This is a genomic window from Phaeodactylibacter xiamenensis (assembly GCF_965229835.1).
GTDB classification, from domain to species: domain Bacteria; phylum Bacteroidota; class Bacteroidia; order Chitinophagales; family Saprospiraceae; genus Phaeodactylibacter; species Phaeodactylibacter xiamenensis.
The window spans coordinates 7,578,771-7,636,441 of record NZ_OZ245931.1 but is presented as its reverse complement, the minus strand read 5'-3'; the positions used below and the strand labels follow the sequence as shown (position 1 = coordinate 7,636,441).

General features: G+C 51.2%; 47 protein-coding genes (1 of these 47 only partly in view). 25 read left to right on the top strand and 22 right to left on the bottom strand.

What is annotated here, in order from left to right:
- Nucleotides 1–132, top strand: partial view of a hypothetical protein gene (locus ACO08I_RS29155; protein WP_282775443.1) — the end only. 951 nt of this gene lie to the left of the window's left edge; only the last 132 of its 1,083 coding nucleotides appear in the window; its start codon lies beyond the left edge, outside the window; the stop codon is at nucleotides 130–132.
- On the opposite strand, the gene ACO08I_RS29150 is transcribed toward ACO08I_RS29155, so the two are convergent.
- Entirely contained in the window at nucleotides 122–928 is an 807-nt protein-coding gene (locus ACO08I_RS29150; RefSeq protein WP_421947959.1) for an MOSC domain-containing protein, read from the bottom strand. The two genes, ACO08I_RS29155 and ACO08I_RS29150, sit on opposite strands and share 11 nt — an antisense overlap.
- A 234-nt stretch (nucleotides 929–1,162) precedes the next feature.
- On the opposite strand from ACO08I_RS29150, the gene ACO08I_RS29145 reads away from it, so the two are divergent.
- Nucleotides 1,163–3,403, top strand: a complete 2,241-nt coding sequence (locus ACO08I_RS29145; protein WP_282775445.1) for an OmpA family protein — start codon at nucleotides 1,163–1,165, stop codon at nucleotides 3,401–3,403.
- 65 nt (nucleotides 3,404–3,468) lie between these two features.
- Here ACO08I_RS29145 and ACO08I_RS29140 read toward each other — a convergent pair whose 3' ends face one another.
- A complete protein-coding gene (locus ACO08I_RS29140; RefSeq protein ID WP_421947958.1) occupies nucleotides 3,469–6,231 on the bottom strand; it encodes a phosphoenolpyruvate carboxylase in 2,763 nt (920 codons plus the stop codon).
- A gap of 180 nt (nucleotides 6,232–6,411) precedes the next feature.
- Here ACO08I_RS29140 and ACO08I_RS29135 point away from each other — a divergent pair, with 180 nt between their 5' ends.
- Nucleotides 6,412–7,287: a hypothetical protein gene (locus ACO08I_RS29135; RefSeq protein ID WP_282775447.1), complete on the top strand. Its 876-nt coding sequence runs from the start codon at nucleotides 6,412–6,414 to the stop codon at nucleotides 7,285–7,287.
- A gap of 291 nt (nucleotides 7,288–7,578) precedes the next feature.
- Here the strand turns inward: ACO08I_RS29135 and ACO08I_RS29130 are convergent, their stop codons facing one another.
- Nucleotides 7,579–9,708 (bottom strand): hypothetical protein, encoded by a 2,130-nt coding sequence (locus ACO08I_RS29130; protein WP_421947957.1) that lies wholly within the window; start codon nucleotides 9,706–9,708, stop codon nucleotides 7,579–7,581.
- A 143-nt stretch (nucleotides 9,709–9,851) separates the two neighbouring features.
- On the opposite strand from ACO08I_RS29130, the gene ACO08I_RS29125 reads away from it, so the two are divergent.
- From ACO08I_RS29125 to ACO08I_RS29090, 8 genes are all read left to right on the top strand, one after another.
- Nucleotides 9,852–11,342: a hypothetical protein gene (locus ACO08I_RS29125; RefSeq protein WP_421947956.1), complete on the top strand. Its 1,491-nt coding sequence runs from the start codon at nucleotides 9,852–9,854 to the stop codon at nucleotides 11,340–11,342.
- A gap of 55 nt (nucleotides 11,343–11,397) precedes the next feature.
- Nucleotides 11,398–12,093: a DUF6962 family protein gene (locus ACO08I_RS29120; RefSeq protein ID WP_421947955.1), complete on the top strand. Its 696-nt coding sequence runs from the start codon at nucleotides 11,398–11,400 to the stop codon at nucleotides 12,091–12,093.
- A 361-nt stretch (nucleotides 12,094–12,454) separates the two neighbouring features.
- Nucleotides 12,455–12,802 (top strand): hypothetical protein, encoded by a 348-nt coding sequence (locus ACO08I_RS29115; RefSeq protein WP_421947954.1) that lies wholly within the window; start codon nucleotides 12,455–12,457, stop codon nucleotides 12,800–12,802.
- Nucleotides 12,803–12,971: 169 nt separating this feature from the next.
- Nucleotides 12,972–14,186, top strand: a complete 1,215-nt coding sequence (locus tag ACO08I_RS29110) for a DUF4230 domain-containing protein (RefSeq protein WP_421947953.1) — start codon at nucleotides 12,972–12,974, stop codon at nucleotides 14,184–14,186.
- Nucleotides 14,186–14,782: a methyltransferase domain-containing protein gene (locus ACO08I_RS29105; protein ID WP_421947952.1), complete on the top strand. Its 597-nt coding sequence runs from the start codon at nucleotides 14,186–14,188 to the stop codon at nucleotides 14,780–14,782. The genes ACO08I_RS29110 and ACO08I_RS29105 overlap by 1 nt, the downstream gene beginning before the upstream one ends.
- 101 nt (nucleotides 14,783–14,883) lie before the next feature.
- On the top strand, nucleotides 14,884–15,567 hold the full coding sequence (locus ACO08I_RS29100) for a response regulator transcription factor (RefSeq protein ID WP_044225001.1): 684 nt from the start codon (nucleotides 14,884–14,886) through the stop codon (nucleotides 15,565–15,567).
- Between the two features lie 212 nt (nucleotides 15,568–15,779).
- Entirely contained in the window at nucleotides 15,780–17,591 is a 1,812-nt protein-coding gene (locus tag ACO08I_RS29095; RefSeq protein WP_421947951.1) for a LysM peptidoglycan-binding domain-containing protein, read from the top strand.
- A 110-nt stretch (nucleotides 17,592–17,701) separates the two neighbouring features.
- Nucleotides 17,702–18,835: a CNNM domain-containing protein gene (locus ACO08I_RS29090; RefSeq protein ID WP_421947950.1), complete on the top strand. Its 1,134-nt coding sequence runs from the start codon at nucleotides 17,702–17,704 to the stop codon at nucleotides 18,833–18,835.
- Between the two features lie 38 nt (nucleotides 18,836–18,873).
- Here ACO08I_RS29090 and ACO08I_RS29085 read toward each other — a convergent pair whose 3' ends face one another.
- Nucleotides 18,874–20,130 carry a GNAT family N-acetyltransferase gene (locus tag ACO08I_RS29085; protein WP_282780502.1) on the bottom strand — a complete coding sequence of 419 codons (1,257 nt, stop codon included), beginning with the start codon at nucleotides 20,128–20,130 and terminating at the stop codon, nucleotides 18,874–18,876.
- A gap of 222 nt (nucleotides 20,131–20,352) precedes the next feature.
- Here ACO08I_RS29085 and ACO08I_RS29080 point away from each other — a divergent pair, with 222 nt between their 5' ends.
- A complete protein-coding gene (locus ACO08I_RS29080) occupies nucleotides 20,353–22,446 on the top strand; it encodes a ComEA family DNA-binding protein (RefSeq protein WP_421947949.1) in 2,094 nt (697 codons plus the stop codon).
- Nucleotides 22,447–22,452: 6 nt separating this feature from the next.
- Here ACO08I_RS29080 and ACO08I_RS29075 read toward each other — a convergent pair whose 3' ends face one another.
- Nucleotides 22,453–23,181 carry a DUF2490 domain-containing protein gene (locus tag ACO08I_RS29075; RefSeq protein ID WP_282780506.1) on the bottom strand — a complete coding sequence of 243 codons (729 nt, stop codon included), beginning with the start codon at nucleotides 23,179–23,181 and terminating at the stop codon, nucleotides 22,453–22,455.
- 269 nt (nucleotides 23,182–23,450) lie between these two features.
- Between ACO08I_RS29075 and ACO08I_RS29070 the strand changes: the two genes are divergently transcribed.
- Nucleotides 23,451–24,095: a response regulator gene (locus ACO08I_RS29070; RefSeq protein ID WP_044224988.1), complete on the top strand. Its 645-nt coding sequence runs from the start codon at nucleotides 23,451–23,453 to the stop codon at nucleotides 24,093–24,095.
- Between the two features lie 98 nt (nucleotides 24,096–24,193).
- Nucleotides 24,194–27,388 carry a ligand-binding sensor domain-containing protein gene (locus ACO08I_RS29065; protein WP_421947948.1) on the top strand — a complete coding sequence of 1,065 codons (3,195 nt, stop codon included), beginning with the start codon at nucleotides 24,194–24,196 and terminating at the stop codon, nucleotides 27,386–27,388.
- Nucleotides 27,389–27,759: 371 nt separating this feature from the next.
- Here the strand turns inward: ACO08I_RS29065 and phbB are convergent, their stop codons facing one another.
- Nucleotides 27,760–28,506, bottom strand: coding sequence for an acetoacetyl-CoA reductase (phbB, locus tag ACO08I_RS29060; protein ID WP_044224984.1), 747 nt, complete (start codon nucleotides 28,504–28,506; stop codon nucleotides 27,760–27,762).
- 321 nt (nucleotides 28,507–28,827) lie between these two features.
- Between phbB and ACO08I_RS29055 the strand changes: the two genes are divergently transcribed.
- Nucleotides 28,828–31,272, top strand: coding sequence for a sodium:solute symporter family transporter (locus ACO08I_RS29055; protein WP_421947947.1), 2,445 nt, complete (start codon nucleotides 28,828–28,830; stop codon nucleotides 31,270–31,272).
- Between the two features lie 9 nt (nucleotides 31,273–31,281).
- Here the strand turns inward: ACO08I_RS29055 and ACO08I_RS29050 are convergent, their stop codons facing one another.
- On the bottom strand, nucleotides 31,282–31,842 hold the full coding sequence (locus ACO08I_RS29050; RefSeq protein ID WP_421947946.1) for a DUF6794 domain-containing protein: 561 nt from the start codon (nucleotides 31,840–31,842) through the stop codon (nucleotides 31,282–31,284).
- Nucleotides 31,843–32,126: 284 nt separating this feature from the next.
- Nucleotides 32,127–33,194 (bottom strand): 3-oxoacyl-ACP synthase III family protein, encoded by a 1,068-nt coding sequence (locus ACO08I_RS29045; protein WP_421947945.1) that lies wholly within the window; start codon nucleotides 33,192–33,194, stop codon nucleotides 32,127–32,129.
- Nucleotides 33,195–33,405: 211 nt separating this feature from the next.
- On the opposite strand from ACO08I_RS29045, the gene ACO08I_RS29040 reads away from it, so the two are divergent.
- Together ACO08I_RS29040 and ACO08I_RS29035 are read left to right on the top strand one after the other, a co-directional pair.
- Nucleotides 33,406–34,158, top strand: a complete 753-nt coding sequence (locus ACO08I_RS29040; RefSeq protein WP_421947944.1) for a 3'-5' exonuclease — start codon at nucleotides 33,406–33,408, stop codon at nucleotides 34,156–34,158.
- Between the two features lie 25 nt (nucleotides 34,159–34,183).
- A complete protein-coding gene (locus ACO08I_RS29035) occupies nucleotides 34,184–34,609 on the top strand; it encodes an aspartyl protease family protein (protein WP_421947943.1) in 426 nt (141 codons plus the stop codon).
- Here ACO08I_RS29035 and coaD read toward each other — a convergent pair.
- Together coaD and ACO08I_RS29025 are read right to left on the bottom strand one after the other, a co-directional pair.
- Entirely contained in the window at nucleotides 34,602–35,075 is a 474-nt protein-coding gene (gene coaD / locus ACO08I_RS29030) for a pantetheine-phosphate adenylyltransferase (protein ID WP_044224950.1), read from the bottom strand. The two genes, ACO08I_RS29035 and coaD, sit on opposite strands and share 8 nt — an antisense overlap.
- Before the next feature lie 309 nt (nucleotides 35,076–35,384).
- Entirely contained in the window at nucleotides 35,385–37,733 is a 2,349-nt protein-coding gene (locus tag ACO08I_RS29025) for a TonB-dependent receptor (protein WP_421947942.1), read from the bottom strand.
- A 125-nt stretch (nucleotides 37,734–37,858) separates the two neighbouring features.
- Between ACO08I_RS29025 and ACO08I_RS29020 the strand changes: the two genes are divergently transcribed.
- Together ACO08I_RS29020 and ACO08I_RS29015 are read left to right on the top strand one after the other, a co-directional pair.
- Complete coding sequence (locus tag ACO08I_RS29020; protein WP_421947941.1) at nucleotides 37,859–38,920, top strand: NAD(P)/FAD-dependent oxidoreductase; 1,062 nt, start codon at nucleotides 37,859–37,861, stop codon at nucleotides 38,918–38,920.
- Between the two features lie 146 nt (nucleotides 38,921–39,066).
- Nucleotides 39,067–39,777, top strand: a complete 711-nt coding sequence (locus tag ACO08I_RS29015; protein WP_421947940.1) for a glycosyltransferase family 2 protein — start codon at nucleotides 39,067–39,069, stop codon at nucleotides 39,775–39,777.
- 16 nt (nucleotides 39,778–39,793) lie between these two features.
- On the opposite strand, the gene ACO08I_RS29010 is transcribed toward ACO08I_RS29015, so the two are convergent.
- Nucleotides 39,794–40,507, bottom strand: a complete 714-nt coding sequence (locus tag ACO08I_RS29010) for an L-type lectin-domain containing protein (RefSeq protein WP_421947939.1) — start codon at nucleotides 40,505–40,507, stop codon at nucleotides 39,794–39,796.
- Nucleotides 40,508–40,619: 112 nt separating this feature from the next.
- On the opposite strand from ACO08I_RS29010, the gene ACO08I_RS29005 reads away from it, so the two are divergent.
- The gene (locus ACO08I_RS29005) at nucleotides 40,620–41,507 is read left to right on the top strand and encodes a hypothetical protein (RefSeq protein WP_421947938.1); all 888 of its coding nucleotides are present in this window, start codon (nucleotides 40,620–40,622) and stop codon (nucleotides 41,505–41,507) included.
- A 124-nt stretch (nucleotides 41,508–41,631) separates the two neighbouring features.
- Here ACO08I_RS29005 and ACO08I_RS29000 read toward each other — a convergent pair whose 3' ends face one another.
- Nucleotides 41,632–42,105, bottom strand: a complete 474-nt coding sequence (locus ACO08I_RS29000) for a hypothetical protein (RefSeq protein WP_282778588.1) — start codon at nucleotides 42,103–42,105, stop codon at nucleotides 41,632–41,634.
- Between the two features lie 51 nt (nucleotides 42,106–42,156).
- Complete coding sequence (locus tag ACO08I_RS28995) at nucleotides 42,157–42,507, bottom strand: phage holin family protein (RefSeq protein WP_282778590.1); 351 nt, start codon at nucleotides 42,505–42,507, stop codon at nucleotides 42,157–42,159.
- A 218-nt stretch (nucleotides 42,508–42,725) separates the two neighbouring features.
- Here ACO08I_RS28995 and ACO08I_RS28990 point away from each other — a divergent pair, with 218 nt between their 5' ends.
- Nucleotides 42,726–43,838 (top strand): fatty acid desaturase family protein, encoded by a 1,113-nt coding sequence (locus tag ACO08I_RS28990; RefSeq protein WP_282778595.1) that lies wholly within the window; start codon nucleotides 42,726–42,728, stop codon nucleotides 43,836–43,838.
- Nucleotides 43,839–43,949: 111 nt separating this feature from the next.
- On the opposite strand, the gene ACO08I_RS28985 is transcribed toward ACO08I_RS28990, so the two are convergent.
- On the bottom strand, nucleotides 43,950–44,987 hold the full coding sequence (locus ACO08I_RS28985; protein WP_421947937.1) for an Rpn family recombination-promoting nuclease/putative transposase: 1,038 nt from the start codon (nucleotides 44,985–44,987) through the stop codon (nucleotides 43,950–43,952).
- A 139-nt stretch (nucleotides 44,988–45,126) separates the two neighbouring features.
- Between ACO08I_RS28985 and ACO08I_RS28980 the strand changes: the two genes are divergently transcribed.
- On the top strand, nucleotides 45,127–46,581 hold the full coding sequence (locus tag ACO08I_RS28980) for a T9SS type A sorting domain-containing protein (RefSeq protein WP_421947936.1): 1,455 nt from the start codon (nucleotides 45,127–45,129) through the stop codon (nucleotides 46,579–46,581).
- Here the strand turns inward: ACO08I_RS28980 and ACO08I_RS28975 are convergent.
- From ACO08I_RS28975 to ACO08I_RS28960, 4 genes are read right to left on the bottom strand one after another with little or no spacing between them, the layout of a single operon-like run.
- Complete coding sequence (locus tag ACO08I_RS28975) at nucleotides 46,561–47,703, bottom strand: flavin-containing monooxygenase (RefSeq protein ID WP_421947935.1); 1,143 nt, start codon at nucleotides 47,701–47,703, stop codon at nucleotides 46,561–46,563. The genes ACO08I_RS28980 and ACO08I_RS28975 overlap by 21 nt on opposite strands.
- The gene (locus ACO08I_RS28970; protein WP_282778602.1) at nucleotides 47,700–48,143 is read right to left on the bottom strand and encodes an acyl-CoA thioesterase; all 444 of its coding nucleotides are present in this window, start codon (nucleotides 48,141–48,143) and stop codon (nucleotides 47,700–47,702) included. Before ACO08I_RS28970 ends, ACO08I_RS28975 begins: the two co-directional genes overlap by 4 nt.
- A 27-nt stretch (nucleotides 48,144–48,170) precedes the next feature.
- On the bottom strand, nucleotides 48,171–49,547 hold the full coding sequence (locus tag ACO08I_RS28965) for a T9SS type A sorting domain-containing protein (protein WP_421947934.1): 1,377 nt from the start codon (nucleotides 49,545–49,547) through the stop codon (nucleotides 48,171–48,173).
- A 42-nt stretch (nucleotides 49,548–49,589) separates the two neighbouring features.
- On the bottom strand, nucleotides 49,590–50,966 hold the full coding sequence (locus ACO08I_RS28960) for a T9SS type A sorting domain-containing protein (protein ID WP_421947933.1): 1,377 nt from the start codon (nucleotides 50,964–50,966) through the stop codon (nucleotides 49,590–49,592).
- 107 nt (nucleotides 50,967–51,073) lie between these two features.
- On the opposite strand from ACO08I_RS28960, the gene ACO08I_RS28955 reads away from it, so the two are divergent.
- The 3 genes from ACO08I_RS28955 to ACO08I_RS28945 are packed head-to-tail and all read left to right on the top strand — an operon-like array spanning nucleotide 51,074 to nucleotide 54,188.
- Nucleotides 51,074–52,600, top strand: a complete 1,527-nt coding sequence (locus tag ACO08I_RS28955; RefSeq protein WP_421947932.1) for a M14 family zinc carboxypeptidase — start codon at nucleotides 51,074–51,076, stop codon at nucleotides 52,598–52,600.
- 35 nt (nucleotides 52,601–52,635) lie between these two features.
- On the top strand, nucleotides 52,636–53,247 hold the full coding sequence (locus tag ACO08I_RS28950; RefSeq protein ID WP_421947931.1) for a DinB family protein: 612 nt from the start codon (nucleotides 52,636–52,638) through the stop codon (nucleotides 53,245–53,247).
- A complete protein-coding gene (locus tag ACO08I_RS28945) occupies nucleotides 53,244–54,188 on the top strand; it encodes an FAD-dependent oxidoreductase (protein WP_421947930.1) in 945 nt (314 codons plus the stop codon). The genes ACO08I_RS28950 and ACO08I_RS28945 overlap by 4 nt, the downstream gene beginning before the upstream one ends.
- 152 nt (nucleotides 54,189–54,340) lie before the next feature.
- Here ACO08I_RS28945 and ACO08I_RS28940 read toward each other — a convergent pair whose 3' ends face one another.
- From ACO08I_RS28940 to ACO08I_RS28925, 4 genes are all read right to left on the bottom strand, one after another.
- The gene (locus ACO08I_RS28940; protein ID WP_421947929.1) at nucleotides 54,341–55,348 is read right to left on the bottom strand and encodes a cytochrome-c peroxidase; all 1,008 of its coding nucleotides are present in this window, start codon (nucleotides 55,346–55,348) and stop codon (nucleotides 54,341–54,343) included.
- Nucleotides 55,349–55,395: 47 nt separating this feature from the next.
- On the bottom strand, nucleotides 55,396–56,145 hold the full coding sequence (locus ACO08I_RS28935) for an MbnP family protein (RefSeq protein WP_044224899.1): 750 nt from the start codon (nucleotides 56,143–56,145) through the stop codon (nucleotides 55,396–55,398).
- Between the two features lie 145 nt (nucleotides 56,146–56,290).
- Nucleotides 56,291–56,668, bottom strand: coding sequence for a hypothetical protein (locus ACO08I_RS28930; protein WP_282778616.1), 378 nt, complete (start codon nucleotides 56,666–56,668; stop codon nucleotides 56,291–56,293).
- 4 nt (nucleotides 56,669–56,672) lie between these two features.
- Nucleotides 56,673–57,581: a hypothetical protein gene (locus ACO08I_RS28925; protein ID WP_282778618.1), complete on the bottom strand. Its 909-nt coding sequence runs from the start codon at nucleotides 57,579–57,581 to the stop codon at nucleotides 56,673–56,675.
- Nucleotides 57,582–57,671: the final 90 nt, after the last annotated feature.

Below are 57,671 nucleotides of genomic sequence, written 5' to 3'. Positions count from 1 at the left end.
CTTCGGTACCTTGATACATTTTACAAAGAAGCGGAAAACATCCTGAGTGGCTCCCCACTGCGGGAAACGCTTCAAAAACAAGCGCTCCGGGACAATGAAAAAGGCAAAGGCACGAATGAAGTCAGACGCTAATTTGGTCTCCAAGCCGGATTAGTGCAGCGTCCCGCTCTTCACCTAAAGTAGCATGCAGCCCAAAATTCACCCCCTGCGCATCACGACGGTACGTTGCCAGTGTTGCCAGGGGCTCCTGATATACGGCTGCTGTGGTTTGGTCTGTATTGATCACCTTGCACCGGGTGCATTTACGAATACCTCTAAAGGGCACGCCTGAGATGGTGAAGGATGACCATTCGTCTTCCTCATAGGCAGCGCCTCCGGTGAAAACCAGGTTAGGCCGGAAACGGTCCATGGGCACTGGGTCTGCGAGATGGCTGTTCAGGTCCTGCAAGGCCGCTTCACCGGTGATGAGCAAGGGGCAGCTATCGGCAAAAAGAGTGGACTCCCCGGGGCGGCCGTACTTTTCAGCAAGCGGTCGGGCATTCGGCAGCGGCAGGTAAACCAACCGGCAAAAAGTCCCCAGCTGATCACTAAGCCACTCGTTGACTTCTTCGCGGCAAAGCTTCGCTTTAACGCTGTCTTCCCAAACCTGAACCGAAACTTCAATATCCTGCTCCGGCCCGCTTAGTGGAGTAGCCATATAATCATCCCGGTCCCGGCGGTGCGCTAAAACCAACTCCCCCTCCCGTAAAACCGGCTGTATCAAAGCCATCTTTGGGACTTTGCGCTGAGTAATAAACATGCCCTTCATGTCAACCACCATCCACTGACGGTCATAGGCCAGTCCGCGCGGGCCAACAGCAGACTCGCTGAGCTGCACCCCTCCCAGGCTTTTAACCGGGTATATATAAATTCCACTAATTTGTTTCATGCCTTACTTATTCGCCCTTTGTTTTTGCAACCAAATGTAGAAGAATTCGTACAATTGTTTGGATATAATGATTTACAATTCAGAACTACCACTGTAAATGCAGATATCTAACCCGGACAAGATAATCTTTTCCACTGCCTTCAGATAATCGTCTGGCTGGAAAAGGTTTTAGGACACATGGGCATGCTTTATATTTTCGCCTGCCCGGACAACAACCGATTTAACACAATTGCTATGAAATTTTGGCCCCTCGTTGCGGTATTTTTACTATCCCTGCCTTGCCTGTATGGGCAAAGTTCCCGCCTAAGCAAAGCTGATTCCTATTTTTCGGAAGGCAAACTGGAAGCTGCCATCCCTCTGTACCATCAGGTACTGCAACGGCAGGATGTGCCTCAGGCGAAAATCAATCTGGCAGAAGCTTACTATGGCATTGGAGACTACCACACTGCAGCCAACTGGTTCGCATTAGTGATGCCCATGGAAGAATGCCAGCCGGTGCATCAGCTCAAATATGGTTATGCGCTATTGCACAGTGGCAAATGTGACGCTGCCATCCGGTGGTTCAACATCTATCTGGAACAACGCCCCTTTGACCCCCGCAAACCAGACCTGCTCAATGCCTGCGACAAATATCAATCGCTACAGAATAAGTCAAAAGGGCAGGTAGAGATTGTCCATTTGCCTTTCAATACGCCCAGTAATGACTTTTCGCCCGTCCTTTATCGGGAGGGGCTGGTATTCACAAGCGACCGTTACCAAATGGAGGGGCAGCACCTGGCGCATTTATACCAGGTCACCCTCACCACAGCGGACAGCATGGTTTATGGAATGCCCAGACCTTTTGACGTTGAGACACCTCAAAACCTGCACGAGGGCCCGGCCACCTTCAATGCCAGCGGTAACGAAATCTTTTTCACACGCACCCGCCCCGAGAGCCAGGCGCGCAAAAAACTGGAGATCCGGACCGGCCGCCTGCTGCCACAGGGAACCTGGAGTGCGCTCTATCCGCTGACTTTCTGCAGTGATGAATATGCGGTGGCTTTCCCGGCGCTCAGCCCGGAAGGTGACCGGCTGTTTTTCGCTTCGGATATGCCGGGGGGGTACGGCGGTATCGATATTTACGTAAGTGTGCGTATTAATGGAGCCTGGGGCCGCCCGATTAATCTGGGGCCGGTTATTAATACTCCGGGCGATGAACTGTACCCCTATGTCAGCCCCGCTGGGGATTTATACTTTTCTTCCAATGGCCTGCTGGGATTAGGCATGATGGATTTATTTGTGACCCGCGAAAGTAAAGACGGTACCTGGCAGCGCCCGGAAAACCTTGGCGCGCCATTCAACTCGGCAGCCGATGACTTCGGGATTGCCATGATGGATGCCTCTGAAAGTGGCTATTTCACCTCCAACCGACAGGGTGGCGCAGGGGGAGACGACATCTACTTCTTCCGGCGGAGCGGCCGGATTGCTGCGATTGATGTCCTTGATCTTACCAACGGTATGCCTATACCCCATGCCGAATTACTTGACACTCAAAACGGTGACACCCTGCAAACTAATGCGAGTGGCCGTATCGTGCTCCGGGTCCCATCCTGCACCACCCTTACCGGCTGGCAGGAAGGCTTTTTTCCAAAATCGCTTGATATTTGCCCGGATGACGTACCAAACGGTGCAGACACCCTATTCCTGGCCATCGCTTTACAACCAGATATACCGCAAACCCTTAAAGGTGTGGTATTTGACCGGACTTCCGGCCGGCCACTGGAAAGCGTAAAAATCAAACTGGAATCAGAAGGCACCTGTGCTTCTTCCGATCTTGTTTATGCCAATGAGCAGGGACGGTTTACCCTGGAATTGCAAAACGAGTGCTGCTACAACATTACCGCTACGCTCGAAGGCTACGAGCACGTCACACAGCAGTCTGTCTGCGCCACCGGCCCCAACCGGGAGCAGTATATCAATCTGTTTTTGCAGCCCCGGAGCAAAGCCATGCCTGTCTCCTCTCCTGCTGACTCAACAAACTACCCGGAAAGCCCGGATAACAGGGGCAATGAACAAAGCAGAACCGACTTATTCGAAGACTTTGAGCCCAGCCGCCCAAGCAGCAGGGATACCTCTACTGTCATGGCTTACAAACTCAATGTCTACTATGATGTTGGCCGCTCAAGTGTACAGCCCGGCTCAGTCAGTGAATTGCTCAAGCTCCGTGACCTGCTGCTCAAAAACCCCAGCCTGGTTGTCGAAATCTCTTCTCACACCGATTCGAATGGCAATGCTGTAGCAAACGAAGAACTCAGTCAGCGCCGGGCCAATGCCATCGTCCGCTATCTGACGAGCGAAGGCATAGACCAGGCCCGCATGATCCCTGTAGGTTACGGGGAGGCTTTGCTGACCAATGATTGTACAGATGGGGTGGACTGTCCGGAATGGATGCACCAGGAAAACAGACGTACAGAATTCAGAATCATCCGGCAGTAAATAAGACCCCGGAATCCGAAAGCCAGCTAAGCTCATAGCATGCCTTTGGATTCCGGGCTTGGCGGTTAACCTGTGGTGCCAATAGCACCGGCAATAGCATTGATGGTCAGCATCAGTTCCATTTGCGTGTGAGCTGCTTGTTTTGCCCCCCTCGCTTTTTCTGCCCGCCAACGCTCCAGCAGTGCAATTTGATGGCGGTGAAGTGGCTGAAGCACAACGGAGCGCATCTCATTGGAACGGGCACGGCGGGGGTGACGGGATTCGTAATCGCCCCCCAGCAATTGATCCAGTTGCTGCCGGACCAGCGATAGCTCCTGCCGGAACATTTTGAGGAAACGTTCCCGAATCGCCTCGTCTTCCACCAGTGCTGCGTAAGCAGCCATGATGCTTTCATCCACTTCTCCGACGCTGTTGTCTACATTTTGCAGGACATACTTGAGGAAAGGCTCATCCTCGCATTGTGCTTTCAATGCCGTATAAGCCTCCGGTTTTTCCTTTTCCAATGACTGCAGGGCGGTACCCAGCCCATACCAGCTAGTCATATGGTAACGGGACTGCCCCCATGCAAAAACCCAGGGGATGGCCCTTAAATCTGCCAATGTGCTCGCCCCAGTCCGCTTAGCCGGACGGGAGCCGATTTTACTGGATTCGATGGCATCGATAGGAGTTGCCTGCCGGAAAAAAGGGATAAAACCATCAGTATGAAGCAAAGCCGCATAGTGCTCCCGGCTGTCCTGTGCCAGGCGCTCCAGGATGGCCTCCATCGGATGCCCTTCACAAGGTTCCTGCCGGTCCAGTACAGTACGGGCAAAGGTGCCGGCCACTAGTAACTCCAGATTATAGGCGGCGTTGAGTTTGTAGGCATACTTCTGGGCAATGGTCTCTCCCTGTTCGGTAAGGCGTATGCGGCTGTTCAGCGTACCACAGGGTAAAGCATTAAGGAAAGCGGCTGTTGGCCCTGAACCCCGGCTGATAGACCCGCCTTTGCCGTGAAAAAACAGGATATCAACCCCCATGTCCGCGCCAGCGCGGGAGAGCCGTTGCTGTGCCTTGTATAAGTACCACTGACTAGCCATTATGCCCCCGTCTTTATTGCTGTCGCTGTAGCCCACCATAACTTGCTGACGGGGTTTTTCCCAGTGGCGGGTCTTCATGAGGTAGCGCATGGAGCGGGCTGTAAAAGGGTGCTCCAGAAAATTGCGCAGGATTTCCGGTCCCCGCTCTAAATCATCTACGGTCTCCAGCAGAGGCACTACCGGCACTGTACAAACCAGGCCTTCCTCCGTCATTTCAGTCAGCCCGGCTTCCCGGGCAAGCAGATAGACCACCAGCAAATCAGAGACTGAACGGGTCATGCTGACAATAAAGGACCCCAGGCAGTTGATGCCATATTTTTCGGTATGCGACTTTAGGGTGCGATAACATTCCGCCACTGCACGGGCGTTGTCTTCAAGCACCGCATCAGGATGGGTAAATGGCCGGGCGGACTCCAGTTCCCGGCTGAGGAACTCCAGGCGCTTCTGTTCTGACCAGCTGCCAAAATCCGTATCCGGCACCAATGCCGCTTTGAGGAGCTGAGACACTGCCTGATCATGAAAAGCGCTGTTTTGGCGGATATCTAATGCTGCCAGGTGAAAGCCGAGGGTTTCCACCACCCGCTTCACCACCACCACTTCGCGGTAAGCGACTGTGGTGGCACCGTGGGCATCCAAGGCCCGCTGCAGCATCGTCAGGTCTTTCACCAGATCTTCACTGTGGAAATAACAACCCGGGCGCTCGGACAACTGAACGGCGTGGCCCCGTTGTGTGTCCACAGGCAGCTTCACCAGCATAAGGTTGGCCATTTGCCGAAAAGCCTCACCCTTATTGCGGTCCAGGGCTTCCTCACCGGTTTTTTCACCTAACTCTTCCACCATTTCCCGGATACGCTCCTGGGCTTCGGGGATTAGCTCCTCGATCTGACAGGCAAAGCTCAGGTGCCGGACCAGGCGCGCCAGTTTGCGGCGTATGGCTACGAAGGCATTCAGGCGAAGGCGCAGTAAAGTGTGTTGCGTTACGTCCGCAGTGACCAGAGGGTGCCCGTCGCGGTCACCTCCCACCCAGTCCCCAAAGGAGATTTTCGGGTAGGCATGAGCCCTGGCCAAAGTACCGGGAGCAATCCCAAAGGACTCGCCCGCCTTTTCCAGCCTGCGGTCCAGGATTTGAATCAAATCCGGGAAGACTTCCAGCAGGTAGTGCATCACATTCCGGAGTTCTGAGGTGACATCCGGTTTTTCCAGATAAATTTCGCCTGTTTTCCAAAGGCGGTACAAATTTTCCTTGATCTCCAGGTTTAGCTCCTCCCGCTCCCGGGCATTGTACATCTGGTTTTCGCGCTGTACCAGCAAGAGGTAAAGCTCCCGGTGGTGTTCCAGTACAGTAGTCCGCTTAGCTTCCGTAGGGTGAGCGGTCAGCACCGGCTCCACCGAAATTTGCCGCAAAGCTCTGAGGGCTTCCTCCTTTGAAACGCCGGCCTCCTGCAGGCGGCGGAAAGCTTCCACCCAAAGCCCGGGCTCCGGATCTCCGGATTCGTCTTCCGCCCGGCGCCGGTGCTGAACAGCCGTATTGATTTCCGCCATGCTCATCAATTGAAAAACCAGAGAGTACAATTGCAGATGGCGGGTGGTAAGTTCATCCGGCACACCCGCCTGACCGATCCACGGAATCTGCTCTGCGAGCTGGGCTTCCCCGCTCTCTTTGAGCACATCCTGCAAAAGCTGCAATAAGTGCTGCAAGTCCTGATAGGTCTTTTTAAAATGCTGTTGGGCGTTAGCCAGGAGGGTCTCCATATTATCGCTGTTTTGTTTGTTTCTTAGTTGTCCCAAATATCTTCAATCTTCTTCTGGGATCAAAGAATTCCTACCATATTAGATAGGCTAGCTATCTGGTTTTTACAATGGGCAAATACGTCCTGGTCAATATAATACCTATCTTTGAGCATCACTTCATCCCGAAAATTCAAAAATCTGATGAAACAATTGTTTTATTTCCTGGCCGTGGCAGTAGCCGCAATGCTTACCTCCTGCTCCAGCAATGAAGAGGAACTCTGGATTGAGGCCAACGGCAGCGGGCGGTACGAGTCCACTATGGACCTGAGCGGTATTTACCCTTTTATACTCATGGGGCTCAACAGCGAGCCGGAGGAAGAAGGTGAAGAAAAAGACCCCTTCACAAAGATGATGGAAGGTTTATTGCAGTCCGAGTCGGTTGATACGCTGATCCGTTTCTCTGATATGGTCGCGCGGGAGCTTGAAAAAGAGGGGAAGAATCTGGATATGCTGCTGGATAGCCTTGAGTCTGTTGACATCAATGAAGCCGGCATTACGGAGGCCGAGAAAGAAGCAAATCTTAAGCTATTCAGAGAGATGACAAATATCCAGCTGCGCATGCAGGTCAAAAAATCTGAGTCTTTATTCAAAATCACCACCATCAACACCTTTGACGACATTGCCGAATTTAAACAGGGAGGCAATTTTATGGAGACGATGATGGGCATGGACGATTATGCAGCTATGGGCGGACAAAGCGAAATGATGGAAGATGTACTGGGCGCCCAAACGCAATTTGCGCTGTCTGGCAAAACCCTGAACGTTTCCCGCCGCGGCCAGGACATGAGCGACATGAGCGAAGAAGACAAGCAGCAATTGCAGATGGTGGAGGGCATGCTCGGCGACGAGCCTTACCGCCTGACGATCCACTTCCCTGGAAAGGTAAAGAAAAAACTGAATTCCAAATATGCTACTCGCCTGGACAATGAGACGGTAGTCATTGAGATTCCCCGGGAAGACCTCAAAAATCCGGACATGAAACTGGACCTGGGCATCAAGTTCAAGGGGCTTAAGTAAGTGTACCTGCCCCCAGCTTACATTCTAACAAACCTGCCTGCCCGGCTTAACACCCGGGCAGGCAGGTTGCTTTTACCAGGCTAAGTGTAAGTTTGGAGGTGCACTTCGGCTGATAACCAAAGACTTGTGAATCCCGGTCAAACCGGGAACGTCATGGAAAAACACTTATTTGACCCTGACGATAAATGTCTGGATGTAGACACCCGCCAAACGCGCATTTTTCCATTTAGTCATAACCACAACTCTTTGATTATCAACTCTCGTTTGCTCCAAACAAACACTAAGAAATAATTACCTGACTACCACAAATGGTGCCACATACTGCTGCCCTGCGTCTGTAACGACCGCAACGTACCAGCCTCCGGCAAGGGTGCTGACGTTTGCTCCCACCATTGCCTCACCAACCTCCAATCCAACGGTCTCCAACAGCTTACCGGACTGGTCAAACAACCGTACTTGCGCGGCCTGGCTGAGCGGTACGGGCGCTTCCAGTATTAAGCGGCCATCACTGACCGGGTTGCCGATGACTCGAAGTGGTTTATTTGCACTTAGAGGTTGCGGTTCGGCTGCGGTAAGGCTTTCCAGTTGCACACGCTCGGCGATAGCGCGGTGATTGTGGGACAGCCAGAGCACGCCATTGGCATCCAGTCCGGCTGCAGTAAGGCGGTGGTTGTCCATGGGGCTGTTCACCGCATTGTATACTGCCCATTCGCCCTGCGTTTCCACAGCCGCTTGTGCGTCATCCCAGATTACTTTCCGGCCGCCCTGTATCAGTAGTTCCCGAAAAAATTGACCTTCTGAAGGGCCAAAAGGCAGTTCATAGGAATGCCAGGCGCCGTCCTCCAGATACTGAAGGCTGCTGTACCCCAGCGCCCAAAGCCGCCCCGTCGCCGGATCATATTTCAGGTCACTGACCGGATTATCCTCATAGCCCTGATCGCCCTGCTGAAGCATAGTCAGTTCGGAGCCATCCCAAAACGCAACATTAACTTCTCCGCCGCCGATCAGGGTGGCCCAAATCCCGCCGGGCACTACAGCAATATCACTTATGTAGCGCTCATCGAAGGCCGGGTGCACCTGTTGTTCCCAGTCCCCCTCAGCAAATCGGTACAAGCCATCCTCGTAAGTAGTTATCCAAACCTCTGATCCAGACAGACCGGGGTACAATTCCCAACCGTAAACTTCAGGGAAAGGGCTGTCTGCCGGGTCATATACCGTCACTTCAGCTCCGGACTGATGCACAACCGAAAGGCCGACAGCGCACCAAAATGATCCGTCAGCGGCAAAGGTGTACCGGCTGAAGGACAAGGGCCCTCCCTCTTCACCCTCAAGAGTTAGCTCGGCTCCTGCTTCCATATTCAAGACCGAACTGCTCCGGTCCTTGCCCCAAAGCCCTCCATCAGGATCATTCTTAAACTGGAAAAGCGGACCAGCAAAAGGATAGTCACCGTAAGTAACCACAGTGCCTCCCTCTACCTGCAATTCCTCCGTTGTGACCGTAAGCAGCTCTCCATCCGGCATCTCATACTGGGAAAGCGTCTTTTCCCAGTCCTGATACGTACCTTCCTGAGACCAAACCTCCCCATTCCATGTAAACTGTGACCGGGTGGGGATCAAAATCCGTAGTGCTCCCGGTTCAGGCTCCGTGATGAAAATGGAAGCCCCGAAGATATTGAGCTGAGGGACATGGGTAATGTGGTTCCAGTTTTCCCCATCAAAAGCGCCCACTGTGCCCAGGTCAGTGAAAAACCAAAGCTGCCCATCCTGCGCTTCGTGGATAGCGCTGCCTCCGTAGGCAAAAAAAGGCTCTTCCGTCTCATCTTCATCGGGGCTTAGGAGCACCAGCTCCTCTCCTTCTTTGCGGAACGCGCCATGGCTGGCAATCAGCAAGTGGCCGTCCTGGGAAAAGTCCAGCCCCCAGACTGCACCGTAAAGCGGGCTATCCGTATTTTCCCAACGCGACCAGGTACCGTTGTTGTAGCTCAGTAAGCCAATATCAGTTCCCACCCATAGCACCCCGGCTTCATCAAAAGCCATACAATATAAAAGCGGCTCTTCCTCCTGGCCGGTATTGAAACTTTCCGGATAGGGCAGGTGCTCCCAGGTGGTGCTGCCCTGCGGGCGGACCATAAGCGCCAGATCGTAGGTGCCAATGTACAGGTCATTCGTCAACGGGTGCTGTGCCACCGCTTCAATGGTATTGGATACCAGCCCGGCGGTGACCTTATTATGTGGGGTTGCAGAAGCGGTCAACGGCTCATACTCTAACAGCCCTGCAGAGGTAGGAATCCATACCCGGCCTTCGGTCGCCAATGGTTGCCCCGCCCGCTCAGCAAGCAGGAAACTCTCCCATTGTACATCTTGCCCGGTAGCCGTGCAGACCAGGACAAAAAGCATCAAAAAAGTCTTTAGATATTTCATGTATTTTTCTTTTGATCCAAAAATGGCGGGATTTACCCGGGGCTGCAAATGGAAAGGCTGCTATAAATTAAAACTTTAATTTTCCTAAATTGGGCTTAAATCCATTTTACAAGGACTTTACAAGTTTTTAAATTAAGACTTTAATGAAATCCATTCAGCCTGATCTCTACCAATTAGTAAAAGCGCTGACCCCGGCAGAGCAACGCACTTTCCATCATTTAGCGCACCGGCATACCGAAAAGCGCCCGATGGGTTATTTTGAGCTCTATGAAATATTGCGCAAACAAGACCGGTTTGACGAAGCTGCCGCGCGCCAGACGACCGGCTTAAAAAAGTCTCACTTTGCGGTGATCAAGCGTCAATTGTATGAGCAACTCATGCAGGCCCTTTCCTACCATCACCGGCAGGACCACGATTTGGAACAAGGCCGCCGCCTGCTACAGCAAACCCGGATCTTGCTGGAAAAGGACTTAATTGAACAGGCTGAAAAACGCCTGCGGAAAGCCCGTAAGCTAATTGAAGGGCATCAGTTAATCGCCCTGCAAACCGAGTGTCTGCTGCTGCGGAAAGCCCTATTGGAAAAGCGCCTAAACCAGCCTGATGCGCATCAGGGACTGGATAACCTGCAAAGAGACTGGAAAAACGCCGTCAATGCAATTGACCTGGCTGGGGAAGCCGCCTCCGCCAGCGTTGAGGTATCCCTTCAGCATTTGCAGAAAGTCCGCGCTAAGGGAAGCCGGGAGGGATACGGCCCAATCCCAGCTGTAGACCGCCCCACTTTCCGGAAGGCGCTCCATGCCCCTCAGTGGGCTACTCAGCTTGATGCCCGGCGCGCACTGTCCACCTATCATTTTATGAATGCAGAGCCAGCTGCAGCCTTTGCCCAAAACCAGGCAATGCTGCGGCTGTTCCGTAAGGCGCCCTTTTTGACAGAGCGCTATCCTGCCCGCTACCTGACCGTTTTCCAAAACCTGCTCATTGACCACTTCCAGCTTCAAAACTGGGCCGAGCTGGAGGAAGGCCTCAAACAGCTCCGCCAACTGCCCAAGCAACGAGCTTTTAAGCGGCTGCACGGTATTACCCCACGCATTGAAGAGCGCAGTACCTTGCTCGAAGCGAATATGCTGGTCGCCCGAAAAGCTTACAGCCGGGGCCGACAGTTGGCTGACGACTTGGTGCCCAGGCTGCAGCGCCAGGCCCTGCGCCTCTCCTACCCCAATCAGCAGTCGCTACTCTACCTGCTTGCCCTCTGTCAGTGGCTGGATGGTGCGGCAGACGATGCCCAGTCTACGATCAACCTGTTTCTGGACCGGTACCGCAAAAAAACGCTCGAAGAACTCTACCACTTTGCCCGCCTGCTGCAGTTGATGATCCATTTCGACCTGCAGCACGTTGAGCTTCTCCCTTACCTGTTACAGTCTTTCCGCAGAAGCCATACCGGCTTTTACCCTGAAAGTACGGAGCTCTTCCTGCAACATCTACAGCAACTCCTGAACGCCACCGGGCCCCGTGACCGGCCGAAAACACTGACTGTTTGGCGATCGGCTATCAAAAAAGCAGCCCTTGAAAATCGGGAAAGCCGGTTTTATGAATATCTGGATCTTTTTTATTGGATGGATCATTCCGTACATTGAGGGGCTGTAAATCGCTTATTTTACGTAACCCGGCTTATTCGAACCAAAATATAACATGGGAGATTCTCCACCGATAACCCTCTATGGCGTTCAAATCCTGGAGCCCGTCACCTCACTGACGGACCTTATCACCGCACTCGTCTGTTTCTATGCCTTTTACCGGTTAAGCAAACTGGACAGACATGGAAAGGTGTACACCTATTTCAGGTATTATTTCCTTTGGACCGGTATTGCGACCACCTGTGCTGCTTTCATCGGCCATGCCTTTCTTTACCTGTTCAGCTTTGAGTGGAAAATGATAGGCTGGGCGTTTAGCGCCACCGGGATACTCTTCATCGAATGGGGAACGCTACACTTTGTCCGGGAGGAAATATCTTCACGAGCCTTTCAGTGGATTTCCAGGGGCACATTAGTAAAATATCTGGCGTTCTGGACCCTTATCCTTACCACTCAGTCTTTTTTAGCAACCCAGGCACAGGCTGCCATTGGACTGATAGGGATAGTGCTGCCTCTCCAGGCATACCATTATCTGCATACGCGGCACCCGGGCAGCAGAGCGATCGTTTTTGCCCTGCTATTTTCCTTCCTGCCTGCCATAACTTACAACGCCAAATTGTCTCTACACACTTATTTTAACCACCAAGACATCAGCCATCTGTTAATGGCCATATGCCTGTTTTTAATCTACCGGGGCGTGGATCAAATCCTTGATCCTAAACCCAATACAATCGCAGAGATCAGTCATTCCTAAGCTCATCCCGTAACTGGCACCGGCAATTAACCGAAAAAAGTGTATTTTAGGCTGGTAAAACGCCTACCTGGACACCAATTACGGTGGTATATTCATCATCTGGGACAGAATCTTTGGCACTTATCAATCAGAACAGGAGCCCGTCAAATTCGGAATAACCTCTGGCTTTAATAGTACGGACCCGTTAAAGGCCCACCTTTTTTACTGGAAATACCTCTTTCGGCTAACCACAAGAGCCCGAAAGTGGCAGGAGAAAATACGGGTATTCTTTGCCCACCCCAGATGGCTGCCGGAAGGGCTTCAATACGAAGCGCCCGAGTACGAGGTGGACGAGGAGGGCCAACGGGTAAAATTCAAGCCTGTGCTCCCGCTGCCTATTGGCATTTACGTTCTGGTCAATAGTGTGGCGACTGCCTTTCTTTTTGTTTACATGATTAGCTTTAGGGAAAGCCTTACCTCTTTGCAAATCGGCTTGATCACAGGTGTCATTCTCCTTTCCATTCTCACGCACGGCCGGGTACTGGAGCAAAAAAGGGGCTATATCCTGTTGGAGTTTTTCCGCCACGTGGCACTAATTGCTGTATTGCCTGTTGCTACAGAGGGCTTTCCTTACCTCCCGGTTGCGGGCGTTGCGGTATTAGCCATTTGGTTTGCGCTTGTTTTGAGGAAAACTCAAAAGTCCGGACAGCCACTGTTGCCAGGCATATAAGGCCTATCAGTTTGGCCGTTTGTAAAGTCACTTCCGGCATTCTGATACCTTTTTTCGATCGCTGCAAACCCAAGTTCCGCACATTTGTTTTCATCTTTGCGTTTTTCAGATATGAAACGGCGTGACGGCGGGCAGGGCTTGCCGTCTCAAATGCGAATTGAAAACCACTATGGCCAGAAACAACGATTATCCTTCTTCCGGCAGTCAGCCACGCAATATGCTCCGTGCGCTATTGGTAATTCTTATTGTGTGTATTGTTGGCGTACTGCTGTTCCGCAAATTTGTGGCACCGCCGGGCTACACGAGCGTACCTAAGGAATATCAGGTCAACTACGTGCCTTCTGATTTCCGGATGCCCATTGATGAAGAGCGGGCGCTGTCCGTCCTTTCTGACCCGAATAACAACCGCCGGGGCTTCGATGAACTGGTGTATGAGGTCAATATGAGTATTCTGCAGCACGTGGGGCGCCGGATGAACCTCAACGATGGTGACCTTAGCCGCCTGCAGGACGAATATGAAAAACACCACCCCTACCTGAGAGAGCTTTACCTTAATGACTTCACCCAGCTACGGGATACCACCAGTCAGCTCTACGAGACCTGGTATGAAAATGAAGGCGGCAGTGCCATCGAAGCGCTGCGGGAAGTCGCCGGTAAGTATACCTGCTTCCTCGTCACCCAGGTCATCACTACCCTGGTACCGGTAAAAGGACAAAGCATTTATGCCAAAGGGCAGGAAGTCAACACACCCTGTGGCGTAGCCATGCAGGAAGCCCTCAATCCCATGCTCAAACGGCTGGAAGAAAGGGCTGCTGTACAAGACTTCAGCCGCTCCCGGGGGCTGTTGCAGGAAAAAGTGGAACGGGTAATTGCCGAACTCGCCACCATGGAAGTACGTGACAAAAAAGGGCTTAACAAGAATCTGCAGACTCGTTTTCTGGGGTTCTCGGTCTCCTCTTCTGATATTGAGGTGTCAGCCATCAGTATACTTAAGGTTGGCTTTAGGCTCAATGAGTATTTTGACATAGGCCTTAATGCCAAGCAGGGGCTCGTCACCATCACGCTGCCTGAGCCAGTTATCCTTTCTCACGAGGTTTTCCCTAAAATTGACAAGCTCGATATCGGGTGGATGCGGGAAGTTCAAAGTGTGGACCTCAACAAAAACTTCGATGTGCTGCGCCGGGAATTCCGCCGGGAAGCCCTGGAAAGCGACATCATGGACGATGCCAAATCTCAGGCCATCGACCTAATGAATACGATGTTTGACCCCGTCATAAAGGGTATCAACAGCCGGTACAACCTCCGTGTGCGCTTCAAGGAAGTCGAATCCGCCTACCCCGAACCGGAAACCGATTACGCTGCCGACAACCAATACCAAGACTGATGCCAACGCTTGATGCCAATTACTGGGAGAACCGTTACCACGACCACAACACCCCATGGGACATTGGCTACCCCTCTCCCCCGCTCGTTCATTACCTTCAGCAGCACACGGAGCCTGCAGACCGCATTCTGATTCCTGGTGCCGGCCATGCCTACGAAGCGGTATGGCTGCATCAGCAGGGATATCGCAATGTCTTCGTTTGCGACTGGGCACCTTCTGCCTTTGAGATTCTGGAAGCAAAAGCTCCTGATTTCCCTAAAGCACAATTACTCGTTGAAGATTTTTTTGCGCTGGACCTTGAAGTGGACCTGATTCTCGAACAGACTTTCTTTTGTGCCATTGATCCGGGCAGGCGGGAGGACTATGCCCGGCAGACCTGCAAATTGCTCAGGCCAGGCGGTAAACTTGCCGGGCTGCTCTTTACACATCCACTGGAACGGGGTGGCCCACCCTTTGGAGGACGGGAAGCAGACTATCGCTCCTTGTTTGAAAAGTATTTTGACGTATTACAGCTTGCACCTGCTGCGGACAGCATCAAGCCCAGAGCTGGGAATGAGGTCTTTCTTGAGGTACAACGCCGGAGTCAGGGGCGCTAGAACAAACCTATTCCAATTACTCTATCTGAACTAAGTCTAAATAAATTTGTTCTGTTCACGCTTAGAGATTAATTTAGCGCAAAGACAGGACAAACAAGAGCATGAACGCTATTTCCATTGTAATCGCTGACGCACAGCACCTTATCCGGGCAGGTCTCCGCCATCTTGTATCACAGGATGGCCGCTTTCAGGTTATCGGGGAAGCGAGCGATGAGGATGACCTGCGCCAAAAGCTCTCTGCTCTTCAACCTGATGTGGTTATTCTGGACTACGATCAGGAAGGTGCCTTCTCCATATCCACTATCAACCGCCTCAAGAAGCAACACCCGAACGTGCGGATTATGGTCATGAGCGATGATGACGAAAAGGAGCGGATTTACAAAGTGCTTCAGCTTGGTGTTAATGGTTTCCTTACCAAAGGCTGCGGCGAGGAGGAAGTCTTTGATGCCATAAAAGCCACAGCAAAAGGAGAAAAGTTATTTTGCACCCGCGTGCTGGATTACCTGCTGGAGAAAAGCTTTCCGGAACAGCAACAAAAACCCGCTGAACGGGAGTCGGTCAGCTGTGGCCCCACCCCACTAAGCCCCCGCGAAATAGAGATTGTCCGGCATATCGCCCGCGGACTGATTGCCAAGGAAATAGCGAGCGAGCTCAACCTCAGCACCCACACTATTTATACCCACCGCAAGAACATCATGAAAAAGCTCAACCTCAGCAGTGCGTCAGAGCTGATCCTCTATGCCGTTGATATCGGAATTGTAGACGGCCGGCAAATCCCCTCCTAGCACAACGGACGAGCCCAAACTCTTTACCCCTCGCAGAATAACCCTTTCCTCATAATATTCAGGGCAAGGATACCGTTAAACGTTGGGAAACAAATTGGTACGAAAACCGGAAACTTGCAATTGTTGCCGATTTCACTTACATTGAGTGCGTAAATTGACCGGTCTGTGGCCAAACAAAAAATTGGGCCGCGCCGTGAGCCAAATTTAATCATATGAGAACCACTATTCTTACGCTGTTCGCTGTGTTAGCGATCAATGCTGCTGTCTCTTCTGCTAATCTCTACATTTTGTACGATGACGCCTGCATGGACCGGCTGGAGTATGCCTATCAGAAAGCAGATGATCAGTCTCCTTACATTATGTACCAGGTGAGTACAATGCCCGGGGAAAAAATCATCCTGGAGGTAGGAGCAGAAAGCCAGACGCCGCAGGACTTTATGCCGGCGCAGTTCATACGCTGCAACAACGCGGTGTTTGATGAGCAGCTGGTCAATGCCATCAACAGCAATATTGATGAGGTGCACATGGTAGTCCGCAAGGGCAGCCGCTATTTCATTTCACCGATCAACTTCGCAGCCCGACTGCTGATCAACGATAACGTGATTCTTTACGACTCCCCTAAATACCGCTTCCAGTTTGACCGCAAGCTGGGCACAATCGGTGAAAATATTGCCTATAACAACCCCAGAGCAGAAGTCTTTTTTGAAGGCAAACTGGAAAATGAGTGTTCCGGAGCTTACCTTTTCCACCAGTATTCAGAATTTGACGGCAACCCACATGCTGATATAGTGCTCGTACCGGAAGTAGGTATAGTGGAAGAGCGTAGCGGCATCAATGCCGAAGATGCCCTGAACAATACACTGCGCCTGGAGAAGGTGAATGGCAGAAAGCTGGACCGCCACCTTCGCCGCATTTGCGATGGTGATTTCACGGAGGATGAAGCTGCCCCTGCCGAAGATGCCTTCGCTTCCCGTGCTGCCCAGGGAGATTTGACGACAAAAGGTGGGACACCTGACTCCTACGGCGCGGAGGCTTACACACGCCCGCGTGACCCGCTTGCGAATGTCGATACGACACCTAGGGCGGTGGCACAAAAGCCCCAAACCCATAAAGTTCAGAAAGGAGAAACGCTCTACCGTATTGCCAAAAATTACGGCGTGACGGTTGACCAGGTCAAAGCATGGAATAACAAATCCAGCAATACCATCTATCCCGGTGAAACCTTACAGGTAGCTGCCAGTACAATTGCTGCTGCACAACCTCAGGCTTTAACAGCAAAGGGAGGGCAGGCACAGTCTCTTCCTACCGCCCGCTACAGTACCAATCAGCCTGCTGCAAGCAGCAAAGCTGACAAATTCCACATTGTGCGGGCAGGTGAAACGGTAGCATCCCTTGCACTGCGTTACGGCTATACCGAAGCCCGGTTCCGTCAAATGAACGGACTGAACCCAAATGAAATGGTGAAAGTAGGGCAGCAAATCAAAATTGACCATTGCAACTGCCCGGATGACGCTCCGTCAGCTTACCAGCAGGCTCAACCGCGTATCAGCGCGATGGCTGCCCCTGCACCATCTGACAATAGTGTGCAGGCAAAAGGTCTCGTGCCTCAATCCTACAATACTACGGCACCTCGGATACCACAATCCGGCAGCCCGGAAGGAGAAACGTTCTCAAATGATCAGTTGGGCAGCCAAAGCCCGGAACAAGAGCTTCGCAACACCCCTTACTTCCTGAACCGCTCTTCCGTACAAAGCCCGCCTCCGGCCTCTTACAGCCGCGAACAGCCACCCGCCTATAACAATCCGGACTATACTGCCAGAGGAGGAAATAATCCACAGAGCTACGATACTTATGTTCCGGCACAACAGCAAAACCAGGTACGCACTGTATATATCGTAAAGGAAGGAGACTCCCTGTTCAATATTGCCCGCACCTACGGCACAAGTGTACAGCGCCTGCGGGAAATCAATAATCTGGAAAAAAACGAAGTCCTCATCCCTTATCAGCGGATTTTCTTGAACTAAAATAAGTGATGGGCTGTCGAAAAATGGGCTGTTTCTGAAAAGGAATAGCCCATTTCTATTTATCGAAGGGATGTTTACTTATTTTTGACCAAATTATCTGAATCCTATATATGCTGCTGCTATTCTTTTCAATGTCTATCCTCTTCTCCTTCCTGTGTTCCATATGGGAAGCAGTATTGCTGAGCATTACCCCCTCCTTTGTGGAGGTGACCTACAAGCAAGGTACTAAAACCGGGCAATTGCTGAAAACCTTCAAGGAAGACATTGACCGGCCTTTGTCTGCCATCCTTACCCTTAACACCATTGCCCATACCGTTGGTGCGATTGGCGTAGGCTCACAGGCAGGTAAGATGTACGGTGACCAAAATATGGTACTTGGCAGTTTTGAGCTGCCGTTCTCAGTGGAAGCTTTCGTGGGAGCTGCCATGACCCTGGCTATCCTGATTCTTTCAGAAATTATACCTAAAACCCTCGGAGCGAACAACTGGAAGCAGCTTTCCGGCTTCACCGTTAACTCTCTTAATGTAGTGATTTTTGCGCTCTACCCATTAGTCTGGCTAAGCCAGCTGATCACCAGGTCGATGAAAAAAGATAAGAACAAAAGTGTGCTTAGCCGGGCAGACTTTTCTGCAATGGCGGAGATTGGTGAAAAGGAGGGTATTTTCCGGAGCAATGAATCCCGGATCATCCATAACCTTTTGCGCCTGAACACTATCCGCACTAAGGATGTGATGACGCCGCGCACCGTTGTCAAAGCGGCCAATCAGGAACGCACCATACAGGAATTTTATGACAAAAACGAAAAGCTGCAGTTTTCCCGGATTCCTGTTTTTGCAGAGTCTAAAGACCATATTAATGGCTTTGTACTGAAAGATGAAATCCTGAGTAACATCATTAAAAATAATGGATCAGCTCCGCTCCGGGATATTATGCGGGAGATTCTCATTATCAATGAGCAAATCCCCCTGCCCGATTTGTTCAATCAGCTTATGGAAAAGCGCGAACACATTGCCCTAGTTGTAGATGAGTTCGGCGGCATGGCAGGTATCGTTACCATGGAGGACGTGATTGAAACCCTGCTTGGCATAGAAATCGTAGATGAACAGGACAACATTGAGGATATGCAATTACTGGCCCGGAAGAACTGGGAAAAGCGCGCGAAAGTCCTTGGTTTACTGGAAGAACTGCAGGAAAACACTGTCAAAGCAAGACCTGAAGAAGAACAGGAAGGAAAGCAGGACTGAAAAGGCAGCCTGCCCTAAAACATCTTATCCTTTAGCCATTATTCTGTTCCAAAGGGATGCCGGAGCCCTTCTGTTTTTTCCATTGGTGGTTGGAGAAACCCTATAATACGCGGTAGTAATGCCTGCACAATTGGGCTGCCGTGCTTTAGCCAAACCTGTTGGGGCTGCGGGTAACCACCTACCGAACTCTTGATTACTGTGGCGGTACGGCCGAGAATAATCTGCCGGCTGCCAAAATCCTCAATACCAGTCCGAATACAAGCCAACAGCATATTGAGGTACAACTGCGCAGATTCATTATAAGCTTCGTCAAAGCCCAGAAAGTGGACCTCCGCAGCTACCCCACTGCGCAGCACTGAACAGAACCCCACCAGTTCTTCCTCATCAAAATAGCCAATGACTTTGAAGGACGCTCCAAAGGCTCTTTTGAGCCTTGAGAAATAACCTGGCTGCAGACGTATCAGACTGAAATCAGCCCGATCGGCAACAGCGCTGTAAAGCTCGTGCATACGCACCTTATAACGATCCAGGTCTGCCAGAGTCAGCGACCGGCAGCCCAGGCTATCCCCCTTGCGGAAAGCCCGCCGCGCCCGCACCCGGTATTTGCTGGTCATTGCTTCCAGGAAATCCTCAAGAGTATGCCAGCCCGGATCAACTTCCAGGATCATATTAGGCTCAAAATTGAAAGGTATGTAGCCCTTATTTTGAAGCCCGTCCTGCACCAGCGGACAGGCTGATGCCGGCAGGTCCTTGACCAGTATGGCCCGGGCATTTAACCGCTTTCGCAAACGCTCCAGCAAAAGCTGGACCAAATGCGACTGTTCACCTGCCTCAACTTCCGGCGAAAACGCAAACCCAAAGGGGCCTGAAACCTGTGCCGCTCCGCAAACCAGCACGCGTACGCCTATATTCATCCATGCCCAGCGTGGCAGCGCATCACCAATCCGAAAATCAATGATCTGAAGCGACATGATACCTGCAGCTATTCCCATACGCTCCAGTACGACATAGGCTATTTCCATTCCCTCAGGAAGCGTCTCCTCCCAGGCAAGAAGATAATTCCGGCTCAGAAATACCCGGCCTCCACCTGCCAGTTGATCCCATTCTGCAGGCAAATCAAGGGCAGACCGATAGAGACGGGCCTGATATGCACCGATGTCCAATACCACGGCTTGTTCTTTTATACCAGTGTATTCTTCAGCCAAACGGCTACCGCACTCCGACTGCAATAGTTGTTGGACGGTATCGTAGATCGGGCATCGGGAAGTGAGGCGCTCCATCGTTGTTTTTATCATTATGTTTCCGGGTGGTTTGCTCTTTCCCTAACGCTTTTTAAGGATTTTTAGTTGTACGCTTTTAGCAGAAGGCAAGCGCTGCCACGGCTCCCCCTTTCAACTCCTTCAGACGGCATACCAGGCAAACAAACGTCCGGTAGCCTCCACTTTCTAAATTGAAGGGGCCGACCCGCCTGGTAACCAAGCTGAAATCCATATCTTTAGGCCACAACCAAGCACAACATGCGTTCACCCCTACTGCTACTACTGCTTAATGCCTTTTATTTTATTGCCGGTGCGCAAGTCGATTCCCTTGTACAACCTACTGACCCCGACCAGCAGGTGATCGAGGACTTCCTTCAGAATACAGAAAGCGAAGGCACTTTTGACTTCAATACCATTTTTGAAGAACTTGAGTTTTACCGCGAGAACCCCATCAACCTGAACACCATTACTGAAGGGCAACTGCAGGATCTGAATTTGCTGTCGGATATCCAGATCCTCGAAATACTCAAATACCGTCAAACCGCCGGAGATTTTATCTCTATTTATGAATTGCAGGCTGTGCCCAGCCTCGACCTGCAGACCGTACGCCGCCTGTTACCCTTTGTGCGGGTTAGTGGTGACCTTGATGACTACCAGACACCAATAGGGCAAATGATGCGCGAGGGGCGCAATGAACTCTACCTGCGCTGGTTCCGCATCCTAGAAGATCAGCGTGGATATACGCCACTTGGACAAGACGAGACCGGCTCGCGATACCTGGGCGATCCCAATCAGTTCTACATGCGCTACAAGCATGCCTACAGCAATCGGCTGAGCTATGGTTTTACGGCAGAAAAAGACCGGGGCGAAGAATTTTTCAAGGGCAGTAACCCCTATGGTTTTGACTTCTACTCGGCCCATGTTTTTCTCCGAGATTACAGCAAACGTGTCAAGGCTATCGCCCTGGGAGACTATGCCGTCAGCTTTGGGCAGGGGCTGGTCCTGTACAGCGGTTTCGGCTATGGCAAGAGCTCCCTGGTGATGAATATCAAGCGGACATCACGAACCCTTCGGCCATACACTTCCGTAAACGAGTCCAACTTCCAGCGGGGTGCAGCAGTCACGCTGGCTTTCGGCGATCACATTGAGGTTACCGCCCTGGGCTCCCACCGCCGCCGGAGCGCCAACCTCCTGGAATCAGATACCACCGACCTCGAGGATCAGGTCCGGCAAGCCAGCTCTCTGGACCTCGATGGGCTGCACCGGACCCCCAATGAAATCGCAGACGAAGGCGCTATTGCCCAAACCACTATTGGCGGGCAGGTGAAATGGCACAACCGCTACGGGCATATTGCAGCAAACGCCCTTTACGAAGAGCTGGATGCTGATCTGACCCAATTTCGCCCAACTCCAAATAATCAGTTCGACTTCACCGGGAACAACCTTTACAACATCAGCCTTGACTACAGCTTTATTGTTCAGAATTTCAACTTTTTTGGAGAAACCGCCCGCTCAGCCAACGGTGCCATAGCCACAGTAAATGGCCTACTCATGGGGCTTGACCGGAATGTCGACCTCGCCCTGCTGGTCAGGCATTACCCTCGCCATTATCAAGCGCTCAACGCTAACGCCTTCGGCGAAACCTTCGGCGCCCAAAACGAAACCGGTGTTTATCTGGGTATGGAGGTCCGCCCCCACAAAAACTGGCGGCTAAGCGCTTACTTCGATACCTGGCGCCATCCCTGGCTCCGGTTTACCGTTGACGCCCCCTCCACCGGCTACGAATACCGCGGACGGCTCACTTACTACCTCAAGCGCAACCTGGAAGTTTATGTAGAAATCCGGGAAGAACATAAAGCGCAGAACATCAGCAAAATCGAAGGCAAAAACGACTTCACCCTTGACCGCCATATCTTCCAGGCGCGCTTACATGTAGCTAAAAAAGTAACGAAGGAGCTGGAACTCCGCAGCCGTATTGATGTCGGCTACACTGATAATGAAATCAACAACCGGCAAAACGGCTTCGCGATTTACCAGGATGTACTCTACCGCCCCACAGCGTTCCCCTTTTCCTTCACCACCCGCTATGCACTTTTTGACACAGATGGATTTCAGTCCCGCTTTTACTCTTTTGAGAATAATCTTCTCTATACTTTTTCCATCCCGGCTTATTACAACCGGGGCAGCCGTTTTTACTTCAATCTAAGGTACCGGGGCATTCGCAATCTGACCATTGAGGGGCGGATTGCACAGACCTTCTGGAAAAACCAGGATACCTTTGGTTCAGGCAATGAGCAGATTGACGGACAGACCCGGACGTCTGTAGGCGCTCAGATTAAATATAAATTTTAGCACCACTTATCTGCGCAGGTCAAGATTGTAAGTCAGCCCCACCTGCAGGTCATGGTTCCGTTCATGACGTTGCCCATCGGCTTTCACAATATACTGGTTTAGGTAACCCAACTGAAAATTGACCTGGGGGCTAATCCGGTAGCCCAAAGCGAGATACAGCCGGTTTTGACCAAGAATATTGGCACCTACGCCTTTGCCAAAACTGATAAATGGCTCTGCATAAGCAGATAGAAAAAAGGAGTGGTCTTTCAATTCCCGCTGCCCAAGTGGCAATATGGCCATCAGCCGGTACCGGGCCCTCTGCCGGAAAACATAATCCGTTGTTGCCGGCTGTTCCAGAAAACGCTGCTCCAGACGATAGCGGTGATTCACGTAAAGCCGGCCTACTCTTTGATTGATCACCCACTGCTGCCATATACGGTGCTCAGTAAAAGTAGCAGCGATAGGCTGCTCCCCATAAGGGAAGCTCTCTATCCAGCCATAACCCGCGGTAAGCATGCTGTTTTCCGTCACGTAATAATCAAGCCCTACCCGCATCAGAGACTGCTGCCAGGTGTCCACCCATTCGTGTCGCCGCCATTGATATTCCGTGTGCAGCCCGAACTGATCCGAGAGGCGGTGGTTCCCAAAATACATGTACCAGGTGTTGTACTGCACCGCGATATCTTTTTGTGCATTCACGCCCAGTGCAGCCATAAAAAAAGCAAATAGGAAAATTGTACGCCGTAAGTCCATTCTGTTAAGTTTTGAGTAAAAAAGTGTTAGTCCGATGAGGTTCAGGCGTTTTCCACGCAAGTTGGGGGTAACGGCTGAATAATTCTGTGCACTGCCTCACATGAGTGAAAGTTAATACCAGGTTTCCACTTCGGAGCCTTGCCAGAGCGGGAGGCTGTATCTGTTTTTCGCTTTGTGTATGTTCAGATTTCATAAGGTTATAAGTAGATAATACTTATCTTTGGCAAGCCTGCAGTCCCGGGAGCCAAAACCCAATTAAAGCAAATGGTATGAAAAACATCAACCTGGGGATTATTGAGGACGAGCCAGTCCTTAGAAAAAATATTGACCAGTTTTTTTCCAACCTTCCCGGATTTAAGCTTCAGGGCAGTGCCAGTTCTGTTGAATCTTTTGTAGAAGCCGTAGCAGCCGCAACGCCCCTCGATATTCTTCTGCTGGATATCAGCCTCCCTGGTGGAATGTCAGGACTGGAAGGCATCACCCTGCTCAAGGAGCGTTACACTTCAGTAGATATTATCATGTGGTCTTCTTTCGAAGATCCTGATAAAATTTTCCGGGCCCTGCAGTCCGGTGCAGATTCCTACCTGATCAAGCGGGAGTCTCTGACTACGATCCGGGATGCCATACAAACTGTTGCCAATGGCGGGGCTTTTATGTCTCCGTCAATTGCCCGTAAAGTGATCGACCATTTCGCTGCACAAAGCCGTACCAACAGTAATACAACCCCGGTACTTACCGGCCGGCAGCTACAAATCGTAGATGGGCTGGTAAGTGGCCTGAGCTATAAAATGGTCGGGGCGGAGCTTGGCATTTCGGTTGAAACCGTAAGAGACCACATCAAAAAGATTTACAAACGCCTGCATGTAAACAGTAAAGCGGAGGTCATCAGGAAGCGCATGAATGGTGAAATTTAAGGCCTTCAGGATAACCTGCAACAGGCAGGCCTTCCGATTCAATATTATTGACTATATTTAACGAATTGTGTAGTACATTATAAACTACGTCTTGCTTAATGCTTCTTGTAATCAGGTTTAAACCTTTATGCACGATCTTATTGTTGGGCTTTTTGCTCTTCAGGCAAGGTAGCCGTTCCTATGCGCAGCCTACCTTGCCTGAGGAGCATTACTCCCTGAATGACGGGCTTTCGGACCGAATGATCTCTGATATCGTTAAGTCACCTAATGGCCTGATATGGATTGGCACCAGTAACGGACTGAACCGATTTGATGGCTACGACTTTGTCACCTTTAGCAATACCCCCTCCAGCCCTTACAAAATATCAGACGCCAACATACGAGGGCTGTCTATGGACCGGGAAGGGCGGCTTGTGATCACTTTCTACAGCAGCTACGCACTTTTTGACCTTCTTCATCCCGCTACACACGAACGGACCACGGTGCGTTTGCTGCCGGACAATGGTATTCAGGGAACGCCGCGGGACATCGCGGTGGACCCCTCCGGAAATATCTACGCAATCTCACTAAGCAATACCCACTTCAGCGTTTATGCCTACAAGGGTGTACAGGAATTCACCGAATTGTTCCAAATTCCCATCAGGCAGGGAGAATATATACCTCACTTATCGCTGCTACCCCTCCGGGACGGCAGTTTTTTGCTAAATGACAGCCATAACGGGCTACGCCATTTCAATGCTAACGGCCAGTTGCTCAAGCACATCCAAAAGGAAGGCCCTGAAGCACCGGGAAAAGGAGGCTCTTATCCTGGTCTTACTGCTGTTTTTCATCAGGATATCAACGGTAAAGTCTGGTATTCACTGAGGGGGCAACGTGGAATGTATCATTATTTACCCGGTGAGCGAAGGCTGGAGTATGCCGAACAGCTCCCCACCGGGAAGCGCTACACCCGGATTTGGGAAGACTTAACCGGAAATTTACTCCTGGCCAATTCCGCAAATACCAGTAGTGGTTTCCCGCTGGAAGGTCTCACCTGCATCCGCCCTGATGGTAAGCAGTTTGATTTTGACCATTTACTAAGCACGAGTAAATATATTGTCAGCGCTGCCAGCCAGGACTTTTTCGAAAACCTTATCCTGGGCATTGACACCGGCTTGAAGATCGTTCAAAACCAGCAGTTCAAAATCCGGAAGCTACTGGCAGACCAGCTGGGTTCTGACCAAAGAGGAGCTATCATGAGAGGGGTTACCGGCAACGGGACCGATGAGGTATACTTCGCCCGGGAAGTGGATGCCTGGTACCGTTTCAATCCCCAGACATTCGAACTTGACACCTTGCAAATGATTGACGAGCAAACCGGAGAACAGGTGACCTTGTCTTGCGGCAGGAACATCGAGATCGGCACCGATGGTTACATTTGGGGGCTTTCCTGCATCAATGGGCGTAACGGGCGGTTACTGCGGTATGATCGTACTACCTGTATAGTACGTACTTACCTGTTTGACCATAAATTCACCGCCTTTACCATCGCCCGGAACGGGACCATCTGGCTGATCGCCGAACCAGACACCCCCAGCGGGCTGCTCGTGTCCTTCGACCCCATAGCCGAGCGGTTCGAAGAATACTACGACTGGGAAAGCAACAACCCACTAAGTGAAGCTACCCCCCGCTACATTCTGGAAGCCCACGATAGCATCCTTTGGATCGGTACTGAAAACGGGCTTTACTCCATCAATCCGAATACCCGTCAAACACGGTCCTATCAGGTTGGCAATGGCAATGATAACCAACTGGGGAGCAATATCATCTATGTCATACATGAAGATGAGCAGCACCGGTTGTGGCTGGGAACAACCAATGGATTCAATATTTTTGACCCCCATAACAACAATTGGAAGCATTATAACCAACAGGATGCCCTGGCCAGCAATATCGTCTGTGGCTTCGTACCCACTCCGGAGGGAAAATACTGGATCAGCACCTACAATGGCTTATCCTTCTTCGACCCTGACCAGCAGACTTTCCGGAATTTCTACAAGGAGGATGGGTTGAGCCATGATGAATTCAACCGGCACTCTTTTTACACCGATCTCCTCGGCAACATTTACCTGGGCGGCGTAAATGGCATGAATATCTTCCGAACAGAGGACCTGGTGAAGGAAGTCAAGACTCCAACTCCTGTGCTCACGTTCTTCTCTCGTTACAGCAACGATCAGGACAGCATGATCAGGAGGATTAGCAACCTAAATACAGACCATACGTTCATTATTGGCCCCGACGATACCCAATTCACCTTTCAGTACACATTGCCCAATTATACCACTCCGCGCCGAAATCAGTTTAAAACCTGGCTTGAGGGTATTGACAAAGATTACATTTACCAGGGCAGGGACAATACCAGTAATTATTACAATTTGCCTGCTGGTGATTACCTGTTGCACATCAAAGGGGCTGATGCAAACGGTAACTGGAGCAGTGAAGCACTGACAATCCCTATACATGTCAATCCGCCCTGGTATAAGACTTATGCTTTTATAATATCCGGGGCACTGGTGTTCTTCCTTGTTCTGTATTCCTTGTTTCAGTACCGGCTGAACCGCCGCCTGGAGATGGAGCGCATGCGGACTAAGCTCTCCAGCGATCTGCACGATGAAGTCAGCGGACTGCTCGCCAGCATCGCTATGCGGACAGACATTCTTCAGTTCAAAACCCAAGACGCCGAAAACCAAAAAGATCTTAAATGGATAGGTGAAGTCAGCCGTACCGCCATGTCTAAAATGAGTGATGTCATCTGGTCTATTGACTCCCGGAGAGACAAATTTGAAGACCTCTTGATCAGAATGAAGGAACATGCCGCAGAGATCCTGGCGCCACAACATATTGATTACCGGTTTAAAGTTGATCATCTAGATACCAACAACAGGCTCAAAGTGGACCTTAGGCAAAACCTTTACTTTATCTTCAAGGAAGCCATCAATAATATTGGCAAGCATTCCTGGGCTACAGAAGTGCAAATTCATCTCCATAACGAAGGACAGGAGTTTGTGATGCACATAGAAGACAATGGAAAGGAAATCCGGAAGCAGCGCACCGCTCCAGAAAATACCAGACAGGCTGCTATAAGCGGGCGGGAAGCGGTAAATACACTGATACAAGAGCGCCTCTCTTCCACAAAAACCGGCCAGGGGTTGTCTAACATCCGAATGCGGGCTGAGCGTATAGGCGCATCTTTACAGCTGGCAGAGTCGGACCGGGGGTTTGTGGTCCGTATCCGGTGCAGAAAATTCGCGTAGCAGTGCTTAAAAAAAGCCAGTGTTCAGCAGCGTACCGCCAACCACTGGCTTGATTGACATTAAGAGCGTGTTGGGACTTTAGTAATCGGTCTGTCCCGGTGCACCGGGACACTTTTTCGCTTATACTTCGCCCCGAAAATCCTTCCCGCAAACTGCGGGACAGGCTATTTAGCTTTGGCTAAACTCCGGTTTTCGGGTCTCGTCTAATCAAAAAATTGCTAGTTTTCGACTAGAAGACCAAAATCCCAACACGCTCTAAGAGATGATATGATAGCATCTCTAAGGCCTTCAAACCCTGCACTAAATGTGCAGAGAGGACCGTTTGATATTGTCAGATTCCAAAACAGGTAAAGGGGATTAACTCTTTCTAATCAGTACACATGCTGGCCACCGTTGATTGCATAATTGGCCCCGGTAATAAAGGCCGCATCCTTTGAAGCCAGAAAAGAAACAAGGTGGGCAATTTCATAAGTGCCACCGAGACGGCCGATGGGGATGCCTTTGACAATCTTTTCCCGTACGGACTCATCTACTGCCATGACCATATCTGTGGCAATATAACCCGGAGAAATGGTATTTACCGTTACTCCTTTTCGGGCCACCTCAATAGCCAGTGTTTTCGTAAAACCATGCATGCCCGCCTTCGCTGCAGCGTAGTTGCACTGCCCAAACTGAGCACGTTGCCCGTTAACAGATGAAATATTGATAATCCGCCCATAGCCCTGCTCAATCATTGGGTTAATGACGTGCCGGCAGCAGTTGAAGACACTGTACAAATTGGCTCTCATAACCGCATCCCAGTTTTCAGGGCTCATTTTCTTAAATGCCCCGTCCCGGGTAATACCCGCATTATTGACCAGAATGTCAACGGTGCCCAGTTCTGCCTCAATTTGCTCTATCATATTGCCAACCTGAGCAAAATCAGAGACATCCGCCTGAAACAGTTGGGGCGCATAGCCTGCCGCTTCCATTTCTGCCTTCCATACTTCTGCTTTATTAGGGCTTCGGTAGTTAGCTGCCACAACGTAGCCATCGTCCATTAATTGCTTGACCATATCGGTTCCCAGCCCGCCTGTGGCTCCGGTTACCAATGCAATATTCTTTTTGTCTGTTGTCATAATACCTGAGATTTTTGGTGTATTGGTTTACACTTTTACTTTCAAATACAAATATATATATATCTATATCTTTTTAAAAGTTGTCTGTTGCTGATTTTCATCACCCCGGCAATGGGTCAACCCCTGGCAGCCTGCAAAAGAATCCTCGTACAAGACCATGGCATGCACTAGCTTTCTCAGTGCTCATTCACGGTAATACCACTCAAATTTTTAAATAAAAGTACTTAAGTCCACCCCGTATTTTTATTTATAAGTTCATCAACTGACCTGCTTTTCATTGGTTTTCTTCTATTTTCATCAAAGAAAATTAGCACTCAATAAATGGCTTCACAGGAACTGGTATGGGCCACTGCAGGCCTGCTCGCCCTCTACGGCGCAGCTATTCTATTCTTTGTCATCCGCGGCGCAGTGCGGACGACCTCCATAGCAGACTATGCCCTTGGCTCAATTCAGTTTTCGCCTGTGGTCGTCGGGCTGTCTCTCGCTGCTTCAATGACAAGCGCTGCTACCTTTATTATCAACCCCGGCTTTATTGCGCTGTATGGCATCAGTGGGCTGCTGGCATTTGGGTTGGTGATGCCAATTGGCATTTACCTCTCGCTCATTGTACTGACTAAAAGCTTCCGCAAGCATGGCGCTACGGTAAAAGCGCTCACTATGGCGCAGTGGATCGGCAAACGCTATGGCAGTAAGCAATATGCCCTGTTTTTCGGGTTCCTGTCGCTCCTGCTCATTACCTTTATAGTGTTGATTTGTGTTGGCCTGACTAAAGTTCTGGCCAAAGCCCTGAATGCAGAAGAGCTATACGTCCTCATCGGGCTGGTCGTGTTTGTCTTTGGTTACATGATGTTTGGCGGGGCCAACTCGATGGTCTACACCAATACCATACAGGCAGTACTGATGACGATCGTTGCGTTTATTCTGCTGGGGTCCGGGTATGAGCACTTCAGCGATGGGGTCAAAGGATTCCTGGATAAGCTGGCTGCCGTTGACCCTCTGCTGGCATCACCGGTTAACCCAGAGAGTTTTCTGTTCCGGGACTACTTTGAGATTGTATTTTGCTCCCTGATTGTTGGTATTGCCATCGTATGCCAGCCTCATATCATCACCAAATCACTACTGCTCAAAGACGAGCGGGATGTCAACCGTTACCTGCTCACGGGCATCCTGGTAGAAACCTTATTCTTTTCCGTTGTGCTGGCCGGGCTTTATGCCCGCCTTCGTTTCCCGGACCTTACCGCAGACGGAGCCCCCATTAGCATGGATGGCATCATCCCGACCTATGTAGTTACGGAGTTCCCGGTAATGGTAGGGCTGGTAGTGATCCTCGGTCTGATTTCTGCCGGGCTTTCAACACTGGAAGGCCTTATTCAGTCGTTGTCTTCAACCATAACATCAGACATTATTGACCCGGTGCTCGGCCATAAGCTGGGGGCAGGCCATACCAAAGCAAAACGGCTTGTTGCTATTAATAAAATAGTTATTGTCATACTCGCGGCTATTTCCATAGCTCTTTCCTACGAGCAGCTGATTCATCCCAGCCTGAGCGTGGGCATTTTTGCTCAGAATGGAGTCTATGCTTATTTCTCTGCAGCCTTTGTACCTGTATTGATGGGCATTTTTCTGAAGGAAGTCCCCCGTCAGGCACCAATTGCAGCCAGTCTCACCGCCGTCTTTGTCCATTTCGGGATCTACTACGGCCGCATTGGCTGGTATATGCAGGCCGAGGTCCGCAATCCGGCCGTAGCCGTGACCTTTGCTATACTGGCTTCACTGCTCGTTGGCGGATTAGTGTACCTCTGGCTGCGGCCAAAGGAAGGTAAAAAAGCAGCAGCACGCCCGAAAAGTCCACAACAAAGTGTAGCTTCGCCTCCCCCTGATTCATCAGCAACCTCATCAGCAATGGCTTTGGCACAAGCTTCAGAATGGCACCGCTTTATAGATTTGCCCAATGGCACAAAGGTTCATTACACGGACCGTGGCAAAGGGCGTACCACACTGCTGATGGTGCACGGGCTGGGCAGTAACCTGAAGGCCTGGGACAAGGTCATTCCACAGCTGTCGTCCGATTATCGGTGCGTTGCCCTTGACCTGCCAGGGTACGGGCTGTCTGACAAAGGTGACTACCCTTTTGATATTCCATTCTTTGCCGAAACCCTTTTGCAGTTTAAGGAAGCACTTAAACTCCGGCAGCCGGTCCTCATCGGTCATTCCATGGGCGGGCAGACCAGTATTTTTACGGCACTCCAGGCACAGGAGCATTTTGCGAAGCTCATCCTGCTGGCCCCGGCCGGGTTTGAGCGTTTCAACTCGACGGCACGGGAATGGTTGCGGACCTTTTACAAGCCGGCTTTATTGCGCGCCACGCCTGTCCATCAGATTGAGCGCAATTTCCACGCCAATTTCCATCAGTTCCCGGCTGATGCGCAGTTCATGATCGACGAACGCATGGCATTAAGAGCAGATACGGAAGCTTACGTACAGTACTGCAACATGATCCCCAGATGCGTCCTCGGCATGCTTGACCACCCGGTTTTCGACCGATTACCGGACTTGCAGCTTCCTACCCTGGTCTTATATGGAAAAGAAGATGCACTCATCCCCAACAAAATGATCAACCCCGGCCTGACCACAGAGAAGGTAGCCCGGGAGGGAGCAGCCCAACTCCCTAACGCCAGGCTTTTCTTTGTGTCTAAGTGCGGGCACTTCATTCAGTGGGAATGTGCGGATGAGGTAGTGGCGCACATCCGGGCCTTTCTCAAATAAGGGCTAAGACTATCGTTGTTTACGAAGCTCCACTGAATCCCGGTTCAACTGCCGTTTTCCTTCGTAGAGGATTTCTGCGGATTCCATTCGCTTTTTCCGTTCTGCTTCCCGGGCTTCCTGCAGCGCAATAACCTGTTCTTTTACTTCTATTGGTTTTTTATTCAAGCTTCGGTGCATAGACCGGATGATGAGCCGCGCCATGTCGTCAGGATGGTGCACGCCCATGTCTTTGAGGGCCACCGAAAGGCGGGAGCCCCCGTAAAAGCCCCAGTTATGAATAATCCACCGCCCGAGGCTAAAGTGTAACTTGCGAACGGCTTCCTCCTCCTCTGCCATACGAAACTTCTGGAGCGACTCCCGGTCTGCAAGTTTATTCAGTTGAACAATAGCGTCGCTCAGGTCCTTGGGGATGTATACTCCGTAAAGGTACTCCTGCTTAATGCGCCGCTCATAAGCTTTGTCATACTCAGCTTCCGTAGCCACCGGTTCCTCCTGTGCATGCAGTACAGATGCGCCGGTCAGCAAAAAGCCCAGACAAAACAATAACACCTTTTCCTTCATTTTCCTCATTGGTTGATTTGGTAGTAAAAACTACTTTTTGGCTCACCGTATTGTCTTTTCCAGACAGCTTGTCCATATTATTACTGCATCACCCGGCAAAGATCAAAAGCCAGCCAAGCCAACAAAAAATCCCCGCTGCAATGAACGGGGACCAAAATTAATGTGCTATGAAAAAGTTAATACAACTTCCGTGAATAGAAGATGAAAAGCTAACATACAAAATTTGGCAGGGAATGCCCAGCATACAGTTATGAAACCTGCCGTTTAGCCCTTTCTGCCGCTTTAGAGCCAGCTTACCATCTGATCAGGGCTGCGCCCCAGGTGAAACCACTGCCAAAAGCAGCCAGGCACACCAGGTCACCATCCCTGACTGCGCCGGACTCCCATGCTTCGCAAAGCGCGATGGGCACAGAGGCAGCAGTAGTGTTGCCATATTTTTGAATATTATTCCAAACCTGCTCATCCTTAAGCCCCAGGCGCTTTTGCACGAACTGGCTAATGCGCAGATTGGCCTGATGAGGCACGAGCATATTGATGTCTTCTTTCTTCAGGCCCGCTTTCTCCAGGGCCTCCATGATGACCTGAGGGAATTTCTGCACGGCCATTTTGAATACGAACTGCCCTTCCATATTCGGGAAGATCTGATCGTTGTCGAGCATGTGCTGATTCAGGAAAATCTCCCCAAATTCAGCATCCGAATAGCCATAATCGACTTCCTCACCGGTATATTTTTTATGGTAGCCACCGTGGGAGCCGGGGTTGATAAAGGCCAGTTTTTCTGCATAGGTGCCATCCGAGTGCAGGCAGGTTTGGAGCACGCCCTGACCTTCTTCTTCAGTGGGCTGTAGCACAACCGCACCGGCACCATCGCCAAAAATGACGGTCACGCCACGGCCCTCTGTGCTAAAATCCAGGCCCATAGAGTGCATTTCTGCGCCTACCAGCAGTACGTTTTTGTACATGCCGGTCTTCACAAACTGGTCTGCTACGGACAGCCCGTACACAAACCCACTACACTGATTCCGAATGTCCAGCGCGCCAATCTCGGTATTAGTGATACCTAACTCGCGCTGCAGCAAAACACCACAGCCAGGGAAATAATAGTCCGGGCTGAGGGTGGCGAAAATGATGAAATCTATATCTTCCTTACTGATCCCGGCACGTTCGATGGCAATCTCAGCGGCGCGGGCACCCATGGTGGTCGTAGTCTCTTCGTGTTTGGTGCCATACCGGCGCTCTTTAATGCCGGTCCGCTCCTGAATCCACTCATCACTGGTATCCATGACTCTGGTTAAATCGTCATTGGTTACCACTTTATCGGGCACGTAGGAACCAATGCCCCCAATTTTTGAACGAAGCATAAGTTTTGGTTTTAAAGGCCAGGCGCCCACTTTTGGGCCACTCCACCTTGTATCATAATTTTGTAGACAATGCGCTGCTGAATATTTATTCAGAAGCGGGCGTTAAAATCGAAATTTTATTACAAATCGCCAAACACTTACGCCCCCATATCGCTCCCGATAGGATTTGGTAGCTGTATTTATTTTATTTTTGTCAAAAATCGCATCTTCTATGCCTGATATAGCCAACATTCTGTTCCTGGATATCGAAACCGTTTCCGGCAAACCGAATTTCGACAGCCTGGGTGACGACCTCAAAGCACTCTGGACCATCAAAGCCAATCAGCTTGCGCGCGGCCAAACCGAGCCGCTGACAGAGGGAGAGGTGGCGGAATCCTACACGGAAAAAGCAGGCATCTTTGCGGAGTTCGGAAAAATCGTTTGTATCTCCGTTGGCGTGGTCCACCGGGATAAAGCAGAAAAAAAACTCAAAATCCGGCTTAAGTCCTTTGCCAGTGAAAATGAAGCCGAGCTCCTGCAGGGGTTCTCGCAGATGGTCTTCAAGTACTACAACGACCCCAACAAATTCGGCTTCTGCGGGCACAACGCCAAAGAGTTTGACATCCCCTACATCTGCCGCCGGCTCATCATCAACCGCTTGCCCCTGCCTGCTCCGTTTGACTTATCGGGCAAGAAACCCTGGGAAACCAAGCACATCATCGACACCATGGACATGTGGTCTTTCGGCGACCGTAAGAACTTCACCTCCCTGAAGTTGCTGGCAGCTGTGCTGGGCTTCCCATCGCCCAAAGATGACATAGATGGCTCGCAGGTAGGCCGGGTATACTGGGAAGACAAGGACCTGCGGCGTATTTCCTTTTACTGCGAGAAGGATGTGCTGGCAACCACTCAGCTCTACCTCCGTTACAAGCTTATGCCGCTGCTGGAAGAAGATCAGGTCGTGCACGTGGACGGAGAGGATTGATTATGATGGCAGTGTTTTGTAATTTGTGCTATGGGAAAAAATTTATGCAACAATAAGGCTCATTAATACCCGGGATGTCGTTCTGGCCGATGCCAAAGCAATGGACAAAGCGGCCATTAGAAGCCTTGAGCTTAGCATTTTGGTCGATAGCGGCGCGTATAACCTCGCTATTAATGAAACCATCAAAGAACAGCTTGGCTTACCGATTATTGATGAACAAGTCTTCGAATTGGCGAATGGGCAACAGGAAAAGTATCCAATCGTGGGCCCCATTGATATCCAATTTGAAAACCGGGCGACAACCACCCGCGCCGTTTTGCTGCCTGGGGACAATGAACCCCTATTAGGCCCAATCCCCCTGGAGGATATGGATGTAGTGCTTTTACCCCGCGAGGAGAAAATGATTGTTAACCCCAAAACTCCGCTAATAGCTCGTAAGGAACTTAAGTAGACTTAAAGCGCTCCCGCAGGGCCTCGGGCACGAAGGGCGTTGCATCTCCCCCGCCAATAATGATTTCCCGTACGATTGTGGAGCTAATGTGGGAGTAAGCCGGCTGACTAATCAGAAAAATAGTTTCTATCCCCTCCCCGACGATGTTATTCAGTTGGGAAATCGTCTTTTCATAATCAAAATCTGAGGCATTCCGCAAGCCACGCAGCAGGTACCGCGCACCGATCTGACGGGCGTAGTGCGCCGTGAGGCCGGAGAAATGCCCCACTTCCACCTTGGGTTCATCTGCGAAGACCTCCCGGAGCCACTCCAACCTTTCCTCAAGGGAAAAAAGATACTTCTTCTGGCTGTTGACGCCGATAGCAACGATGATTTTATCATAAAGCGGCAGGGCGCGCTTAATCAGGTCAACGTGACCAATGGTGATAGGGTCGAAGGAACCTGGAAAAATGGCGATGTTAGACATGTAGTTGAACTTGGTGGCTTTTCGGGAATTGAGTACAAAAATATAAAAATCGGGCAGACTGGGTATTGGGAATAGGGTTTGGTTGATTTTTAATGGGCTCCTCAGCGAGGCAAGCCTTGGTGGAAAAGATTAGCGGCTTCAGCGTACTATTGTCGTGCGCGGCGTGAGGGGGAACACGGATTAGACGGATTGCGCAGATTTTCGCGGATTTCGAGCGGGGGCATAAGAGCGGGGCATGTTTGTGGGGCGGCAGCAGGGTTGCAAGATCAGTGGTTTCAGTCAGATCAGCGGCTTCAGTATGCCCGCCCTCTACCGCCAGGAAAAATTCCAGGTTACCGAAGGAATCACCGGAAAGAGCGACACTTGGTAGGCTCGGGCAGCCGCAGTACCGGCATTAGGATCCGACTCAAAATCGTAATAAATGAAAAATGGATTCTGCCGGCTGTAGGCATTGTAAACCGAGAAGTTCCAGCTGGACCGGAAGCGCGCTTTGGAGTCCGGTTTGGGCGTATAGGTCGCCGAGAAATCCACGCGGTGGTAGTCCTGCAGGCGGGCACTGTTGCGCGGGCCATACTCCTGCACCGGAAACTGATCGATGAAGTACAATCGTTGCACCGGGGTAAAGGCATTGCCCGTACCAAATATAAAGGCACCACCAAATTCCCATTTCTTATTGAGGGTGTAATTCGCCACCACCGAAAGGTCATGCCGCCGGTCGTAAATCGCCGGAAATGGATTGCCGTTGTTGATTTCCGGGAAGATGCGCTCGGTGCGGGACAGGGTATAGCCAATCCAGCCTGTAAAGCGCCCCTTCTTTTTTTGCAGGAAAAGCTCCAGCCCATAGGCCCTGCCCTGCCCAAATACGAATTCTTCTTCCAAATCATTGGCGACATTATCCACGTAGTTTTCCCGGAAATCAATCTGGTTGTACAAGTCGCGGTAGTAAATTTCCACAGATGCTTCGTAGCGGTTGTCCCGGAAATTGCGGAAATACCCCAACGCGTACTGCACGCCAATCTGAGGCTTGATAATCTCCGAGCTGGGCATCCAGATATCTGTGGGTAAAGTGCTTGTGGAGTTGCTGACCAGATGCAGGTACTGATTCGCCACCGTTACCCCAGCCTTTAGGGAGGATACAGCATTGAGATAAAAGGTAGTCGCCAGCCGGGGCTCCACCCCTATGTAAGTCTTCACCGGCTCCCCGGCAGCATACTCAGTGCTGTCCTGTTTTGAGGTGTAAGGACCAAGCTGCGTAAAGGCAGAAACGCGGAGCCCGGCATTCAGGCGGATACCTGGTCCGATTTTCATTTCGTCTGCAAGGTAGACCGCACTTTCATGAGCATAACGGATTTCTCCTTCATTGCCAAAAACTTCATCACCGTTCGTTGCCGTAGCCAGGCTTGGGGTCAGCCGGTGGTAGGTGTAGTTCGCGCCGAACCTCAGATGATGGTTAGGATTTGGGAAGTATTCAAAGTCCACCTTTCCATTCCAGTCGCGCACACCGGATTCCAGCCCTATCCTAAAGTCGCCCTGCCCGCCGCTAAAGCCGAAGTCGTAGTCATCGTAGATGGCAGAAACATTCATAAACAGCTTATCGCTGAACAGGTGGTTCCAGCGCAGAGTGGCTGTTGCGTTGCCATAGGGCATATCGAAGTTGAAGTCGCGGGCATTGCTCCGGAACTGCAGCACATCTCTGCCAAAGTAAGTGCTGAAATACAGACGGTCTTCATCGCTAAACCGGTAATTGGCTTTGGCATTAAGGTCGTAAAAATAATAGTTCGTCCCTGCAAAGGAAGTACTGTTAAGGAAAGGCTGAGCCAGGTCAAGGGCGTAGGTCCGCCGGGCAGAGACGATGAAGCTGCTGCGCTCCTCCACGATAGGCCCCTCGAAGGTCACCCGGGAGGCCACGAGCCCGATGCCGCCTTCCATGGCATATTCCCGGTCATTACCCTCCTTCATCTGAATATCGACTACCGAGGATAGCCGCCCACCGTACTGTGCAGGCATGCCCCCTTTGATCAGGGTGGTATTCTTGATGGCATCCGCATTGAATACAGAGAAGAAGCCCAGTAAATGCCCCGGATTGTAGACCACGGCTTCATCCAGCAGGACCAGGTTTTGATCCGGCCCGCCACCCCGGACGTAGAATCCCGCATTCCCCTCCCCTGCCGACAGTACGCCGGGCAACAATTGAATGGTCTTTAGCACATCCACTTCGCCCATAAGCGCCGGCAGCTTTTTCACATTATCCATCTGCAGGCCCACCGTACCCATTTCGGTACTCTTGACGTTGGCGTCATCCGGACGAGCCTTGACGACGACCTCCTGCAGCTCCACACTTTCTTCAGTCAGCTCCACATTCAGGCGCTTCGCTTCGTTGAGGGTTACCGTTGCTTCCTCCCTTGCGTAGCCCACGTAGGAAAAGCGCAGCCGGTGCGTGCCTGCCGGTATTTCCAAAGAGTAAAAGCCATAGGCATTGGTGACCGTGCCCAGCCCTGCTGAATCGGCCACCGCAACCGCCGCGCCAATCAGCGTTTCACCAGTGGCCGCATCTTTCACGTAGCCGCTTAGCACATATTTGTCCTGTGCAGCGGCAGAAAAAGCAAAAAAGAGAAAAATAAAAGCGAGTGCGCGTTGCACCTGCAGTGATAGGCTCATGCTTCAGTATTTGTACCGGTAATAACCTATGCCCATAAAAAATGTTGGAAAAACACCTCCCTTTGTCGCTCCATTTGCTGAACCACTTCTGAAAACCCCGTTGCCGCTTTTTTGTTAAGGATGATATGAAACACGCAGACTTCATCATCGTGGGGCAAGGCATTGCAGGCACCCTGTTGGCGCACTTTCTGGAGGCAGCAGGAAAATCCGTTTTTGTCATCGATCAGTACAGCCCGAACGCAGCATCTCAGGTGGCGGCAGGCATTATCAATCCCATCACGGGAAGGCGATACGTCAAGTCCTGGCGGGTGGATGACCTCATCCCATTTGCGGTCCGCACCTACCGGCAGTTGGAGGCTCAGCTCAATATTCCAATTTTCCATGAGCGGAATATCATTCGCACCCTGTTCAATCAGGGGGAAGAAAACGATTGGCTTTCCCGAACGGGAGACCCTGCCTACACGCCCTATATGCTCAATCAGCCCGTGCTCGACCAATACGCCACCAAGACCGTACTCGCCTACAGCTATGGAGAAGTCACACAGTCCGGACAAACCGACCTGGCCCGCCTGACCGGAGCTTACCGCAAGTACCTGAAAGCAAAAGGCGCGCTGCTGGAGGACCACTTCGACTACAGTCAGCTTACCCTGACTCCGGAGCAAGCCACTTACAAAAACGTAGTTTCGGCTTCACAGCTGATTTTTGCGGAAGGGCACCTGGGCACTCAGAACCCTTACTTCAACTACCTCCCCTTCGGAGGAGCGAAAGGCGAAGTGCTCATCGTGCGCATCCCGGGGGCTGATTTTGAGAAAATCCTAAAACACCGGGTATTCATTGTCCCCCTTGCAGACTCCGGGCTTTACTGGATCGGCTCTACCTACGACTGGAAATTCGACGATGACCAGCCCACTTCCCGGGGCCGGGATTACCTCGAACAACGGCTAAAAGATGTCTTAAGCCTGCCCTTTGACGTGGTTGAGCACCGGGCAGCCGTCCGCCCAACGGTCAAAGACCGTCGCCCGTTCCTGGGGCAACACCCTGAATTCCCTGCCCTTGCGATCTTTAACGGACTGGGTACCAAGGGTGCTTCTCTTGGCCCCTACTGGGCGCATCATCTGGCGGCTCATCTGGTGAATGGGAACGAACTGGATGAAGCCGTAGACATTGGTCGTTTCGCGAAGCAGTAGCCCAAAACCTGCTGTAATTACGCTCTTTTGCACAGGATTGGCTTTTGCCAACAGGGGTGCCAATATGCCCGCCGCTCATCTAAGCAGCTTTTTTTACCTTTGACATTTTATAGGAACCAACAAAAAGCGACATACAATCCACGCGCATGAGCAAGACCCTGTCTATCGTCATCCCAGCCTACAATGAAGGGCCGACCATCCATTTTATACTTGATAAAGTCCGGGCTGTGGTGCTCAGTGGGGGACTTCAGAAGGAGATCATTATCGTCAACGACTGCTCCACTGATGATACCGAGGCTGCCATTCAGCGCTATCAGCAGGAAAATCCCGGTTTCAATATTCAGTACTACAAGCACGAAGTGAATAAAGGCAAAGGAGCTGCCCTGCATACCGGCATTCGGGAAGCCACCGGCGACTACGTTATCATTCAGGATGCCGACCTGGAGTACGACCCGGAGGAGTACAATATTTTGCTCAAGCCAGTACTGGATGAAGTGGCCGATGTCGTCTACGGCTCCCGGTTTATGGGTGGCAAGCCACACCGCATTTTATTTTTCTGGCACTCTATAGGCAACAAATTCCTGACCTTCCTGTCGAATGCCATGACCAACCTCAATCTCACGGACATGGAGACCTGCTACAAGCTCTTCCGCCGGGAGACCATCCAAAGCCTGAAGCTTAAAGAACAGCGCTTTGGCTTTGAGCCGGAGGTCACGGCCAAGATTGCCCGTATACCCGGCATCCGCATCTATGAGGTAGGCATTTCTTACTATGGCCGTACCTACGCCGAGGGTAAAAAGATCAACTGGAAAGATGGTTTTCGGGCGATTTATTGTATCCTCAAATACAATTTTTAGGGCTTAGCTATAGCACTCACTTCCCACAGTAGACCGGTCCTGCCTCCTCCAACGGCAGCCAGGATAAGCGGTCAAAGCATACCTCGTGGTAATTATTGTAACGCCCGGTAGCTGCGCTCACGCCCCAGTATACAACGTCATTGCCCTGGAAAATGGCATTTTTCAAATCGACTTCCGCAGCGATGACTTCCCGGCGGTCGATTTCCACAGACAGGCGCTGTTCTGCCGGGGACCAGCGCACTGCCAGTTTGTGCTGCTCACAGTCTTCGATATTGAGAATAGGCTTGGGCCCGGCCAGATTATTGAAGTGCCCTACCCTGCCATTGGCCATGATTGCTACATGGTCTTCCACCGGGTCCAGCAGGTGCTCATTCAGCCAGGTGTCAATCTCGATGCCAATAGAAGGCCGCAGCCCGGCAAAGCCAATGCCCTCCCCCCTCCAGCCTGTCAGGTTGGCGCTGGGCGCAAAAATGAAGACCATCCCATCGGCACCCGCATCGTCCTTGCAGCCCAGATATACGCTCAGCTCGATGGAAAAGGGCTCGTTCAGGCTGATGGGGCGACGGTACCAGATGGAGCCGGAAGAGTAGTCCCGCTCCTCGGTCAACCGAAAGCAATCATTGTCGGTACGGTAGGTATCCCCACTGATGGTGAAATCATCAATGACCGGGCGCTGCGCCATTAGGCTTGCGGTCAACAAGAGTGCAGAAAACAGGGCTGGCATTTTCATAGGTAAGCAATTGAAGGTCAACTGGATAAAAACCAAACGGGAATTTGGAAAAATGGTTGGCCCAAAAATTCTATCTTTGTCGGTATCTCTGCAAACAAAGAACATTAAAATCATGAACCTCTGTTATTCGAGTGCTTTCTCCGTCAACCACCTTATTCCTGTACTTCTACTTTTGGGCATTTGCCTTATGCCTCTGCAAAGTCAGGCACAGCGGCGGGGTGGGAACACCCTCACGGTATCTACCAACTTCAATTATACCCCTCCTTTGAGGCCCTATAGCTTCCGAAAAAGTTACATAAAGGATTTTGAGTATACGGTATTGAATTTCATTACGAGAAATTCAGGCACCTTTGTCCTTGTAGAGGGTAATTCCTATGAGTTTGTGGAAAACGGTACCTACCACCCACCGAGCAACCTGATTGGATTGGGAGCCAGCTTTCAAATTTGGAATGAAAATGGCTTATTTCAGGATTTCTCGCTAACCAAGCTATCACTAACCCAATCCTCTCATCAATTTCTGGTATCGGTTATTGATGATGAAGGCAACGAAGTCCCCATCCATAGCCAGGGTATTGAAGAGCGCAGCGGTGCTGTCGGGGTCCGATATGAAGTAGGTAAATACTTCGGAGAACGCCGGAGAGACTACCCTAATTTCCGGTTTGGACTATCCGCCGGGCTCGAATCGACTTTCTACGCCCATCGCACGATATCTTTGGGTCCTGGGCCTTTAAGTACCAGAGGGCATATGTTTACCATCGACCTTAGCTTGATTCCTGTCTTGTCCTTCCAACCCACCAAACGCCTGATGATCGATGCGAAGGTCATCCCTAACTTTCTGATTGCAGACTTGGGCACAATAGAGATAGAGGACCCCTCGCTCCCGGAACAGCAGCGGCGAGCCAACCAAAAGTACGATCTGCCGGTCACCAATGTGTCCGCCAGCCTCATGGTGCGCTATGTGATTAAAGAGCCCAAACGGGGCAGGCGGCGCAGCGATTAATTTAGAAACGCCTCCGGTCTCTTTGATTCCGGCGCTTGCGTTTGCCGACATTCATGAGCACCAGCCAGATGACCAGCATTAGCGCGATGGGCAAGAGGTAACCGGTTAGTAAATCCTGCATGGCTTAAGGATTAGGCGTCTGAACCGACAATTGCGCACTCAGCTCAGCCAGTTCCGACCGCCTTTCAGCAGGCAGCATAACGGATAGCTTGATGTACTGGCCGGGGCGTTGTTGTACCCGAAAGTAGTGAAGCTGACCGTTTTCCTCATACAGTACTTCGAACTGGCTTTCCCCAAATTTTTCTTCGATAATATTCAGGTCAGGATTTTGCCTCAGGTAGTCCTCAAAGTTCATATAGTAGATGTCTTCAAGGCTCCAGTGCGCTGTATTGGCATGACCCGCTATCTCAATTTTCGTCTGCCCTTCATCGGCCACGAATAAGGCAGGTTCGTCGGTCGCCCCCTTTGCCGTCAGCATAGAGAAACGCTCCGGGTATTCCAGGCAGAACCCGAAGTTACTGTTGCAGTATTGTTCGGACTGTGCCAGGATTGGATTGATAACGGCAATAAATGCTAAAAATGCCAGGAAAGCTCTCATAATGATGGAATTAGTTGCTGATAAGTTAACCGTATCTTTCCGGAAAAGCAATTACTTCCGCTCTTCCTTAACGGAAAACTGACCGACGAACAGGTTGAAAAAGGACATCACGAGCGCAAAGACGATCGCCCATACCCAGCCATCGACATAAAAGCCGTCAAGCATCCAATCGACCAGGAGCACCATAGCGCCGTTGATCACAAGCAGGAACAGGCCCAGGGTCAAAATAGTAATAGGTAAGGTGAGCAGGGTAAGTACCGGCTTCACAAAGAAGTTGACCATACCGAGCAAAAGCGCCACGATAACGGCATCAAAGTAGCCGTCTATGCCTACACCAGACAGGATTTCAGCGCAGAGGTAAACTAAAAGGCCGTTAACCAATAAGGAGATGAGTAATCGCATGATTTTGGTTTTGTTTAAGTTAAAACGGCTTGCAACTTGGCGAGGTTCGCTACAGTTTTGGCCGAATCCGCCCGGCGGATAAGCGGACCGAATTATATTTCATGTCTGATTTACGTAAATCTATGCCTCTGTTTCAAAGTTTTTTGGACTATCTTTCGGATTCCTACTACGGCTGCCTTACCTTGAGTGATTAAATATCATCAGACAAAACGACTTTTATGGCAACTTCTTCTACTGTTCGTTTCAACAAGGACGATCAGCCCGAATTTTTTCAGGTCCTTCGCAATCGCGTCAACCAGCATTTTTCCGATAAGGGCATTACCAAATATGGAGACAGCCGGATGGTCTTCAAAACGGTGTTCATGGTAACGCTTTACACCGCACCGCTGATCCTAATGCTATCCGGACTAATACAGGCCACCTGGGCAATCGTCCTCATGTGGTTACTCATGTCGATGGGCATGTCAGGTATTGGGTTTTCCGTTATGCACGACGCTAATCACGGTGCATATTCTTCTAACCCCAAGGTAAACAGCATATTAGGCGGCATCCTGAATTTCGTTGGCGGCTATCACATCAATTGGAAAATCCAGCATAATGTGCTGCACCATTCTTATACCAATGTGCATGAGCATGACGAAGACATCGATAAAGGCATTTTCCGCCTTTCACCAGATCAGGAGCACAAGCCCTTTTACCGGTTTCAAATCATCTACGCTCCCATCCTTTATGGGATGATGACTATATTCTGGCTGGTGGCCAAAGACTTCCTGCAAACCAGGGATTACCACAAACGCGGCCTGCTCAAAGCCCAGGGTGTTTCCTACGGCAGCGCCATGACGTATGTCGTGCTTTTGAAAATTGCTTACGTGGCCATTACGCTGATCCTTCCAATTATGGTCTTACCACTTGCATGGTGGCAAACCTTGCTGTGCTTCCTCATGATGCACTTCATCTCGGGACTGTTTTTGGCACTGGTTTTCCAGGGCGCTCATGTATTGGAAGAGACCCACTTTTTCAAAACCGATGAGCATGGTAGTGTAGAAAACAGCTGGGCTGTTCATCAGCTCAAAACAACGGCTAACTTTGCAAACGGGCGCCACTTTTTCGGCTGGTTCATCGGCGGGCTTAACCATCAGGTGGAACACCACCTTTTCCCAAACATCTGCCATATCCACTACCCGGATATCGCACCAATCGTTAAGGCTACTGCTGAGGAGTATGGCATCCCCTACTATGAGCATCCTACTTTCCTGGCCGCCCTGCGCAGCCACTTCCGGATGTTGTACAAATTGGGCAACAATCAGTACGAGCGGCAACTGGCCGCTTAGGTTTCCAAGTGCCTGCTGAAACATACAAGGCCTTCAACCATCGTCGGTTGAAGGCCTTGTTATTGAAGTAGCCCCACCAAAACTATGAGAACGTCAATTGCATTGCGCTTCCTATCTGCGGGAATCGAGCAAATCCGCAGCAAGTTGGTCTAACTTTGTGGATTCTTCGGTGCTTAGTTTAATTTCAGGTAGGAACTGCGCCTGAATATAGCCCAAGAGCTCCGGCTGACCGGGAGCAGCTAATTGATCAAATAACCCGATAACCTTTTCGGCCTCTAATTCCGTAAAATCAGCCAAATCCACAGCGCTCATCTGCGGGAAGCGGGTGGCTGTTTTCAATAGGTTAAAAACCCGGGCCTTTAGCTTGCCCACTTGCTGCCCCTTTTCCAATAATTGCTCAAGCGTGCTCATAACTTTTGATTTTGTGCCAAATTCTTTTTGATCAAGTGCCTCCATGACTTCATCGGCGGATCGCTCCGCAACACCGAGAATGTAGGTTATTGTTGCTAATCGCTCATCTTTATCCGATGCCCCTTCAAAAATAACCTCAAAATATTGAAATATCAAGTCCACCCGGTGCTTTAGCGCCATTGACATTAATGCCGTACGAAAGTAACTTAACTCCAGTTTCAACAATTCCCCGGGAGGCAAACGGTGGGCGTCCTCAAACAGAAACTCAAAATCCGGCAGGTGAGGTTTCAATTTTTCAAAATGAGGAAAGCCTTGAAACAACTGCCGAACTGTTTTAGGCTGCCACTCTTTCTCACCGTTGTAAAACAAAAGTGGCATTACCGGTTCCAGCTTCCGCCCTTTTTGCTTCACCATATCCTGCATTAACAGGAAAATATAAAGCCCTACCTGCACGGAAACATGCTCATCGGGCTGGGATTTGTGCTCAAACAACAGGCAGAAATTAAGATAAGCACCCTTTTCCGCCTTTAACCTGCACCGATACACTACATCCGCACTAAAAAGCTTTAAATGGGGGCTTAATAATTTAACTTTTTGAGGATTAAGCGTATCCAGGTCGGCAATCGAAGCTATATCAGGATAAAAATACTTAATATAGTCTTTGGCAACTTCCGGATTACTCATCACTTGTTGGAAATACCGGTCATCCGGTTGATAGACTTGGGACTGTTTAGGCATACAGAGATTGCTTTAAGACAAATATACATTTTTTGTGTTCAACTTTATATTTTTAAAACTTTTTAGTCTGCCCCGGATCCAAATTATCAGAAAAGTATTACTTTGCCCAATCAAACCCATCACCTCAAAATCAATCGGTATGAACACCTTCAACCACTACCTGAAATACCTATGCCTCAGCGCCCTTCTACTCCTCAGTCAGGCTACGCTGGCACAAGACCTCGTCGATTTTGAATTCAAAGGCAGCCAAACCCTGGCACAAATGCAGGCACAGTACGGCTTTTTAATGCAAAACGGCATTGAATACTACAAAATCCGGTACACGACACCCGATATTAATGGCGTCACAGATACAGCCTCCGGACTGATCGTTCTGCCGGTGCGGGAAGCCGAATTTCAATACCCGCTGCTGTGCTACATGCATGGTACCGTAGACAGTAAAACCGATGTCCCCTCCAATCTGGCCGGCGGCTGGGAACTCGCCGCCGCCTGGGGCGGACTAGGCTATGTTGCTGCTGCCCCGGATTTCCTGGGGCTTGGTGAGTCCCGGGGCTTCCATCCTTATGTACATGCCGATACGGAGGCTTCAGCGGGTATTGATATGCTCTTTGCAGCACGGGCATTTTGCGAAAGCGAAGGGCCAGCACTGAATGATCAGCTGTTTGTCACCGGATACTCTCAGGGTGGGCACGCTGCTGCGGCCGTCCACCGCGAACTGGAAGCGAACTACACCGATGAATTCACAGTCACTGCCTCCGCCCCTATGTCCGGCCCCTACAGTATCTCCGGAGCGATGCGCAGCGCCCTGCTCAGTGACGAACCCTACTTCTATCAGGGCTACCTGGCTTATACCGCCCTTTCCTATAACGAAGCCTATGGGCTTTTTGACAGCGTGGAAGCATACTTCAAGCCGCCCTATGCTGAGCCGATTGAACAGTTTTATCAGGGCGCTATCACCCTCAGTACCCTGAACAGCACCCTCATCGACTTGCTGACAACCAACGAAGGGGCGCCTATTCCGCGCTACATGCTGCAGGACTCCCTGCTCACCGCTCTGGAGGATGAGAATAGCGACCACCCTATCCTGCAGGCGCTGGAAGACAACGATGTATACGACTGGGCACCACAGGCACCAACCCGGCTGTACTACTGTACCGCAGATGATCAGGTGGCGTTTACCAACAGTATCCTCGCCGATTCGGTCATGAATGCCAATGGCGCACCGGATGTCCTTGCGGTGGATGCCGGCACGACCCTCAACCATACCGAATGCGTACAGCCAGCTACCGTTGCCGGCGCGATTTTCTTCCTGGGTTACCGTGAACTCATCTCCAATACTTCTGCCTTCACTCCGGACTGGAACCTGAGGGTGTTTCCCAATCCGGTGAGCAATATCCTGCACCTGCGGGAACTCCCATCTGGAACCACCTTACAGCTAATGAATACGAACGGACAGATCATGTTTGAACAAATTGCAGCCGGACCAACGGCGGAACTAAAAATGAGCCCTTACCCCGCTGGTCTTTACCTGCTGAAGATCAATACGCCGGCTGGCAGTTCTACTGTAAAAGTGTTACGAACTACTAATCGTTAACCGGGCCTGTATCGCCTCTGCAATACGCGCTGAGTCCCGGTACACTACGCCTAGTATTCCTCCGGGCTGATAATTGTCAAACCCGAGGAAGTAGAGCCCCTTGTGCGGTCCCTCCCCTATACAGCTTTTGGGCAGGTGATCCGCATTGAACAAGGACTCGCTATGTGGAATAAAGGCTTCGAGGCGGGCGTGATAGCCGGTGGCCAGGATTACGTGAGTAAAGCGGTGCTCACTCCCATCCTCAAAAATGGCGCCATCTGGCGTGAAGGCCTTAAGTTCAGGAACCACTTTGATTTTACCGGCTTTGATAGCGGCTACTGTGCCGATATCAATGACCGGCGTTTTGCCTGTCTCCCGCAACTGACGCGCAGGCGGCATAGTGGAAGGCTTCAACCCGTAAGGCCTTAGGTCTCCAAATGCAAGCCCCTGTACCTGCTTGCCAATCCAGTCGCCAATGGGCGCAGGCAGCTTTGCAAGAGTGAAGGCCGTCTTTTGAGTGGGGCGCCCCAGGAAATCGCGGGGCACAATATTGACCGGGCCTCTGACGGATAGCAAGGTTGGAATGCCTGCTTCGCTCAGGTCCAGCGCTATTTCCGCACCGGTATTGCCCATGCCTACAACCAAAACGGTGGCGTCCTCAAAGGGTTCCGGATTGCGGTAATCCTTGCTGTGAAGAATAGTGCCCGAAAAATCCTCCTGATCTTCAAAATGCGGGCGGTTGGGCACTCGGTTGACCCCGGTGGCGAAGACGATGTGCTCCGCTTTAAAGTGAGCCCCATTTGCACAGGCAGCGACCCAGTGATCGCCTTCCCGGCTTACCCGCTCCAGGCTGTGCCCAAAGTGGGGCGCAATTTCAAAATGGGCGGCATAGCTTTCCAGGTAATCTACCAACTGCTGACGGGAGACGTACTGCGGATACTCCTCTGGAAAAGAAAGATGGGGCAGGTGAGAAAATTCCTTCACGGTATGCAGGTGCACCCGCTCGTAGTGGTGGTGCCAGGCGTGCCCGACTTCCTGGCTTTGTTCAATCAGCTCGAAATCGAGCCCCTGGTGGCGCAACCGGCCGGCAATGGCTAACCCGGCCGGTCCAGCCCCAACGATTAAAATCGGTGTCGCTTTCATACTTGTTGTTCTATAGCCTGTATGCCCTGACGAAGGCTTTCCGGAACAGGCGCCTTGGACTGCTTCACATAGTCGTACGTAACGATTGTGGCATTGGCAATCGCCACCAGGCGCTGATGCTCCTGACTATACATTTTGCAATGCATCACAAAGCGGTCCTCCCCTATTTCCGTGACTTTAATCCCCATCGTAATCGTATCCGGATAGTGGACCGGGAACAGATATTTACAGTCTTGCTTTGCCAGGATTACGCCCGGCAGTCCCTCCTGCTCAAGTACGACCGGGTAATTCAGCCGGTCAAGGTACACCACACGCGCATGCTCAAACCACCGCAGGTAAACTACATTATTGACGTGGTTGGCAGCGTCCATCTCGCCCCACTGTACGGTGATGTTCGTCTGTACCGGAAAATCTGCCAGTTCTGAAATTGCCGAAGCCATAATTCGCTTTTTGAACCGGCAATATAGCTACTTTCCAGCGACAATGAAGCGTTGCACGCCCTGACCTTCTGCTCCACTGACCCTTAGCTGGTAGACACCACTCGCAAACTGCTGTACATTGAGCTGAGCGGGGAAGGTTGTCCACTGCCCGGAAGTAACCCTTGCGCCATTCGCATCGTACACCTCATAGCGCGCAGGGCTATTAAATGCCTCTATTTCAACCTGCAATATTCCAGCTCCTGGGTTTGGAAAAACATGCAACGGAACTGATCTTCCCACATCAACCACCCCGGTCAGCTCCTCCACCACTTGGAATTGCACGGGGATGAATGTCGACAGCCCACTGCTCAGGTCTTTGGCTTTAAACCCTAAAAGGTAAGGCGCAGCTCTGTCATCTTCCGGCTCCACCATCCAGGAAAAGGTTTCGAGGGGCTGAGGGCCAGTCGTGGTATCAAAAACCGCCGGGGTATTAAAAAAGGCCAGCAGGCCACCCGCTGCGGTCAGCTCCACCTCCTCCCCGAAAGGGATGCTTTGGGCCACCGCCTCCAATTCTACCACATCGCCCACCTGCACTTCCTGCAAAGGGGTGTCATCAGAGAGGGTAAGTGCAGGAGGAAGCGCCATCAGCTCTTCGACTTCAATCAGCATATCACGAGTCACCTGCTCCCAAAGCGCCCCATCCCGGTAGGTGCTGACCATGATGTTGATTAAATACCGGCCAGGCCGCTGTGGGGCGTCCCAGACAAGCAGACCGGTCTCTGCATCTATCATCAACTGATTATTGGGGCCAGGGTTGATCGACGTAGGCTCCTGATAACCCGGGATAGTGCCTTCTTCTGACTTTGGGATTAGCAGCTGATGCACCAACACATCCCCATCACGGTCAAAAGCAGCCGACAGATGCGTAAACACCTGCCCCGAGGCACTGCGGTCCAGCATGGCAGGCTCGTAAAATACCGGGCTAAAGTGGGGCTCCTCCGACTCGGTGACCATAGCCAGCGACTCAACATAAAACGGAAAAGGCTCAAGCCCTCCATTCATAACGATCACCCGGTTGGGCTCATTGACCGAAAGGGTGTATTGCCCAACGTCCTCATACGTGTGGGCTACCCGATAGACGCCCAGGAGTTGAACCGGCGTTAACTGTTCCCCATCGGGCAGCCCATCATTATCGGCATCTATACCATTGGTAACCCAAGCAGTTGAACAGGCTCCGTCTCCCCAGCACAAAGTAACAGAATCCGGTACGGTAGCCGTGGCATTAGCCTGAATGTAGAGGTGGAGCTCCGCCTCCAGCGTTAGGGGCGCGGTCTGCTGAAAGGTAATTTCTCCGCCCCGGATGGAAGCGGCATTGAGCGATACCGCAAAAAAGATGGATAGAAATAGGAGTAGTATATTTTTCATTTTGAATGAATTTTGGATTGAAGGCGTGGTTTACGAGCCTACTTATTGCTTGATAAAAGGCAGTGGGCGTTGCTGCCCGTCTGGCAGAAGCACCGTCAGTACATACCACCCTTTAGGCAAAGGACTGACATTCAAAGGACTGCCGGATTGTTGCACAGTACCAGACTGAAGCAGTTGTCCGGAAACTGCCCGGATTTCATAATTAACAGGCCCGGTATGCTCCAGTCCGGAGATTTGAAGGCTTTCGGTTGCCGGGTTGGGGAATAGCCGCAAATGATCCTCATTCTGGAAATCTTCAGCTGAGGTGAGTTCTTCCACGACGCGGAAACGGATGGGGATTAGGGTCGAAAGTCCATAGGGGCTACCATCATCACGTGCTTTGAAAACAATCTGGTAGGGTGCTTCACGTAAATCCTCAGGCTCCACTATCCATTCAAAAGTGCCGTCGACCAAATCAGCGGCAGACAGGGAATCAAAAGTTGCCGGATTTCCGAAGTACTCAAATAAGCCACCAGTACAGGTTAATTGAACTGGATTGCCAAAAGGCTGGCTTAGTGCTGCAGCTTCTATAATTATTGTATCGCCTACTAAGACATCTTGCTCTGTTGAGAGACTACTCAGTGATAATATTGGAGGCTTTAGTTCAAAATCATTAATAACGATCATCATATCCCGGACCAAATTGTCCTGTACAACTCCGTTACGGTAAGTAATAACTTCAACAGCCAACACAAAAATGCCCGACCTGGAGGGTTCAACTTCAAGCATTCCAGTGACTAGGTCAATATTTGTCTCTAACAGCGTTTCATCGTAATTAGGCACTTGATTGTTAACATTATGCAATGGGACGATTAAACGATAGACAATACTATCGCCATCAGGATCAAATGCATTGGGCGTATGCCTGAAAACCTCGTCTGCTCCCCCCATATCCACAACCGCAGGTTCAAAAAGCAATGGACTATGATTAGGTGTATTATCATTGGTTAGGCGAACGGTTGCCTGTATATGAAAACGAACTTGCCCGGAATTCGGGAAATTGATGTTGTAAATACCATCCAGCCTATTAACAGGAGAGGTACTTAGAACATACTCTCCGGCATTTTCATAAACATGGATAGCCCGGTAGATACTGTGGCGAACATCTGTCCCAGGAATTAATTCACCCTCTGGTATCCCATTACCATTTTCATCTATTCCATTATATCTAACTGCATAGCCTGAGTTGCCATCTCCAAAGTTTATGCTTATTGAGTCTCTCCAGGTAAATGCTCCTCCATCTTTATAGTAAATATGTGCCGAAGCCTCTACTGTATTAGGAGCGATCTGGCGAAATGTCATTTCACCCCCTAAACCATGCGTAGCATACAAAGAAAGAGCAGAACACACCCCAATCAGGGCAAGTACAATTGATTTCATAGCTTGACGATTTAATGTTTTGTGGTGTAATGCCTATAAGATACAGAAATGCCCCCGCACTATCAACCAAGAATCCCTATTTTGTCGGCAAGCCTAAAATTTTATCCATGAAACACCTTCTACCTATCTGCCTGCTCGCAATGCTTTGGGCCACCGGCTGCCAGAATGCCCCCGAAGAACTTGATACCCCGCTCCTTGGCGAAGGCGATTCCCTAAGCCAGGCCATAACCCGCCCCGAAGCGCCTCCTTTGGCTGCACAACTGCACGAGGCGTTTGAACAATACCGGGAACCAACCATCCAAGACCTGCGCTTCAAGCATGCGGACATCGAGCCGCTGATCAATGGCCTGCCTGACGATTTTGAAGTGGAAAAACTTGGAACCTCCCTGGAAGGCAGGGCCATCTACGAAGTGCGTATCGGGAGCGGGCCGGTGCCGGTCTTGCTTTGGTCGCAAATGCACGGCGACGAGCCCACCGCTACCATGGCTATTATGGACATTTTCAATTTTTTCAAAGCCAGTGGTGATGGTTTCGACAGTTTGAGGAACCGGATTATCTCAGAGCTGACCCTGCACTTTATCCCCATGCTCAACCCGGATGGCGCAGAGCGCTACCAAAGGCGGAATGTGCTCGACATCGACCTCAACCGGGATGCCCTTCGCCTGCAAAGCCCGGAATCCAAAATCCTAAAAGCTACCCGTGACCGAACACAAGCGGTCTGGGGCTTCAACCTGCACGATAAAAACCGCTATTATGCCGCCGGGGACAGCCCAAAAACAGCCTCTGTGTCCTTCCTTGCCCCCGCCTTCAATGCTGAAAAAGACATTAACGAGGGCCGTGCGAATGCCATGCAGCTCATTGTTTTGATGGATGAGGTGCTGCAACAGTACATCCCGGGTATGACGGGCCGGTATGATGACACCTTCGAGCCCCGGGCTTTTGGCGACAATATGCAAAAATGGGGCACCAATACCATTCTTATTGAAAGCGGCGGACTAAAAGAGGACCGGGAAAAGCAGTACCTGCGGCAGTTGCACTTCACCATCCTGCTAACGGCTTTCCAGGCGATCGCCGATGGCAGTTTTGAAAGCTGGCCACAGGAAGCTTACGAAGATATCCCCTACAACGACAGCGGGGCTTTTTATGACTTCATCCTCCGCAACGCTACCCGCATGTACGAGGATCAGCCCTTTGTGACCGACCTGGCATGGCGGCACAGGGAAATTGACGTTGACGATGCCCGTGCCTATTACCTCCGGGGCAGCATTAGCGACCTGGGCGACCTCTCCACTTATCATGGTTACGAAGAACTGGATGCCACAGGCTACACCATCGTGCCAGGCAAGCTGTACCCCCAGGCCCTCCCCGATGTTAGTGCCCTGCGCCAAAAGGATATCCGGGGGCTGCTTTCACAAGGCTATACCGATTTTGCAGTCACGAACCGTCCACCTGCCCAGGCTTCCGCACGGTGGCCAGTAGCCCTTATTGCTCCGGGCAAACAACCCAACAACGCCCTCTACCAATACGGCAATCCCAGTTTTCTGCTCGAAAAAAACGGGCGGTATCACTACGCCATCGTTAATGGTTTCGCTTATGACCTGAGGGAAGACCTCCCTGCTTTCAAACTACCATAAGCAGCCGATACCTCGATAACAGAAAAAACCTACGCATGCAGCTTTATCCTTTTCTACTAAGCATCTTGCTCTTATTCATGACCACCACCGCACAAACCCAAACCGTTATGTCCAGTGACACCCTACCCTACCGGCAAATCCCTGAGGCTCCGGAATCCTACACCAGCAGCGCCACTGTGGCCCGAATGGTTGACGGGCTTGGCTTCCGCTATTACTGGGCAACCGAAGGGCTAACCGAAAAAGACCTGCTTTACAAGCCCAGTCCGGATGGGCGCACTACTATGGAAACACTGACCCACATCCACGGCCTTTCAGCAATGGTCCACAACAGCGCCTTTCAGCTGCCCAATAAACGCCCGGCACCAGCCGCTCCCGAAGACTTTGCAAACCTTAGGCGAGCCACTTTGGAAAACCTTAAAGCAGCCAGTGATCAGTTCCGGGAAGCCAATACCAATGACATGGAGCGCTTTGACCTGATCTTTGAACGAGAGGGCGTACAATCAACTGTACCGTTCTGGTTTCAGCTCAACGGCCCCATTGCGGATGCCCTTTGGCACGTCGGCCAGGTGGTCTCCTTTCGGCGGGCAGCAGGCAATCCGGTCTTCCCCGGCATCAGCTGGTTTCAGGGTAAAGCGATGGAGAAATGAGGCGGGTCATCGTTGTCGGAGCAGGCGTCTCGGGCCTGACCACCGCTGTAACCTTGCAGGAAGCGGGCTACGCAGTCACCATTTACACACAAGATCTGCCCGGTGCCACGACCTCCGCTGTAGCCGCCGCCATTTGGTTCCCCTATGCCGTAGCGCCAGTCCATGCTGCCAATCGCTGGAGTGCAGAGTCCTACCGGGTTTTTGAGCAGCTGGCGCAAACACCAGCCACCGGAGTAAGCATGACCGATTTCCTGGTCCTCACCCGCCCGGGGCTCGATAACAGCTGGCGGGAGGAACTGCCGGAAGGTGCCGTACGCCTGGCAAAAGCCGAAGAACTGCCGCCGGGGTATGAAATGGGCTACCTTGCCAAAGTCCCCCTCGCAGAAACACCCGTCTATCTCCCCTACCTGCAAAGCCGTTTCCAAGAAGCGGGTGGGCTGTTCCAACAAGCAACCGTACATCACCTGACCGACCTGGCCAGGGAAGCAGATCTCATCGTCAACTGTGCCGGGCTTGGGGCACGGGAATTATGTCAGGATGAATCGGTTTACCCCATTCGCGGACAAGTGGTCAAAGTGGAAAATGTACCCGGCACCCGGTCTATGGTAGACTCCATGGACAAAGGCAAGCTGGCCTATGTGATCCAACGCGGTAAGGATACCATTCTGGGAGGTACCGACTACGAACATGATTACAACAACACGACTTCTCCGGAAGACACTCAAATTATCCTCCGGCGCTGCGCTCAATTGCAGCCTTCCCTTACCAAACCTAAGTTGATCAATGCTGCCGCAGGACTCCGCCCCAAGCGGCCGGCCATCCGCTGTGAGCAGGAGCCCGGTCAGCCTATTTTTCATAATTACGGGCATGGAGGGGCGGGCTTTACGGTGTCCTGGGGCTGCGCAGGGGAAATTTTGAAGATTATACTTGGTTTAAGTTAGGGCATACTGGGAAAGTCTGCCCTAACCTCTATATCCTAATTTTAGTTGCCTGTATTGAAAATGAGTAATCCCATTTGGATAAGAGGGTACGCAGAACTGCTTCCGCTCCACTACATCGGACGGGAAGAAGTGTACCCCAATGTGCGATTCAATTAGGGCTTAAATCGCTGGTCTGTTAAAAAGGAGGCATCGGTAAGGGTATGCAAAAAGGCTTCCAGATCAGCCATTTGTTCCGTAGAAAGGCCCAGTGGGCGAATGCGGCTGTCTTTGTTCGGGTGAGTTGTGCCGCCGGTGTTGTAATGCTCCAGCACGGCTTGCAAATCAGGCAGGCTACCATCGTGCATGTAAGGCGCGGTGAGGGCTATGTTGCGCAAAGTAGGCACACGAAAGACGCCATCGTCTTCAGGCAGGCCCGTGACGCGGCGGCGGCCCCAGTCTTCATACGTTTCGTACAGCCCGTTGTTGAAAAAGCCGTTTTCCGTAAAATTGAAGCCTCCGTGGCAGCTGCTGCAGTTGGTTGCATCGCTGAAAAACAGTTGGCGGCCACGCTCAGCGGCGGCATTGAGGCTAACTTCGCCCATGAGGTACTGATCGTAAGTACTGTTGGCACTAATGAGGGTGCGCTGGAAAGCTCCGAGTGCCCGGGTGATGGTAAATGGATTAGCCGGCTCGCCGTATGCCCGTTGAAAAGCGTCTACATATTCCGGATCCGCATTAAGTCGCTCAGCAGCGTGAAGGATCGGCAGGTCCATCTCGGCATGGTCTTCGATGGGCACCAACGCCTGAATGTCGAGCTTAGGCACGCCCCCGTCCTTATTGACTTTGGTGAGATAGGCCAGATTAGCCAGTGTCGGCGAGTTCCTAAACCCCAGCCGCCCCCGTACACCGGGACTGATGGGCAGGTCATCGGCAAAGGCAAGCGATTGCTTATGACAGGCACCACAGGTAATACTCGAATCTACCGACATGGCAGGCTCAAAAAACAGCATTTTCCCCAGTGCTACACGCGCCTCGGTCAGCTCATTATCTTCCGGGATATCCGGATATGGGAAGTGCGGCGGCAATTCCAAAACGTAAGGCGTGGTGTCTACCGGAGAGGCCGGCTCCTTTTCGCAGGAAGCAAAAAACAAGAGCAACAAAAGAAATGGGCAATACCGCATAATCAAAAATTTAGGGTTGCCCGCTCTTCGCAGGCAACCCTTCAGTTTTAGTGCATCATACTGATCGCAGCCGGGATGTTATCCCGCACAGCCGCAGCCAGTTCAGGATTATTCATGGTGTGGGTAGAGAAATCAGTAGAAAGGTCAACACCTTCAAACAGTTTCGCCAGGTCAAATTCCATGTGGAGCATGTTGCTGCCCTTTTCCACGTCTTTGTGGGCAGTGAGGCTCACATTCTGCAACATATTGTTTGTACCCAGATGGAAAGCCATAGTTTCATCCATCGTACCATCACCATCTGTATCTACTTTGCCGTCAATACGCAGGAAGCGGTAGCCGGAGTTCCAGTTCCAGTGCATAGCCGGGAACTGAATAGCGAGCGGATCCTCAGCGTCGCGGGAAGTGAAGTCGTCTTCAGACTGACTGTTGATGGCAGGGTCTACGCCCACAAAGAAGTTCACCATGTGGTAATGTCCGGCAGGGACAGTGGTCACTTCCTGCATGCCTGCTTCCGGCGTCACCAGCAGGTACTTGCCTTCTACGGGAATTGCATCGCCTTCTTCCGGCATCAGCTCAATACCGCCCACATAGAAGTTAGCAATAGTGAACTGTACGGAAGTCCCATTAATATCGTACACCTGCGTTGTATCAAAAGCAGCACCATCTACAGTGTACTCAAACATCATATTCACGGTGCCTTCCTGAATACCAGGTGTTTCATCATCATTGTCGCAAGCTGAAAACGCAAGCGCGAAGACCGCAAGCAGCGCAAGGGTGGAAAATTTGAATTTTGTCATTGGTCAATTTTTATTTAAAGTTATTAGAAGTTGTTTTATACTGACGATTAAGTGGTTTGCCACAGCAAACCTACTCAATATCAGCATTTACGCTGGGAAGTGGCTTGCTTCGATGTCGCAAACCACTTCGTATTGCGTATAATTTCTATTGCAGATGGACCGTAACAGCAGCATTTGTCGTGTTCTGGTCATGATCATCAGCTGTTACCTGAAGCTCGTAAGTGCCGGGCTCCAGGCCGTTGAGTGGAAACTCCAGGCGTACCTCATGGCGCAGTGCGTGCAAGTGCTGCTTTTCCACCAAAGTGGGCATACCATCCTCGGCAATAAGCCAGATAAAGTAGGTGTGCAGCCCAAGGTTTTCGGAGAAATCCACTTCTACAGGCATCACATCCTCCACCGACAGGACAGCGCCTGCTGTGGGTGCCAGAATGTGAATGTCTGGTTCTACCGTGTCAATAATTGCTTCCTTCTGACAGCCCATAAAGGCGATCATAAAAACCGGAAGCCAGGTTAGTTTTCGCATTTGATCAAAAAAAGTAATTGAGGTGAAGCGCCACTCTTGAGCGGGCCTCCACCAATCCGGTATTCCAATCCTGTTGCAGGGGCAGACTGTAAGTCACGCCCAGGTTGTAGCGCTGCCAGAACACCTCGGCGCCGGCATTGACCAGCCAGGCCTCCCCACCGGTATAGGTGCGGTAGTAGCCATTCTCAATGTCCCAGTCGGCCTGTTCATAGTAGAGCCCCAGGTTAGGCATCACGCTGACGCCACCAATCTGCTCCACCCGAAAGAGGCTCAACAGCCCGGCAAAGCGGTTGCCAAACTGATAGCCATTCTCACCGGCCCCATTGAGGCGGTAGGTGGCGTCGAGCAACAACCCGGACCGCCCACTCCGTGCGGTGTAATTGAGGTTGAACAAAGCGTCCCAGCTACCCGTCCCTACCTGAAAGTTAGGGTTCACCACCTCGTTGGCGGCAGGTTGCTGAAACGCTCCCGTTGGCGCTTTACCACCTATGCCCGCCACGACCCGGTGCCTGACTTTCTGTTGCAGGCTATCGCTATTGTCAAAAAAAGTATAGCTGAGCAGCCCGGTCACATCGCCCAGCCCGCTGACTGTTCGCGGCCCGTTGGCATCCTGCCGCAGATGGTAGGCATAGGGGAGCATTATCGTGGCCTGCAAGCGGGGATGAATTTCCCACCGGCCCCGAATCTCCAGGGTATTGAAGTATTCGTCCTGCGGGCGCGCACCGGCATCAAAAGCAGGATCCGCAAAGGTCCGGTAGTGCTGATGCTGCCACCAAAACCCCACGAAGTGCCCACCCAGGCTCGGCATTAAAGCCGCATAGGAAGGCGACATACTGCAACCACAGGCATCACAGGCCTGAGCAGACGAAGCCAACAGCAGCAGCACCCCAATCCAAAAAGATCGGAATAACATGAATATTTGTATTTAAAAAACAAAAAGCATACGCCATTACGGGAGGCACACATCTGCTAACATCACCACGGTCGGTCATGTACAGACCGG

Coding starts and splice junctions, on each gene's coding strand:
- ACO08I_RS29055 (WP_421947947.1), top strand. CDS start 28,828: ATGGCTTCACAGGAACTGGTATGGGCCACTGCAGGCCTGCTCGCCCTC.
- ACO08I_RS29140 (WP_421947958.1), bottom strand. CDS start 6,231: ATGGAGACCCTCCTGGCTAACGCCCAACAGCATTTTAAAAAGACCTAT.
- ACO08I_RS29130 (WP_421947957.1), bottom strand. CDS start 9,708: ATGAAATATCTAAAGACTTTTTTGATGCTTTTTGTCCTGGTCTGCACG.
- ACO08I_RS29145 (WP_282775445.1), top strand. CDS start 1,163: ATGAAATTTTGGCCCCTCGTTGCGGTATTTTTACTATCCCTGCCTTGC.
- ACO08I_RS28985 (WP_421947937.1), bottom strand. CDS start 44,987: ATGCCTAAACAGTCCCAAGTCTATCAACCGGATGACCGGTATTTCCAA.
- ACO08I_RS28965 (WP_421947934.1), bottom strand. CDS start 49,547: ATGAAAAATATACTACTCCTATTTCTATCCATCTTTTTTGCGGTATCG.
- ACO08I_RS29110 (WP_421947953.1), top strand. CDS start 12,972: ATGGCCAGAAACAACGATTATCCTTCTTCCGGCAGTCAGCCACGCAAT.
- ACO08I_RS28930 (WP_282778616.1), bottom strand. CDS start 56,668: ATGCGAAAACTAACCTGGCTTCCGGTTTTTATGATCGCCTTTATGGGC.
- ACO08I_RS29075 (WP_282780506.1), bottom strand. CDS start 23,181: ATGGACTTACGGCGTACAATTTTCCTATTTGCTTTTTTTATGGCTGCA.
- ACO08I_RS29000 (WP_282778588.1), bottom strand. CDS start 42,105: ATGAGAGCTTTCCTGGCATTTTTAGCATTTATTGCCGTTATCAATCCA.
- ACO08I_RS29100 (WP_044225001.1), top strand. CDS start 14,884: ATGAACGCTATTTCCATTGTAATCGCTGACGCACAGCACCTTATCCGG.
- ACO08I_RS28950 (WP_421947931.1), top strand. CDS start 52,636: ATGCAGCTTTATCCTTTTCTACTAAGCATCTTGCTCTTATTCATGACC.
- ACO08I_RS28940 (WP_421947929.1), bottom strand. CDS start 55,348: ATGCGGTATTGCCCATTTCTTTTGTTGCTCTTGTTTTTTGCTTCCTGC.
- ACO08I_RS28990 (WP_282778595.1), top strand. CDS start 42,726: ATGGCAACTTCTTCTACTGTTCGTTTCAACAAGGACGATCAGCCCGAA.
- ACO08I_RS28945 (WP_421947930.1), top strand. CDS start 53,244: ATGAGGCGGGTCATCGTTGTCGGAGCAGGCGTCTCGGGCCTGACCACC.
- ACO08I_RS29005 (WP_421947938.1), top strand. CDS start 40,620: ATGAACCTCTGTTATTCGAGTGCTTTCTCCGTCAACCACCTTATTCCT.
- ACO08I_RS29150 (WP_421947959.1), bottom strand. CDS start 928: ATGAAACAAATTAGTGGAATTTATATATACCCGGTTAAAAGCCTGGGA.
- ACO08I_RS29090 (WP_421947950.1), top strand. CDS start 17,702: ATGCTGCTGCTATTCTTTTCAATGTCTATCCTCTTCTCCTTCCTGTGT.
- ACO08I_RS29045 (WP_421947945.1), bottom strand. CDS start 33,194: ATGCTTCGTTCAAAAATTGGGGGCATTGGTTCCTACGTGCCCGATAAA.
- phbB (WP_044224984.1), bottom strand. CDS start 28,506: ATGACAACAGACAAAAAGAATATTGCATTGGTAACCGGAGCCACAGGC.
- ACO08I_RS29120 (WP_421947955.1), top strand. CDS start 11,398: ATGGGAGATTCTCCACCGATAACCCTCTATGGCGTTCAAATCCTGGAG.
- ACO08I_RS29065 (WP_421947948.1), top strand. CDS start 24,194: ATGCTTCTTGTAATCAGGTTTAAACCTTTATGCACGATCTTATTGTTG.
- ACO08I_RS28925 (WP_282778618.1), bottom strand. CDS start 57,581: ATGTTATTCCGATCTTTTTGGATTGGGGTGCTGCTGCTGTTGGCTTCG.
- ACO08I_RS29085 (WP_282780502.1), bottom strand. CDS start 20,130: ATGATAAAAACAACGATGGAGCGCCTCACTTCCCGATGCCCGATCTAC.
- ACO08I_RS29040 (WP_421947944.1), top strand. CDS start 33,406: ATGCCTGATATAGCCAACATTCTGTTCCTGGATATCGAAACCGTTTCC.
- coaD (WP_044224950.1), bottom strand. CDS start 35,075: ATGTCTAACATCGCCATTTTTCCAGGTTCCTTCGACCCTATCACCATT.
- ACO08I_RS29025 (WP_421947942.1), bottom strand. CDS start 37,733: ATGAGCCTATCACTGCAGGTGCAACGCGCACTCGCTTTTATTTTTCTC.
- ACO08I_RS29050 (WP_421947946.1), bottom strand. CDS start 31,842: ATGAGGAAAATGAAGGAAAAGGTGTTATTGTTTTGTCTGGGCTTTTTG.
- ACO08I_RS29080 (WP_421947949.1), top strand. CDS start 20,353: ATGCGTTCACCCCTACTGCTACTACTGCTTAATGCCTTTTATTTTATT.
- ACO08I_RS28980 (WP_421947936.1), top strand. CDS start 45,127: ATGAACACCTTCAACCACTACCTGAAATACCTATGCCTCAGCGCCCTT.
- ACO08I_RS29015 (WP_421947940.1), top strand. CDS start 39,067: ATGAGCAAGACCCTGTCTATCGTCATCCCAGCCTACAATGAAGGGCCG.
- ACO08I_RS29070 (WP_044224988.1), top strand. CDS start 23,451: ATGAAAAACATCAACCTGGGGATTATTGAGGACGAGCCAGTCCTTAGA.
- ACO08I_RS29135 (WP_282775447.1), top strand. CDS start 6,412: ATGAAACAATTGTTTTATTTCCTGGCCGTGGCAGTAGCCGCAATGCTT.
- ACO08I_RS29020 (WP_421947941.1), top strand. CDS start 37,859: ATGAAACACGCAGACTTCATCATCGTGGGGCAAGGCATTGCAGGCACC.
- ACO08I_RS28960 (WP_421947933.1), bottom strand. CDS start 50,966: ATGAAATCAATTGTACTTGCCCTGATTGGGGTGTGTTCTGCTCTTTCT.
- ACO08I_RS29095 (WP_421947951.1), top strand. CDS start 15,780: ATGAGAACCACTATTCTTACGCTGTTCGCTGTGTTAGCGATCAATGCT.
- ACO08I_RS28935 (WP_044224899.1), bottom strand. CDS start 56,145: ATGACAAAATTCAAATTTTCCACCCTTGCGCTGCTTGCGGTCTTCGCG.
- ACO08I_RS29010 (WP_421947939.1), bottom strand. CDS start 40,507: ATGAAAATGCCAGCCCTGTTTTCTGCACTCTTGTTGACCGCAAGCCTA.
- ACO08I_RS28955 (WP_421947932.1), top strand. CDS start 51,074: ATGAAACACCTTCTACCTATCTGCCTGCTCGCAATGCTTTGGGCCACC.
- ACO08I_RS29125 (WP_421947956.1), top strand. CDS start 9,852: ATGAAATCCATTCAGCCTGATCTCTACCAATTAGTAAAAGCGCTGACC.
- ACO08I_RS28995 (WP_282778590.1), bottom strand. CDS start 42,507: ATGCGATTACTCATCTCCTTATTGGTTAACGGCCTTTTAGTTTACCTC.
- ACO08I_RS29105 (WP_421947952.1), top strand. CDS start 14,186: ATGCCAACGCTTGATGCCAATTACTGGGAGAACCGTTACCACGACCAC.
- ACO08I_RS28975 (WP_421947935.1), bottom strand. CDS start 47,703: ATGAAAGCGACACCGATTTTAATCGTTGGGGCTGGACCGGCCGGGTTA.
- ACO08I_RS28970 (WP_282778602.1), bottom strand. CDS start 48,143: ATGGCTTCGGCAATTTCAGAACTGGCAGATTTTCCGGTACAGACGAAC.